Source organism: Micromonospora lupini (assembly GCF_026342015.1).
Taxonomy (GTDB): domain Bacteria; phylum Actinomycetota; class Actinomycetes; order Mycobacteriales; family Micromonosporaceae; genus Micromonospora; species Micromonospora lupini_B.
This window is the reverse complement of record NZ_JAPENL010000003.1, coordinates 906183-962539: the sequence shown is the minus strand read 5'-3', so window position 1 is coordinate 962539 and position 56357 is coordinate 906183. Positions and strand designations below refer to the sequence as shown.

Here is a 56357-nt window from a genome sequence, read left to right as displayed (position 1 = left end):
GGTGGCGGTGACCTCAACGACCGCCTGCTGAACGGCAACGCGGGGTTGTGGGCGCTGATCGGCGGGTGGAGCGTCTGGGCGCTCGACCGTCGTCGCCCCGGTCGGCTGCCGCGCTGGGTACCGCTGACGCTCGCGTTCGCCGCGTCGGGCTCGCTGTTCGCGTGGGGCGGCTGGAAGCTGCCGATGACCATCATCCGGCCGGCGGGTTACGTGGCCGTCGAGTATCCCGCCGTGGCCATCCTCCAGCACACCCTGAGCATCGTCGTGGGTCTCGCCCTGCTGGCCACCGTCCTGTCCGTTGCCCGGGCCCGGAGTTAGGGAGATGAAGGCCGCCGATGGCACCGGGGCGGGCAGGGAGCCGCGGGGCTGAAAACTCGGCAGAACGTTGCGACGATCGGGGCATGACAACCACTGAGGCGTACGTCGAGTTCGGCACCCGCGAGGCGCGCGGCGTCTCACCGACGTACGAGCGGCTGTCCCACGCCGTCGCCCACGACGGCGACCTGCTCGCCCTGCTCGACACGCTCCCGCCCGGCAAGCGCCAACCCAACCTGCTGTTCGGCGTCGTGCGCTGGCTGGGCGGGCCGGTCGACGACCCGGTCGCCTTCCACGACTACACGGTGGCGCACTGGCCGGTCATCGAGGCGGAGTTGCGAAGAAGGGCAACCCAGACGAACGAGGCCGGCCGGTGCGCGGTCCTGCTGCCCGTGCTCGCCGCGCTGCCGCAGCCCCTCGCCCTGCTGGAGGTCGGCGCGTCGGCAGGGCTCTGCCTCTATCCCGACCGGTACGCCTACCGCTACGGCGAGCACGAGGTCGGCGAAGGCACGCCGGTGCTCGACTGCGTGGCCAGCGGGTTGGTGCCGCCGGCACGCGTACCCCAGGTGGTGTGGCGGGCCGGCCTGGACCTGAACCCGCTCGACGTGACCGACCCCGGCGACGTGTCCTGGTTGGACGCCCTGATCTGGCCCGAGCACGCGCACCGGCGGGCCCGGCTGCACCAGGCGGCGGCGGTCGCCGCGGCCGATCCGCCGCTGCTGGTCCGCGGCGACCTGGTGGACGACCTGCCGGCGCTTGCCGCGCGGGCGCCGGCCGATGCGACGCTTGTCGTCTTCCACACCTCGGTGCTCTACCAGGTGCCCGTCGCGCGTCGGGAGGCGTTCGTCCGGCTGGTGCGTGAGCTGCCGGGGCACTGGATCGCGAACGAGGCCCCGGAGGTGCTGCCCTACGACGGGCTGCCCGACCCGCCGGACGCGGCGCTGCACAACGTCCTCGCGCTCGACGGCAAGCCGCTGGCGTGGACCCGGGGCCATGGTCAGGCGATGAGCTGGTTCGGCTGAGAGCAGGCCCTCGCCGGCAGCCGGGCGCGCAGCGCGCGGCCGAACCAGTCCACCGACGGCGTCACCCCGCCACCCGTCGCCCAACCGTTGAGCACCGACAGCAGGTCGAGGTAACGGTCCCGGCGGCTGTCGTTCGCCAGGGTCAGCCGGTCCAGCAGCCGACGGCGCAGGGCGGCGTCGTCGGGGAGGTGGTGCAGTCGCGCGTACCGGCTGGTGACCGCCGCGACCACCGGCTCGGCCTCGGGGCCGGTCGGATCGAGACCGGCCGCCAGGGCGTCCGCCACCCCGTCCCGGACGATCGCGACGGCGTCCGGGCGGGGCGGCCCGGGCACGTCGTGGTCGGCGGCGTGCTGCCGCGCCAGCCGCCGCATGCTCGCCCGGAAGGTGGCGTCCCGGCACAGCTCGGCCAGCTCCAGCCACGCCTGTACCTGCTCGGTGGTCGGGTCGTCGGGCAGTTCCGGCGTCATCGAGACGATCACACCCGGGTACGTCGGCGGGTCGCCCGTGAAGACGCTGTCCAGGAAGTCATCCACCAGATGCTTCCGTTCCCGGGCGGTGAGCTGGGCCAGCCGGTGCAGGTCGTCCACCTCCGCCGGGCCCGACCCGCGCTGCGCCGCCACGGTCAGCACCGCCCGGCGCAGCCGCAGCACACGGATCTGCACCGCCAGCGCCTCCGCGTGCGCGGCTGCCACCTCGTGCAGAGGCACTTCGCGGTCCACCACCCGCCGGATGGACGCCAGGTCCACGCCCAGGTCGCGCAACGTCCGGACGAGTTCCAGTCGGGCGACGGCGTCCGGGCCGTACCGCCGGTGGCCGGCCGGGCTCCGATCGGTAGGCGGCACGATCCCGCTGTCGGCGTAGTACCTGATGGTCTTGACGCTCAGGCCGCTTTGCCGGGCCAGGTCACCGATCGTGTACCGCGTTTCGCCGTCCATGTCCCCACCCTGCCGTCTCCCCCCGGTGGAGACTCAAGCACCGGCCGGACCCTACGACGAAACCTGCGGCGGCGTGTCCCGCATTCGTCGTAGCGGCGAGCAGACCACGAACAGGCACGCCGCCCAGGTGCCCAGCACGCACACCCAGAGCGCGCCGCGCAGCCCCAGCGCCGTGCCGAGCGCGCCGCCGGTCAGCGCGCCGAGCGGGACCACCCCGAGGCAGATCCAGAGGAACGCGGCGTTGACCCGGCCGAGGATCGCCGGCGGGGTGATCCGCTGCCGGTACGACATCGCGGCCACGTTGAACAGCACCGCGTTGGCCGAGAACGCGGCCAGCCCGAATCCGTAGAGCAGCAGTCCCCAACCGGGTCGGGCCAACGGCATCAGCAGATAGAACGGGCCCGGCACGGTCATCGCCACCCAGATCACCCGGGCCGAGCCGAGCCAGGCCGACAGCCGGGTGGCCAGCACCCCCACCACCAGCCCGCCGACGGCGCTTACCGAGAAGACCAGACCCACCTGCACCGGCGCGGCGTGCAGCTCCCGCACCAGGAACGTCACCTCGATCGAGGCGGACGCTATCACCCAGAAGTTCGACCACGTCGTGCAGGCCAGGATGCTGACCAGGATCGGCTGCCGCCTGATGAAGCCGAGCCCGTCGGTCAGCTCCACCCGCAGGGGTACGCGGGGCGGCGGCTCGCGGCGTACCGGTGGCTGCCGGATCAGGATCAGCGTCAGCGCGCTGACCAGGAAGGCGAACCCGTTGGCCAGGAAGGTGCGGGCGGCGCCGACCAGCCCGATCAGCGCGCCGCTGACAGTCGGGCCGACCAGTTCGGCGGCGTCCTGGCTGATGGTCAGCTTGGCGTTGCCGTCCACCAGCAGGTCCGCAGGCACCAGTCGGGGCAGCAGGGTCTTGTACGCCACGGTGAACAGCACGGTGAGCACGCCGCCCAGCCCGACCACCGCGTACAGGAAGGGCAGGGTGAGGTGGCCGACCAGCGCGGCCACCGGCAGGGACAGCAGGAGCGCGGCCCGACCCAGGTCGCACGCGATCATCAGCCGCCGCTTGTCGAGCCGGTCGGCGACGATGCCCGCCGGCAGCGAGAACAGCAGGTACGGCAGCCAGGCCAGGACGGTGAGCAGGGAGATCTGGAACACGCTGGCGTGCAGGGTGTCGGCGGCGAGCAGCGGCACCGCCACGTTCGTGATCCGGGTGCCCAGCTCGCTTACCGTCTGACCGCCCCAGAGCAGCAGGAAGTTCCGGCTGCGCCAGAGCGACGGGGTCGCCCCAGCGGTGACCGCCGGAGACTGCTCCACCTGCTGACTCACCGTCGTCGCCTGTCCGTGCGGGAAAGCGCCGCCGGCCGGCGGCCCGCGGACTCTATCGGGGGCGTCACCCAGCCGGCACCGCATTTCCGCCGGCCGAGGCCCTCCCTAGACTTCTGCGGGTGAGTGGAGAGCGACGACCCCTGGCGGATCGGCCGCTCACCGAGCCGCACCCGTCCCGGCTGCCGCCCGAGCACCCCGAGCGGGCCCGGATCCTCGCCGCGCACGCCGCCGCGTTGGCGGCCGGGGAAGCCGGCTACCTCGACCCGGCGACGGGGCTGTTCGTGCTCAGCGCCGGTTTCCTGGCCCGCCGCGGCACGTGCTGCGGACGCGGCTGCCGCCACTGCCCGTACGTGGACGATCCACCGACGGAACAGGCGTGAACGAGGACTTCCGCCCGACCCGGACACCCCGTACGGTTTCCGACGGACATCCGGCGGGCCCCTTCCGCCGTCGGTCGGCGAGAGGGTGGAGCGTGCGCGGGCGGATCGTGGTCGCCGGGCTGGCGGGCCTGCTGGTGAGCGGCTGTGCCGCCGAGGCCGAGCCGGTGGCGGTGCCGCCGCCGGCGCCTGTCGCCCTGGACGTGTCGGCGGCCTCCTCGGGGGGCGCCTGCCGACTGCTGGACTTCGTGGTGATCGAGCAGCTCGTCAAGGTGCGCTTCGACGTGGCGGCGGCCAGCGAGCGAGGTGACACGCACACCTGCGTGGTCCGGGACGAGAGCGCGGCGCTCCCGGAGCTGATGCTCAGTGTGTCCGAGACCACAATCGACAAGGCGACCTTCGGCGCGGACGTGGCGCCCGACAAGGCGGCGAAGGTCACCGGCCTGGGTCAGCAGGCGTACCGGCGTACCACAGCCGCGACCGGCGGGCACGGGCCGGTCGCCGAGGTCGGCTGGCTGGCCCCCGACGGACGCCTCGCCACGCTGGCCTGGACGGGTGCCCGTGACGCCGACCGCGCGGCCGCCGAGAAGCTGGCCACGGGCCTGGTCGCGCTGGCCAAGAAGGTGGACACCCGGGCGCTGTGACGCCCGGGTGTGCGGTGCGTCAGTTGGCGGCGACGAAGACCCGGGAGGCGACCTCGCGGGGCAGGCGCACCCGGTCACCGGAGCGGTCGATCGACACCCCGTCGCGCTCCTGGGCCACGGTCACCGTGGCGCCCGGGTCGACACCTGCGGCGTGCAACTGGCGCAGCACGTCGGCGTCCTTCTGCACGCTCTCGCAGATCCGCCGCACCACGACGGGCCCGGAGAGGCCGGGGAAGGCCAGGTTGCGCTCGCCCTCGGCGGCCGCGGTGGTCTCCGCCTCGGCCGAGCCCAGCTCCTGAAGACCCGGGATCGGGTTGCCGTACGGGGAGCGGGTCGGCCGGTTGAGCAGGTCGTACACCCGCTTCTCCACCGCGTCGCTCATCACGTGCTCCCAGCGGCAGGCCTCCTCGTGGGCCTCCTCGTAGGGCATCCCGATGACATTGACGAGCAGCAGCTCGGCGAGGCGGTGCTTGCGCATCACCGAGACGGCGCTGCCCCTGCCGAGCGCGGTGAGCGTCAGGTGCCTGTCGCCCTCGACGGTGAGGAGGCCGTCGCGCTCCATCCGGGCGACGGTCTGGCTCACTGTGGGGCCGCTCTGCTGCAGCCGTTCGGCGATCCGGGCACGCAGCGGCGGCACCCCCTCCTCCTCCAACTCGAGGATGGTGCGCAGATACATCTCGGTCGTGTCGACCAGGTCGTGAGACTTCATAACGTCAGCGGCCCTCCGGTGCACGATGCTACCCCGCGGCGCGGCCGGTGACCGCCGCCGAACCGCGTGCTGCCGACCCGGATGGTGTTGGATGGTCGCCATGTCCGGTACCGAGGAGCTGCTTGTCGAAGTCGATCGGCTCGCCGCCGAACTCGACCACGCCGACCCGCCCACCCTGCTCGACGTCCGCTGGCGGCTCACCGGCCCGCCCGGCCACGACGACTACCTCGCCGGCCACCTGCCCGGCGCGGTCTTCGTCGACCTGGACACCGCGCTGTGCGGGCCGCCCGGCGCCGGCGGCCGGCACCCGCTGCCCGACCCGGGCGCGCTGCGGGCCGCGCTGCGGGCGGCCGGCGTCCGCGCAGGTCACCCAGTTGTGGTGTACGACGGCGGTGACGGCCTGGCCGCCGCGCGCGCCTGGTGGACGTTGCGCTGGGCCGGGCACCGGCCGGTGCGCCTGCTGCACGGCGGCTTCCCGGCCTGGGTCGCCGCCGGACGACAGGTCTCCACCACCGCGCCCGTCCCGGTCGACGGCGACGTCGAGGTGCGCCCCGGTGATCTTCCGGTGCTGGACGCCGGGCAGGCCGCCGTGCTGGCTGCCGCCGACGACGCAGTGCTGCTCGACGTGCGCGCGGCGCCCCGCTACGCAGGCGACGTCGAGCCGATCGACCCGGTCGCCGGTCACGTGCCCGGTGCGGCCAACCTGCCCGCAGGCGAGTACGTGGGCGCCGACGGGCGTTTCCCGGCCGCCGACGTCCTGCGCGAGCGGTTCGCCGCGGTCGGCGCGACCGGGGCGCGGGCGGTCGGGGCTTACTGCGGCTCCGGGGTGACCGCCGCGCAGGCGGTCCTCGCGCTGCACCTGGCCGGTCGCACGGACGCCGCGCTCTACGTGGGTTCGTGGAGCAACTGGGTCGCCGACCCGGCACGGCCGGTCGCCTCGGGGCCGACACCGGGCCGCTGACCAGCGCGTGCGACGGGTTGCCGACGGTCCTCGTGCGACGATGGGCTCATGTCCGACGACACGGTGGTGGTGTGGGACCCCTCGCTGCTCGCCTACAACATGGGTGACCATCCGCTCGACCCGGTCCGGGTGGAGCTGACCGTCGCGCTCGCCCAGGAGCTGGGCATCCTGGACCGTCCCGGGGTACGCGTGGTCACGCCGGAGCCCGCCGACGACGCCCTGCTCACCCGCGTGCACCACCCGGCGTACCTGGCCGCGGTGCGGGCCGCGCCGCGTGACCCGCTGTTCGCCGGGTACGGGCTGGGCACCTCCGACAACCCGGTCTTCGAGGGGATGCACGAGGCCAGCGCCCTGATCACCGGCGCGACAGTTGCCGCCGCGGAGGCAGTGTGGCGTGGTGACGCCCTCCGGGCCGTGAACGTGGCCGGCGGGCTGCACCACGCGATGCCCGCCCGCGCGTCCGGCTTCTGCGTCTACAACGATCCGGCGGTGGCCATCGCCCGCCTGCTCGACCTGGGCGCGGAGCGGATCGCGTACGTCGACGTGGACGTGCACCACGGCGACGGGGTGCAGGAGGTCTTCTGGGACGACCCCCGGGTGCTCACGGTCAGCCTGCACGAGACGCCACTCGCGCTCTTTCCCGGCACCGGCTTCCCGGACGAGACGGGTGGGCCGGGCGCGCAGGGCAGCGCGGTGAACATGCCCCTGCCGCCCGGCGTCGACGACACCGGTTGGCAGCGGGCGTTCCACGCGATCGTGCCGTCGGTGCTGCGCGCGTTCCGACCGCAGGTGCTGGTGAGCCAGTGCGGCGCGGACGGACACCGGCTGGATCCCCTCGCCGACCTGAACCTGACTGTGGACGGGCAGCGCGCCACCTACCTGGCGATGCGGGCGCTCGCCGACGAGTTGTGCGAGGGCCGCTGGGTGGCCACCGGCGGCGGTGGGTACGCGCTCGTCGAGGTGGTGCCCCGAGCCTGGAGCCACCTGCTGGCCGTGGCGACCGGCGACCCGATCGCCCCGGCGACGCTCACCCCGCCGGCCTGGCGGGAGCTGGCCGCGGCCCGTCGACCGGGCCGGGAGATTCCGCTGCGGATGACCGACGACGCGGACCCGTCGTACGAGCCGTGGCAGCCGACGGGCGAGCCGAACGCGGTGGACCGGGCGATCGCGGCGACCCGCAAGGCCGTCTTCCCGCTGCTCGGGCTCGACCCGTACGACCCCCGGGACTAGGGCCGGGCCGGGGGAGGACCACGCCGGTGACGACAGTGGACCAGCCGGTGGACGTGCTGCTCAGCGACGGCAGCACCGTCCAGCTGCGAGCGATCAGCCCGGACGACGCGCCGGCGGTCGTGGCGATGCACAGCCGGTTCTCCGAGCGCACCCGCTACCTGCGTTACTTCTCGCCGTACCCGCGCATCCCGCAGCGGGATCTGGTCCGGTTCGTCACTGTCGACCACCACGACCGGGAGGCGTTCGTGGTGCTGGCCGGGGACCTGCTCGTCGCGGTCGGCCGGTACGAACGGCTCGGGCCGCAGGCGCCGGAGGCGGAGGTCGCCTTCGTGGTCGAGGACGCCTTCCAGGGTCGGGGCATCGGCTCGGTGCTGATGGAACACCTGGCCGACGCCGCGCGGCGCAACGGCATCATGAGTTTCGTCGCCGAGGTGCTGCCGGCCAACGGGACGATGCTGCGGGTCTTCTCCGACTTCGGCTACCAGGTGCAGCGCGCGTACGCCGACGGTGTGGTGCACCTGAGCTTCCCGATCGCCCCGACGGAGACGACCCTGGAGGTGCAGCGCGGCCGGGAGCACCGCACCGAGGCCCGCTCGATCGCCCGGCTGCTCGCCCCGCGCGGCATCGCCGTCTACGGGGCGAGCGGCACCGGCCAGGGCGTCGGCGCGGCGGTCCTCGGGCACCTGCGCGACGGCGGGTTCACGGGAGCCGTGGTGCCCGTGCATCCGAGCGCGTCGACGGTGGCGGGGCTGCCCGCGTACCCCCGCGCCGTCGACGCCGGGGTCGCTGTGGACCTGGCGGTGGTGGCGGTCCCGCCGGAGGCGGCGACCGCGGTGGTCGCCGACGCGGCCGCCGCCGGGGTGCACGGCCTGGTCGTGATCTCGGCCGGCTTCGCCGAGGCCGGCCCGGAGGGCGCGGCCACGCAGCGTGCGCTGGTCCGCGCGGCGCACGCCGCCGGGATGCGCGTGATCGGCCCGAACTGCCTGGGCGTGGCGAACACCGACCCGGCGGTACGCCTCAACGCCACCCTCGCCCCGGCGCTGCCGCCGGCCGGGCGGGTCGGCATCTTCAGCCAGTCCGGCGCGTTCGGGGTGGCGCTGCTCGCCGAGGCGGACCGGCGTGGCCTCGGGCTGTCCAGCTTCGTGTCGGCGGGCAACCGGGCCGACGTCTCCGGCAACGACCTCCTGCAGTACTGGCAGGACGACCCCGGCACCGACGTGATCATGTTGTACCTGGAGACGTTCGGCAATCCGCGCAAGTTCGCCCGCCTGGCCCGGCGGATCGGCCGCGCGAAACCGGTCGTCGCGCTCGCCTCACCGGCCCGCCCGTCCGGTGTGGGCGACACCGCAGGCCCGGACGAGGTGGCGGTGGCAGCGCTCTTCGCCCAGTCCGGGGTGATCCGGGTCGACACCGTGCCGGAGCTGCTCGACGTGGGGGTGTTGCTGGCCAACCAGCCGCTGCCCACCGGCGGCCGGATCGGCGTGGTCGGCAACTCGTCGGCGCTTACCGGCCTGGCCGCCACGGCCTGTGTGGGGCAGGGACTGACCGTCGCCGAGGGCTATCCGCGCGACGTCGCGCCGAGCGCCGGCGCGGGCGAGTTCGCCGCCGCCCTCGCCGAGACGGCCGGCGACGACCGGGTGGACGCCCTCGTCGTGGTCTTCGCCCCGCCGCTGCCCGGCCAACGCACCGAGGTGGACGCCGACGTCACCGCCGCGCTGCCGGCCGCCCTCGCCCTGGGCAAGCCGACCGTGGCGACGTTCCTGGTCGGTCGGTTGCCGGCCGGGGTGCCCGCGTACGGCGGTGTGGAGGAGGCCGTCCGGGCCCTCGCCCGGGCGCACCGGTACGCCGAGTGGCTGCGCCGTCCTCCGGGTGTCGCCCCCGACCTGCCAGGGATCGACCGGGACGCCGCAGCGGCCGCGCTGCGCGCCGACAGCGCCGACGCGGAGGCGCTGCTGGCCGCGTACGGCATCGAGACCGTCGCGTCGGTGCCCGTGGGCTCGATTGACGCGGCGGTCGACGCGGCGGCCCGGGTGGGTTTTCCGGTGGCCCTCAAGGCCGCCGCCGCGGGGCTGCGGCACCGGCTCGACCTGGGCGCGGTCCGCCTCGACCTGCCCGACGAGGCGAGCGTCCGCCGCGCGTACGTCGAGATGGCCGCCGGCTTCGGCGCGGACGTGTTGGTGCAGCCGATGGTCCCACCGGGCGTGGCCTGCGTGGTGGAGGTGGTGGAAGATCCGGCGTTCGGGCCGGTCGTCGGCTTCGGCCTCGGCGGGGTCGCCACCGAGCTGCTTGGCGATCGGGCCTGGCGGGCGGTGCCGCTGACCGACACCGACGCCGCCGAGCTTGTCGACGAGCCCCGGGCGGCACCGCTGTTGCGGGGGCACCGGGGCGCGGCGCCGGTGGACCGGGCGGCCCTGGCCGACCTGCTGCTGCGGGTCGGTCAGCTCGCCGACGACCAGCCCCGGGTGCGCTCGTTGACACTCAACCCGGTCCTCGCCCGCCCGGACGGCATCTCCGTCCTGCACGCCGAGGTGCGGGTCGGCGGCGTGGCCGCCCGCCCGGACACCGGCCCCCGGCGTCTGTGAGCGTGACCGGTCAGGCGCGGCTGGAGATCTGCTGGACGCCCCAGGTGTTGCCGTCCGGGTCGGCGAAGAAGACGAAGCCGACGTTGTCCAGCGGGTCCGGCGTCGGCCGCGGGTTCTGGCCCAGCACCTGGATGTCGCTGACCTCCACGCCACGCTCGACGAGCTCCGCGTGGGCCCGCTTCAGGTCGGGCACCACCAGTTGCAGGCCCCGGAGCGAACCCGGCGGCATCTCCGGGACCACGCCCGTGCCGATCACGATCGAGCAGCCGGAGCCGGGCGGCGTCAGCTGGACGAGGCGCACGTCCTCGCTGATCACCGTGTCATGGTCGACGGCGAAGCCGATCTGGTCGGCGTAGAACGTCTTCGCCCGGTCCACATCGGAGACCGGCACGATCACCACTTCCAACGTCCAGTTCATGGCACTCTCCTCGCGTCGTCACGCAGCCGATCGGTGCCACAGTCAAGCACCTCGACAGCAGTGAAGGCCCCGGCGAACCGCCGGAGCCTTCCCTGCGCGTCCGGTCGCGTCAGCAGGCGTACGCCTCCAGGCGCTGCGCCCGCTCCGGAGCGCGCAGCTTCAGCAACGTCACCTTCTCGATCTGCCGGATGCGCTCACGGGACAGGCCGAACTCCCGGCCGACCTCGTCCAGGGTGCGCTGCCGGCCGTCGTCCAGCCCGAACCGGAGCCGGATGACCGCCTGCTCCCGCTGCGACAGCGTGGACAGCACGATGCTTACCTCGTTGCGCAGTTCGCCCTGCGCGGCGCCCTCGCCCGGGTCGGTGCGCGGGTCCACCGAGGCCACGAAGTCACCGAGCGCGCTCTCGCCGTCGTCGCCGACGGCCTGGTCCAGGCTGACCGGCTCGCGGTCGTACGAGATCAGCTCGATGACCTGGAACTCGGAGATGTCCAGGGCGCGGGCGACCTCGGCGACAGTGGGCTCGCGGCCCAGCGTCACCGCCAGTTCGCGGCGGGACCGGACCATCCGGTTGACCTGCTCGACCATGTGCACGGGAATGCGGATGGTGCGGGCCTGGTCGGCCATGGCGCGGGTGATCGCCTGCCGGATCCACCAGGTCGCGTACGTGGAGAACTTGTAACCCTTGGCGTAGTCGAACTTCTCCACAGCCCGGATGAGGCCCAGGTTGCCCTCCTGGATCAGGTCGAGGAAGGCCATCCCACGTCCCGTGTAGCGCTTGGCGATGCTGACCACCAGCCGCAGGTTCGCCTCCAGCAGGTGGTCCTTGGCGGCGCGGCCCTCGGCGACGATCAGCTCGAGGTCGGCCCGCAGCTCCTCGGAGACGGGGGTGCAGGTGGCGAGCTTCTCGTCGGCGAACAGGCCGGCCTCGATCCGGCGGGCCAGGTCGACCTCCTGCGCCGCGCTGAGCAGCTTCGTCCGGCCGATCCCGTTCAGGTACGCCCGGACCAGGTCGGTGGAGATACCGCGCTCGTCGGTGGCGTCAAGGTCGGTGAGGGCCTCGGCGGGCTTGTTGGTCTCGGTGCTGGTGCCCGGGCGCGTCCGGTGTTCCGTCATCTGCAGGACCATCTCTGTCTCTCCCCGTGTCCACGTCTGTGCCGCGTCTCCGGCTCAGTGGTGCCGGTGTGACACACAGCTTGGCGGGCGGGGCGTGAAACGGGAGTGAGGCGATCGGGCACCCGACAGGAATCCGGCCGGATCGTTGCCGCGGTGTGTCGTCCCGGCGGTTGCGTGCGCCGCCCGGCTACGTTGCGGGCAGGTCGGCCGACCCGGGTCGGCGTGGTCCGACGATGGAGGACTGTGTGGTCTTCAAGCGGCTCATGAAGGCGATGGGGGTCGGCGGCCCGTCGGTCGAGACGGTGCTCGCCAACCCGAACTGCCGGCCCGGCGGGCAGTTGGAGGGCCGCATCCAGGTGCTCGGCGGGGACCATCAGGTAGACATCGAGCACGTCACGCTCGGCCTGGTCACCCGGGTCGAGGTGGAGAGCGGCGACAACGACTACGACACCACTCAGGAGTTCCACCGCCAGCGGATCACCGGCGCGTTCCGGTTGGAGCCGGGGCAGCGCCACGATCTTCCGTTCCGCTTCGACGTGCCCTGGGAGACACCCGTCACCGAGCTGTACGGGCAGCACCTGCACGGCATGACGATGGGCCTGCGGACCGAGCTGGAGGTCGCGCGCGCCGTCGACACGAGCGACCTGGACGCCGTGGTGGTGCACCCGTTGCCCACGCAGGAGCGGCTGCTTGAGGCGTTGCTGCGGCTGGGCTTCCGCTTCGCGCGCGCCGACGTGGAGCGTGGGCACCTCTACGGCGTACGGCAGACGTTGCCGTTCTACCAGGAGATCGAGTTCAGCCCGGCGCCGCAGTACGCCGGGTCGATCAACCAGTTGGAGATCACCTTCATCGCCGACGCGCGACAGATGCAGGTGGTGCTGGAGGTCGACAAGCGCGGCGGCGTCTTCACCGAGGGCCGGGACGCCTTCGGCCGGTTCACCGTCGAGCACGCCACCGCAGACACCACCGACTGGACCGCCGAACTGGACACCTGGCTCCGCGGATCCCTATCCCGCCGAGACCCCTTCCCCTAACCGGCCCCCCCACCCCACCCCACCCCACCCCCGCCCCCGCCCTGTCCCGCCCTGTCCTGTCCCGGTGATCAAGAAGTTTGCGTCAGGATTCGGGCTCGATATGACGCAAACCTCTTGATCACCAAGAGAGGGGGGTGGGGTGGGGGTTAGAGGTCTAGGAGGATTGTTTGGGGGCCTATGTTGGTGCTTTCGACGAGCATGTGGGCTCGGAAGCGGCCTGTTTCGACCTTGGCGCCTCGTTCACGGAGCGCGTCGACCACCGCTGTCACCAGTGGCTCGGCCACGTCGGCGGGGGCGGCTGCCGTCCAGCTTGGACGGCGACCCTTGCGGGCGTCGCCGTAGAGGGTGAACTGGCTGACCACCAGGATCGGCGCACCGGCGTCGGCGGCGGAGCGCTCGTCGTCCAGGATGCGCAGCTCGTGCACCTTTCGGGCCATCGTCCGAGCGGTCTCCGCCGTGTCGGTGTGGGTCACTCCGAGCAGCACCAGCAGGCCGTCGGAGATGGCGCCGACCACCTCACCGTCCACTGTCACGCTGGCCCGTCCGACGGTCTGCACCACGGCCCGCATCAGCAGCCCGCCGCGAGGCCGCTTGTCGCGAGGCCGCTTGTCGCGAGGCCGCTTGTCGCGAGGCCGCTTGTCGCGAGGCCGCCAGGCGCGGGGCTGCCAGGCGCGGGGCTGCCAGGCGCGGGGCTGCTTGTCGCGGGGCCGTCCGGGACGCGGCCGTCCGGGACGCGGCCGTCCGGGACGCGGCCGTCCGCGAGACCGCCGGCCGCCGTCCCGCCTCGCACGTCTGCCCGCATCACTCGGTCACCGGCTCGATGAAGCCGCGCTCCACCAGGTGCGCGACGATCGGGCCGGCGGCCTCGGCCATCTCCGCGGGTTCGACGTCGTGGGCCGCGGCGAGCAGGGCGAGCTGGTCGCGCAGCGGCAGCCGGCCGTCGGCCCCACCGACAAGCGCCAGCACCAGCGGGTCGATCTCCTCGGTCCAGCGCAGGCCGTGCGGCATCGCGAGCACCTGCCGATCCACAGCCCAGCCCTCGTCGCCCATGGTGGCCTCCTGGCGCAGCTGGAGGCCGTCGGCCGCCCGGTAGCGCTCGGCGAGCAGCGCGTCGGTGTCGCGTACCCGCAGGAAGTCCTGGCGGTCGAACCAGGCGCCGATCTGGTCACCCAGCGGCGGCTGTACCCGCTGACGCAGGTCCTCCACGCGGACCACCGGATCTGCGTGCCCGCCTCGACGCAGCGACACGATGCCGAAGCCGATCCCCTCGATCTTGTGCGCATCGAACCAGTCCAGCCAGACGGCCGCCCGCTGCGGGTCGGCGCCCTCGCCGACGTCGGTGAGCCACAGGTCGACGTACGCCATCGGGTCGGCCACCTCGCGCTGGATCACCCAGGCGTCCAGGCCGGTGCCGGCGAACCAGCCGGCCACCCGCTCGTCCCACTCCTCGCCGGCGACGTGCACCCAGTTCGCCAGGTACTGCATGGTGCCGCCCTCGGTGAGCAGACCGGGGGCGGCGGCGGCCAGTTCGGCGGCGATCGCGTCACCCACCCGCCCCGAGTCGCGGTAGACGTGCGTGGTCGTACCCGGGCCGACCACGAACGGCGGATTGCTCACCACCAGGTCGAAGCGACGGCCGGCCACCGGGGCGACCAGGTCGCCGCGCAGCAGCTCCCAGTCCTGGCCGTTGAGGGCGGCGGTGGTCGCGGCGAAGCGCAGGGCCCGCTCGGAGAGGTCCGTGGCGGTCACCGTGTCGGCGTGGGTGGCCAGGTGCAGGGCCTGGACGCCGGAGCCGGTGCCCAGGTCCAGCGCGCTGCCCACCCGCCGGCGCACTGTCGCGCCGATCAGGGTCTGGGTGGCGCCGCCGATCCCCAGCACGTGCTCGGCGTGCAGCGGGCGACCCGGCCGGGCGCTGGCCGGCACGTCGGCGAGCACCCACCAGTCGTCCCCGTACGGCTCCAGGTCGACGCCGGCGCGCAGACCGTCGCCGTACCTCTCGACAAGCCCGCCGGCCAGCGCCTCCTCCACCGTGAGCGGCGCCAGCGCGGCGGCCACCGCGGCCTCCGGCTCGGTCTGGTCGCAGATGAACACCCGGATCAGGGTGCCGAGCGGGTCGCCGTCCTCGGTGGCGCGCAGCGCCGCCCGGTAGTCGTTGCGGGCGACCGCGCCGGTGGCCTGCGCGCCCAGCCGCTCGGCGATGCCGTGGCTGGTGAACCCGGTCCGGGTCAGCGCGGTGCGCAGCGCGTCGACGCCGGCGGGGGAGAGCAGCATGTCGTGTTCGTCCACGCCCTCATCCTGCCTTTCGTGCCGTTCCGCGTCGGCAGCACCCGCCGGAGCGTCGGTGCCGGCCCGGATCCGCGCGCCAGGCAAGATGGCAGGCATGACGCTCGTCCTGCCCATCGACCCGGAGGCCAACCGGCTGCTGGAGCGCAGCCCACTGGCCCTGCTTGTCGGCATGACCCTTGATCAGCAGGTGCCGATGGAGAAGGCGTTCTCCTCGCCGTACGTCCTCACACAGCGGCTCGGTCGCGACCTGGACGCGGCGGAGCTGGCCGGCTACGACCCGGAGGCCCTGGTCGCGCTCTTCGCCACCCCGCCCGCGCTGCACCGGTTCCCGAAGGCGATGGCGGCCCGGGTGCAGGAGGTCTGTCAGGTGCTCGTGGAGCGCTACGACGGCGACGCCGCGCTGCTTTGGGCAGACGTCACCGACGGGCCGGAGTTGCTGCGGCGGGTCGCCGGGCTGCCCGGCTTCGGCAAGCAGAAGGCGCAGATCTTCGTGGCGCTGCTCGGCAAGCGGTTCGGGGTGACCCCGCAGGACTGGCGGACGGCGGCCGGCGGGTACGGCGATCCCGGCGCGTACCGGTCGGTGGCGGACGTCACCGACGCCGACTCGCTGCGGCGGGTGCGGGAGCACAAGCAGCAGGTGAAGGCGGCGGCGAAGGCCGCGGAGGGCTGACGCTCAGGCGGCGGTCGGGTGGGCCAGCGACGCCAGCGCCCGCCGGACGTCGGCGAGGGAGACGGTGGCGGAGTCGTCCAGGTCGGCGAGGCCGGCCTCGATCCACTGCCGCATCAGCGTGGTGACCCCGATGCCCCGGGCGTCGGCGGCGGCGCGGACCCGCTCGTAGGTCTCCAGCGGCAGTCGCACCGATCGGCTCACCATCGGCACGTCCGTGTCGGGGGTCGGCAGGTCCACCCCCGGGCTGTCGTCGATCAGGTCGGCGAGCCGGTCGTCGCCGCTGTGGAACTGCTTGGTCGCGTCGTTACGGTGCATCGTCACGGCCTCCTCATCGGCGATCTCTCCGCACGGCCTCGTCGTAGCGCTTCGACTCGACGTCGCTCAGCTCGCGGGCGGAGAGGATGTCCCAGTCGTTGTCGGTGCCGTCGGCCTCGGCGAGCAGCACCGCCAGGCGGCGGCCCCGCCGGGCGGCGGCGTAGACCACCATCACGTCGTCACCCAGGTGACGGATGACCCGTCGCGCGCTGTGCAGCGCCTCCCAGACTTCCCCGGGTGTGACGTCGTAGACCCTCAGGTTGGCCAACGCCTCGTCGGTGAAGCTGAACCTGCTGCCCACGTCCGGCAGCGTACCACGCGCGTAACACGCGCCGGGCTGGTCAATTTTCGCTGATCACGCCTCCGTGGTGACAGGATGGGGCGTAATCCCCTCGAGGAGGTCCATGGTGAAACGTCAGGCGTACCAGCCGATTCTGATCACCGATGCCTCGCGCAGCCAGAATGATCAGCTCACCAGCCGTCAGCGTCGCTATGTCCTCATGATGGGCATCCGGGTGGCCTGCATCATCGTCGGCGCGATCCTGGTCGGCGCGAACGCCCCACTGCTCTGGGTCTGGCTGCCGCTGTGCGCCCTCGGCATGGTGCTCATTCCGTGGCTGGCCGTGCTGCTGGCCAACGACCGGCCGCCCAAGGAGGAGCACCGGCTGGCCAATCGGTTCCATCCCCGGCGGCAGGACGAGACCCCACCGATGAGTCTCACCGCCGAGGAACGCCCACACAAGGTCATCGACGTCGAGCCCTGACCCGCGAGCGGGCCAGGGCTCGACAGTCACTGCCGCACGTGGCAGTGGGCGTTATGGCTGTGGCCGCGCGCCGGCTGTGGAGACGGCCAACGCGCCCAGGTCGGTGGCGCGGCCCAGTGCCGCGGTCGGGCTGGCGCCCGCGAGCCACGCGGTGAGCAGACCCGCCGCGAAGGCGTCGCCCGCGCCCGTGACGTCCACCACCGCCACCCGGCGGGCCACGGCCGCGCAGACAGGTGTGGTGCGGTCCACCCAGACGGCTCCCGCCGCGCCACGTTTGACCACCACCCGCCGGGCCGTCGCCGACAGCGCCCGCCCCTGCGCCGCCGGGTCCAACCCGCCGGCCAGCACCGTGGCCTCGTCCGCGTTGACCAGCAGCAGGTCGACATCGCGTACCCAACCCAGGAAGGTCCGCGCGCCGACCCGCCGCAGCGGCGCCGCGGACGCCGCGTCGACGCTTGTGGTGAGCCCGCGCTCGCGGGCGGCGGCCAGCGCCCGCAACCCCGCGCCGCGCGACCCGGCGTCCAACAGGGTGTACGCGGACAGGTGCAGATGCCCCGCGTCGGGCACCGCCGTGAGGGCCTTCTCCACGTGCTCGGCGCTCAACGCGAGGTTCGCGCCCCGCGACGTGACCATGGTCCGCTCCCCGTCGGAGGCCAGCACGATCACCGTGCCGGTCGGGGCGTCCACCACCCGCTCGACGGCGCAGTCCACGCCCGCGCGGTCCAGCTCGGCCACCCGGTCGCGCCCGGCGTCGTCGTCGCCGACCGCGCCCACGAGCGTGACGGCGACCCCCTGGGCGGCGATCCAGGCGGCGGTGTTGGCCGCCTGGCCGCCGCCGCCGAGACTGATCTCGGCCCCGGTGTCCGAACCGGTGGCGAGCGGCCCGGACAGCACCGCGACCACGTCGGTGATCACGTCCCCGACGACGACCACGCGGGCCGGAGGGGTCATGCCGGGACGGCGGAGGTACGGGCGACCGCGGCGACCGCGATGCGCGCGGCCAGGTCGGCGTTGCGCAGGATGATCCGGACGTTCACCGCCAGGCTCGCGCCCTCGGTGGCCGAGTGGAAGTGCGCCAGCAGGTACGGCGTGACCGCCTTGCCTGTCACCCCGTCCCGCTCCAACCGCGCCAGGCCCTCGGCGAGGGTCCGGTCGTGCAGCTCCGGGTCGAGCTGCTCGTCGACAGGCAGCGGGTTGGCGACGAGCAGGCCGCCGGTGTGCACGGCGTGCTCGTCCCGGGCGGCCAGCACGGCGGCGACCTGCTCCGGGGAGTCCACCGACCAGTCCAGGTCGAAGCCCGCATCGGTGAGGTAGAAGCCGGGGAACCGCCGGGTGCGGTAGCCGATGACGGCGACCCCGAGGGTCTCCAGGCGCTCCAGCGTCGCGCCCACGTCGAGGATCGACTTGACCCCCGCGCAGACCACGGTGATCGGGGTCTGGGCCAGGGTGACCAGATCCGCCGACTCGTCGAAGGTGTGCGCCGCCTCCCGGTGCACCCCGCCCAGTCCGCCTGTCGCGAACACCCCGATGCCGGCGGCGGCAGCCACCGCGCTGGTAGCCGCCACGGTGGTGGCGCCGTCCGCGCCGGTCGCCGCCGCCACGGCCAGGTCGCGGACCGAGAGCTTCGTCACGCCATCGACGGTGGCCAGTCGGGTCAGCTGGGCGTCGTCCAGGCCGACCACCAGCTCCCCGCCGATCATGCCGATCGTCGCCGGCACCGCCCCGGCGTCCCGGACCGCCTGCTCGATCTCCCGGGCCACCCGCAGGTTCTGCGGACGGGGCAGGCCGTGCGAGACGATGGTGCTCTCCAGGGCGACGACCGGCCGGCCGTCGCGCAGGGCTTCGGCCACCTCGGTGCCGTAGCTGATGCGAAAGTCAGTCACACCGGCACGGTACGGGGTCGTACCCGGACCGGGCTCAAGTGGACCCGGCCGTGATGACCTGCCAAACTTGACGGTTGGAGGTGCAGACGTGAGCACAGAGGTTCTCGAGCGTCCGGAACTGAAGGACGCCGACACCGGTCCCGAGATGTTCCACTACGTCCGCAAGGAGAAGATCGCCGAGAGTGCCGTCATGGGCACCTTCGTCGTCGCGCTCTGCGGGGAGACCTTCCCGGTCACCAAGGCTGCCAAGCCGGGCTCGCCGGTCTGCCCCAAGTGCAAGGAGATCTACGACTCGTACCGCGAGTGAACCCCGGCCGGCGCTCCGGCCGGCGACGTAGCCTGCGGCGGTGACCACCTCCACCGCCCTGCTCCTCGCCGACCTGACCGGGGTGGCGGTCTTCGCCGCCTCCGGCGCCTCGGCGGCGGTGGCCAAACGGCTCGACCTGTTCGGCGTCGCCTTCGTCGGTTTCGTGGCCGCGCTCGGCGGCGGGATCCTCCGCGACCTGGTCATCGACGAGGTGCCGCCGCTCGCCTTCGCCGACTGGCGGTACGCCGCCACCGCGGCGATCACCGCGCTCGCCGTCTTCTGGCTGCACCCGCAGCTCGCCCGACTACGCACCACGGTGCTGGTGCTCGACGCGGCGGGCCTTGGTCTGTTCACCGTCACCGGCACGCTCAAGGCCCTCGACGCCCGGGTGCCGGCGGTCGGCGCCTGCCTGATCGGCATGCTCACGGCGATCGGCGGCGGGCTCGGCCGGGACCTGCTGACCGCCGAGATCCCGGTGGTGCTGCGCCGGGAGATCTACGCGGTGGCCGCCCTGGCCGGATCGATCGTGGTGGCGTTGCTGTACGTCACCGGCCAGACCGGGCCGGCACCGCTCACCGCCGCCGCCGTCGGGGTGGTCGGGCTGCGCCTCGTCGCGTTGCGCCGCCGCTGGTCAGCGCCGGTGGCGACGCTGCGGCCACCGCGGGCGAGCGGAGCCGATCCGCGTACCGACCGGGAGTGGTGAGGCTGCCCGTGCCGGCGTGGTGAGAGTGGCCGTGTCGACGCGTTGCGGCCCGTTCTGCTCGGGTGACGGATGCGACAGGCGTGGTGTCGCCTGGGCCGAGGGGCCCGCGCTGGTTATGCTGAGTCGGCCTTCGCGGCAGCTTCTGCGCGGAGGCGTTTTCATGGGCGGCGGTACTCGTGGCCCTCGCCCGGTGTCCGCCCTCGTGCGGTCGGAGAGGAGCTTTCGCGTGGCAGCCCGGACGCCGGTGCTCGAGACGTTCCCGGCACTACGTGCCTGGCAGCGCAAGGCCCTGGTGGAGTACCTGCGCCGGCGTACCGAGGACTTCACCGCGGTCGCCACGCCGGGCGCCGGCAAGACCACCTTCGCCCTGCGGATCGCCGCCGAACTGCTCGGCGACGGCACCGTCGAGGCGGTCACCGTTGTCGCGCCCACCGAGCACCTGAAGAACCAGTGGGCCGAAGCCGCGGCCCGGGTGGGCATCCAGCTCGACGCCGCGTTCCGCAACGCCGACGTGCACTCGGCGGCCGACTTCCACGGCGCGGTGGTCACCTACGCCCAGGTGGGAATGGCCCCGCAGGTGCACCGGCGGCGCACCATGACCCGTCGCACCCTGGTCATCCTCGACGAGATCCACCACGCCGGCGACTCCCGCTCCTGGGGCGACGGCGTCAAGAACGCCTTCGAGCCGGCCGTACGCCGGCTGATGCTCACCGGTACGCCGTTCCGCTCCGACGACAACCCGATCCCGTTCGTCACCTACGAGCGGGGCGGTGACGGGCTGCTGCGCTCCCACGCCGACTCGGTGTACGGCTACGCCGACGCCCTACGCGACGGCGTGGTCCGGCCGGTGCTCTTCCTGGCCTACTCCGGGGAGACCCGCTGGCGCACCAACGCGGGGGACGAGTTGGCGGCCCGACTCGGCGAGCCGATGACCCAGGACCTGGTGGCGCAGGCGTGGCGTACCGCCCTGGACCCGGCCGGGGACTGGATGCCGCAGGTGCTGCGGGCCGCCGACGCCCGCCTCACCGTGCTGCGCAACGCGGGCATGCCCGACGCGGGTGGTCTGATCATCGCCACCGATCAGCAGACCGCCCGCTCGTACGCCAAGCTCATCGAACAGGTGACCGGCGAGAAGGCCGCCGTGGTGCTCTCCGACGACCAGGGCGCGTCCGCGCGGATCGCGACGTTCGCGGCGTCCGACCAGCGTTGGCTGGTCGCGGTGCGGATGGTGTCCGAGGGGGTCGACATCCCCCGGCTCGCCGTCGGCGTCTACGCCACAAGCGCCAGCACCCCGCTCTACTTCGCCCAGGCGATCGGTCGGTTCGTGCGGGCCCGCCGCCCCGGCGAGACCGCTTCGGTCTTCCTGCCCAGCGTGCCGCACCTGCTCGGGCTGGCCAGCGAGATGGAGAACGAGCGGGACCACGTCCTCGGCAAGCCCAAGGACTCCGACGGCCTCGACGACGACCTGCTGGAACGGGCGCAGCGCGACGACCAGGCCAGCGGGGAGTTGGAGAAGCGGTTCGCGGCGCTCTCGGCGACAGCCGAACTGGACCAGGTGATCTTCGACGGCGCGTCGTTCGGGACCGCCGCCCAGGCCGGCACCCCCGAGGAGGAGGAGTACCTCGGCCTGCCCGGTCTGCTCACCGCCGACCAGGTCTCGCTGCTGCTGACCAAGCGCCAGGCGGCGCAGCTCGCCGCCCAACGCCGCCGTACGGCCGACGGGGCCGCTCAGCCGGCCGCTGCGGCCACGGCGGCGCCTCCGGCACCCATTAGCGCCGCTCAGCGTCGTGTGGCGCTCCGGCGGCAACTGAACGCTCTGGTGGCCGCCCGGCACCATCGCACCGGCCAACCCCACGGCAAGATCCACGCCGAGCTGCGCCGGCTCTGCGGCGGCCCGCCGAGCGCCCAGGCCACCATCGAGCAGCTCGAGGAACGCATCGCGACGGTGCAGACCCTCTAGCCCCGTTGGTCCACCCCAGCTACCTGGCTCCGGTCTCCAGGAACCCGAGTGGACCAACCGGGTGCGGAGAGACAGGAAAAAGCCCGCCGGAGGCCCCCATGGGGGCCTCCGGCGGGCTATGTCGGTCTACGGACTCAGTTCGCCATCAGATCGGCGCCACGCCAGCTGAAATCGGGCTCCGTCGCGAACCGCTCGGTGATCTTCACGAGATCCTCCGCGTACTTGTTCGCGTGGTGCCCGCAGAACACCAGCTCGCTCCCACCCACCAGAGTGATCCGGAGCTTACCGGCAGCATTGCAGCGGTCGCACCGTTCATCGGCGGCTGGGGGTGCCACCGTTTCGGGCGGCGGCGTGAGGGTCGAGTTCATCGCCTTCCTCCTCTGGTCGTCACCGATGAACAATCTCTTCGGTCGTTGCTCACCTATCGTGCAACACCCTTGCTAGGCGCTGCCTTCCCTGTGTGCCCGCGGGGGACCGAGGTCACACCTGGCAGGGACAGTGTGCCGTGCACCCAGGGTGCCACGTCAACGATCACATTCGTGCATCCGGACGATCTCCATCTGGTGTTGCACACCAGGTGGCCAAAACGACACGTTCGGTTGACGAAACCGGCTCAGTCCAGGTAATCCCGGAGGACCTGCGAGCGGGACGGGTGACGCAGCTTGGACATCGTCTTGGACTCGATCTGCCGGATCCGCTCCCGGGTCACCCCGTAGACCTGACCGATCTCGTCGAGCGTCCGCGGCTGACCGTCGGTCAGGCCGAAACGCAGACGTACCACACCCGCCTCACGCTCGGAGAGCGTCTGCAGCACCTGCTGGAGCTGGTCCTGCAGGAGCGAGAACGAGACCGCGTCGACCGCGACCACAGCCTCGGAATCCTCGATGAAGTCACCGAGCTGGCTGTCGCCCTCGTCGCCGATGGTCTGGTCCAACGAGATGGGCTCCCGGGCGTACTGCTGGATCTCCAGCACCTTCTCCGGTGTGATGTCCATCTCCTTGGCCAGCTCCTCCGGCGTGGGCTCGCGGCCCAGGTCCTGGAGCAGCTCGCGCTGTATGCGGCCGAGCTTGTTGATGACCTCGACCATGTGCACCGGGATGCGGATCGTGCGGGCCTGGTCGGCCATGGCGCGGGTGATCGCCTGCCGGATCCACCAGGTGGCGTACGTGGAGAACTTGTAGCCCTTGGTGTAGTCGAACTTCTCCACCGCGCGGATGAGGCCGAGGTTGCCCTCCTGGATCAGGTCCAGGAAGGCCATGCCACGCCCCGTGTACCGCTTGGCCAGGGAGACGACCAGACGGAGGTTCGCCTCGAGGAGGTGGTTCTTGGCGCGCTCGCCGTCGCGGGAGATCCAGCCCAGGTCGCGGACCATCTCCCGGACGAGCTTCTCGTCGCCCTCGTCGGCCGCGCGCAGCTGCTCGGCGGCGTAGAGCCCGGCCTCGATCCGCTTGGCCAGCTCCACCTCCTGCTCGGCGTTGAGCAGCGGGACCTTGCCGATCTGCTTCAGGTACGCGCGGACGGAGTCGGCGGAGGCGGTCAGCTCGGCGTCGCGCCGGGCCTGCTTGAGGGCCTCGGACTCCTCGTCGTCCCACTCGAAGTCGTTGTCGGTGGCCGACGCGGCGGCGTCGGTCTCGGCGGCCTGGGCCAGCTCGGCCGGCTCCTCCACCACCACGTCCTCGATGGCGGCGGCGAGCTCCTCGGGGTCGATCTCACCCTCGGCGCCCTCGCCCTTGGCCTTGCCGCCGGCCTTGACCGGCTTGGCGCCGGCAGCCGCGGCCACCGTCGCCTTGGTGGCGCGGGTGGACTTGGTCGCCTTGACCGGGGTGGCCCCGGCGGCGGCGACCTCGGCGGTGCCGCCGGCGGCCTTGCGAGCGGCCACCTTGCGCGGAGCCGGGGTCGACGGCGCCTCGTCGGAGGCGGGCGCCTGCTTCGGGGCGGGCGCGGCCGCCTTCTTGGTGGTCTTGGCGGTGGTGGCCCGGGACGCGGGGGTCGTCGAGCGGGCCGCGGCGACCCGGCGGCGGGTGCTCGCCGAGCCGTCCACCACTACGGTCACTCCCGCCTCGGAGAGCGCCCGCAGGATCTTCTTGGCCTGGGCCGGAGTCACCTCGGCGGTCTCGACGGTGCGCGCGAGCTGGGCCGACGTGAGCTGACCACCGGCGCTCTGCGCGTGGGCGATCAGGGTGTCGGTGAGCGAGCGAACGTCGGCGCCGGGCTGGCGGGGTTCTGTCACGAATGACCTTCCGGAGGCGAAGAGCGGGCACGGCCGGGTCGTCCGGCACAGCGTGGGGCAACCGGGCCGGGCGATGTGGTTGAGGGACCCTCGTGTCCCGGGCCGGCCGGTGGTCGGCGGTCCGTGGCGCGTGGGCAGGGGTGAATTGTAACGCCGTCTGCGGCGATCATCCTGCGCCGCACGGCGTAACGGCGGCGGGACCGCCGATTCGGCGCAGATGTGGACTTTGTAAGGATGATACTCGCGCACGGCCCGGAACGCCCCGGTCGTACGGGAAGGGGACCCTGGAATGGACCGTTCGGCGCCGCCACCGCGGGAACTGTTGGCAATCGCGCTCGACGTGGCTCGGGACGCGGCGGCCACCGCGTACCGGATGCGGGTCGAGGGCGTCTCCGTGGCGGCGACCAAGAGCACGGTAACCGACGTGGTCACGGCGGCGGACCGGGCGGTGGAGCGGCAGGTCCTCGACGCGCTGCGCGCGCTGCGGCCGGGGGACGCGGTCCTGGGCGAGGAGTACGGCACCCAGGACACCGGCCCCGCAGAGCCGGGCGGCGTGCGCTGGATCGTCGACCCGATCGACGGCACCGTGAACTACCTCTACGGGTTGCCGTACAGCGCGGTGTCGCTGGCCGCCGAGGTGGACGGGGTGGTGGTCGCCGGCGTGGTGCGCAACGTGAACACCGGCGAGGAGTGGACCGCCACCGCGGGCGGCGGCGCCTGGCGCGACGGTGTGCGGCTGCGCTGTTCCGGCGAGACGGACCTGGGACAGGCGCTCGTCGGCACCGGCTTCGGCTACGACGCCGGCCGGCGGGCGCACCAGGCGTCGGTGGTCGCCGGGCTGATCGCGTCGGTGCGGGACATCCGCCGCCTCGGCGCCGCCGCCCTGGATCTCTGCCTGGTGGCGGAGGGGCGGCTGGACGCGTACTTCGAGAAGGGCCTGGGCGCCTGGGACCTGGCCGCCGGCGGGCTGGTGGCCGCCGAGGCGGGCGCGCGGGTCTCCGGCCTGGCCGGTCGCCCGCCCGGGCCGGACCTGGTGATCGCGGCCCCGCCCGCCCTCTTCGCCGACCTGCACGACCGGCTGGCCGCCCTGGACGCCTCCGGCGGCCCCTGACGACGCCCCTGAGCGCCCCGGGGCGTGTCGGGGCGCCGGGGGGCGGACCGCCCCCCGGGGTTACGCAGTCACTTCTTGGGGGCGGGGGACGGGCAGGAGCCGGCGGGCGCGACAGGTGGGCCCAGGTCGCCGAGGGACTGGTTGACCTCGGTGGTGGTGGCGAGCTGCTGGAAGCCGTTGCCCAGCACCACGTCGACGACGTCGTCAGTGCGCTTCTCGTCGTAGACCGGCTCGGCGTTGTTGAGGAAGTACGCCTTGAGCAGGTGGGCGGAGCTGACACCCTTGGGACCGAACTTCAGGACGGCGACGTCGTCGATGCCCTTCGGCGCGTTGCCGACCTTCTTGACCTGGAACTTGCGGTTGCGGAAGTCGTCGGCGACGGCGCCGGCGCGGCCCGGCTCGTCGGTCGCGTTCAGGACGTTGATCTTGACGTCCTTGGTCTCGTGCAGGGTGACGTCCGCCAGCGGCCAGCCGTCCGGGCAGCCGCCCGCCGCGCCGGCGTCGCCCTGGCTGTCCCGCACGATCGCGGTGATCACGAACGCCAGGGCCAGGACCCCCAGCAGGCCGACGACGACGAGTGCTCGCACTCGCGCAAAACTCATCTGGGCGCTCCCGGGACCTCAGGTGGGTGGCGGCGGCCGCCAACGATCGCACTGACCGCCGGCCGTCGAATACGCCGCTGAGGTTAACGGTTGTCCGGCCGTCGCGTGGAAACAGTCCGACATGCCGGCGCGCCGACCGTGAACCGGGTACTACTACCCCTATCTTCGTGTCGCCTGAATCACATTGGGAACAACTTCGCGTGCGGGGGCGTACATCTCAGCCGCAAGGGCGGTATACATGCCTCGCCCAAGGGGGGGTAAGGTTCCGCGCTCGCAGGGGAGTGGCCCCAGCGGTCCCGACCCGTACGGTCCCCGGGTCGGGTGCCCGACACAAGTGGTGGTCGGCCAGCGGAACCGAAACAGCGTCGTCCGGCGTTACAACCGGAAGCGACAACATCGATATGGGAGAGTGACAACCGATGGCCACCGACTACGACGCCCCGCGTCGCGACGAGGTCGACCTCGGCGAGGACAGCCTGGAAGAGCTCAAGGCACGGCGCGTCGACTCACAGTCGGGCGCGGTGGACGTCGACGAGGCCGAGGTCGCCGAGAGCTTCGAGCTGCCCGGTGCCGACCTGGCCGACGAGGAGCTCACTGTCAAGGTGCTACCGATGCAGCAGGACGAGTTCCGGTGCGCCCGCTGCTTCCTGGTCCACCATCGCAGCCAGCTGGCGGTCGAGCGCAACGGCGAGCTGATCTGCCGAGAGTGCGTCTGACACTCACGACACCGGCGGCGGCCTCCTGATCGGGGCCGCCGCTACCGGTGTAGGCATGCGACGCCGGTGGGTACCTGCTTGACTCGTAGCGGGTAGCCACAGCACCGGGAGGTCCGACCCATGAGCGATCGAGGCGACACCACCGACGGCGGCGCGGACGACCTCGGCGCCACCGTCGCGGCGTTGACCGCGGACGACATCGCGCCGGCCCGGCGGCGCCAACTGCTCACCCGGATGGTGAGCCAGGCCCGTAGCCGGGGCATTTCCGACCTGTTCAAGCCACGCGCCGCCGTGCGCTGGATGACCGACACGGTGGCCGAGATCGCCCCGCACGTACCGGTGCGGGACCTGGCCACCCTGCGTCGACACTTTCCCGGCCTGGACGACGCAGCCCTGGCCGAGCGACTGATCCGCAACGCCTCCCGCGCCACTGCCGGGATCGGCGCGGCCGGCGGGGGAGTCGCCGCAGTCGAGTGGACAGTCGCGCCCACGCTGCTCTCCGCGCCCGTGCTGCTCGCCGCGGAGACCGTCGCCGTCGTGGCGGTGGAGCTGAAACTGATCGGTGAGCTGCACGAGATCCACGGCGTGGCGCTGCCCGGCGCCGGCGGTCAACGGGCGGTGGCCCTGGTGCACTCCTGGGCCACCCAGCGCGGGGTCAACCCGATGGTGCCCGGCGTGGGCGTGGGCGCGGTGCTCGGCACCGCCGCCCGCAAGGAGATGCGGGACATGCTGCTGCGCCGCTTCGGGCGCAACCTCACCACGCTCGGGCCGTTCCTGACCGGCGCGGCGGTGGCCAGCTACCTCAACCGCCGGGCCACTCGCCAGATGGCCGACCAGCTCCAGGTGGACCTGCGCCGGCAGGGCATCGCCCGGCCAGCGCCACCGCCGGCCCTGCCCGGCCCACCGACGGGCACCTGAGCGGAGCCGTCGGCACCGGTCAGCCCGGCTCGCCTGCCGTACGGTCGGCGGGCCGGCGGGCGTCCCGCGCGGCAAGCACCGCCTCGGCCAGCTCCACAGGCCGCCTGGTGCTCACCACCCAGAACGGGGTCGGGTCGGCCGGGTCGTCGAGGACCACCTGCACGGCGCCGCCGATCCACGGTCGCTGCACCACGAAGGCGAGCGGGTCCGCGCCCACGCCGAGGACCTCACGGCGGCCGGCCACGTCCAACGGGACCACGTCGGCCACGAAGCGCACCGGCAGCCGGGCGTCGTCCACCCGCAGCTCCGAGTCGACGACCGCGACGCGGATCCGGCCCAGCCACCACATCCCGGCGGCGGTGACCGGCAGCAGCACCGCGAAGGGCACCCAGGCGCGGGGGCCGGAGCCGCCCATCCAGATCTCGACGGCCAGCAGCGCGGCGGCCACCAGCCCGGTCAGCCACAGCCACCAGGGCAGGTCCAGCCGTTCGGCGTACGCCGGACGGGCCGGGACCGACGGCCGATCAGCGGACGGGGAGGGCGACATGCTCACTCCTGCGAGGGTACGGCGCACGGCGGGCCGGCCAACCGGCAGGATGGCAGGGTCACCGGAGACAACCGGACGAAGAGGGGACCCGTGACCGACGTCGTACCCGTGCCCGTACGGCTGCTCGATGCCGAGCTGCCGCTGCCCACGTACGCCCATCCCGGCGATGCCGGGGCCGACCTGGTGGCCGCCGCGGACGTGGAGCTGCCGCCCGGTGGTCGGGCCCTGGTGCCCACCGGCGTGGCCGTCGCCCTGCCGGAGGGGTACGTGGGCCTGGTCCATCCGCGCTCCGGCCTGGCGGCCAGGCTCGGCGTGACGGTGCTCAACGCGCCCGGTACGGTCGACGCCGGCTACCGGGGTGAGATCATGGTCAACCTGATCAACCATGATCGGGACACACCCGCGAAGATCTCCCGCGGCGACCGGATCGCCCAGCTCGTGGTCCAACGGGTCGCGCGGGCGCGGTTCGCGCCGGTGGCCGAGCTGCCCGGATCCTCGCGTGGTACCGGCGGGCACGGCTCGACCGGCGGGCACGCCGGGCTGGTGCCGTCACCGGCCGGCCAGGAGTGGGCCGACCAGCGGCGGGCCGAGCCGGGCCACGGGCAGACGGAAGAGGTGGCAGGGTGATCGTGAACAGCGGAGGGTGGGCGCAGTGATCTTCTCCCGAAAGCGGGCCGATGCCGGGCGGCACACCCGCGACGAGCGGACCACCGAGGTCCTCGACGAGGGCGCCGGAGCGTCGGGGCCGGCGCTCGTGCGCGGGCCGTACGACATCTCCGAGGTCGACGACGAGGTGCAGCGGCTCGACCTCGGCAGCCTGCACATCCCGGCGGTGGCCGAGGTGGAGGTGCGGGTGCAGGCCGACCCGCAGGGCGTGGTCCAGCAGGTGGTGCTGGTGCACGGGGACAACGCGTTGCAGCTCGGCGTCTTCGCCGCCCCCCGGTCCGAGGGGATCTGGGACGAGGTGCGCGAGGAGATCCGGCAGTCGTTGCTGCAGGACGGCGCCTCCGCCCAGGAGGTCGAGGGCGAGTACGGCCCGGAGCTGCACGCCCAGGTGCGCACCCCGGACGGCCCGACGAACCTGCGGTTCGTCGGCGTCGACGGGCCGCGCTGGATGGTCCGCGGTGTCTTCCAGGGCCCGGTGGCCACCGACCCGGCCAGCGCCGGGCCGCTCGCCGAGTGCCTGGACGGCCTGGTGGTCGACCGTGGCCAGGAGGCGAAGCCGGTCCGTGAGCCGCTGCCGCTGCGACTGCCCCGCGAGATCGCCGACCAGGCCGGCGCCGAGGGCGGGGACGAGTCCGCCGCCTCCGAGCCCCGCCAGGTCTGACCGACCGAACACCGGCCCGCCGGAACCGGGCCCGTCGGCGTACGCTGGCGGGACGGTTCCGGCGTCGCCGGAGTCGGGCCGGAGCCGGCCGGAGCCGGCGAGCGTGGAGAGGGTGACACGGAGGTCATGACGACCGACGAGAGCCGGGTGTCGCTGCGGCGCATCCTGCAACGGTTCACCGCCAGCGAGGCCGAGATCGACGCGCAGGAGCTGCGTCAGGAGAGCGCCGAGTGCGGTGGCGTCCTGGCCCAGCAGTGCTCCCGGGGCCAGGTGGTCTCGGTCGCCGGTCGGCTGCGCACGGTGGTCTACACGCCGCGCACCAACCTGCCCACCCTCGAAGCCGACCTGTACGACGGCAGCGACGTCGTCACCCTGGTCTGGCTGGGCCGGCGGCACATCTCCGGGATCGAGCCGGGGCGGCACCTGACCGCGCGCGGTCGGGTGGCCATGCGCGACGAACGCAAGGTCATCTACAACCCGTACTACGAGCTGGACTCGCCGAAGTGACGGCACCGCGGACGGAAGGCCGGGCATGACGACGGGACAGCACCGGGCAGCACAGCCGGAGACCGATCCTCCGCAGGAGGACGAGACACTGCCCACGATCGCCGAGCAGATGGCCGACCAGCTCGGCGGCTGGCGGGGGCTTGTCGAGTCGAGCATCCCCGTGGTCGTCTTCGTGCTCGCCAACATCATCGGCGACCTCCGGCCCGCCGTGATCGCCTCGGTGGCCGTCGCGCTGCTGATCGCCGGGTTGCGGCTGGCCCAGCGCCGGCCGATCCGGCACGCGGTGAACGGTCTGTTCGGTGTGGGCATCGGCGCCGCCATCGCCTGGCGCACAGGTGACGAGCGGGATTTCTACCTTCCCGGCATCCTCTACGGCATCGGCTACGGCATCGCCCTGCTGATCTCGGCGGCCGTCCGGCAGCCCCTCGTCGGGTGGATCTGGTCGGTGCTCGTCGCCAAGGGCCGCGCGGAGTGGCGGGCCGACCCGAAGCTGGTGCGCACCTTCACCCGGCTGACCGTGCTCTGGGGCGTGGTGTGGCTCGCCAAGGTGGGCGTCCAGGCCGGGCTCTACCTCGCCCACCAGGACACCGCGCTGGGCGTGGCCCGGCTGGCGCTTGGCTACCCGCCGTACGCGCTGCTGCTGCTCATCACCGTCTGGACGGTGCGCCGGGTCACCCGGGAGCCGCAACCCACCCCACTGCCCGGCGCCTGAGCGACCGCGCCACCCACGCCCGGCGGCTGCTCAGCGTGAGCCGCGGGTCCGCTCGACGCTGTCCGGGCCGAGGATGACCGCGCGGACCTCGTCCTCCACCTCGGCGGTGCAGACGAAGATCAGCTCGTCACCGGCCTCGATGGGGTCGTCCGGGCTGGGCACCAGGACGCGCTTGCCGCGCAGGATCGCCACCAGGGCGGAGTCGCGGGGCAGTGGCACCGCGTGGATGGGCTGACCGACGTAGGGCGCGGTCGGCGGCAGGGTGATCTCGACGAGGTTCGCCTCGCCCTGCCGGAAGGTCATCAGGCGGACCAGGTCGCCGACGGTGACCGCCTCCTCGACAAGCGCGGCCATGACCCGCGGCTTGCTCACCGCGACGTCGACGCCCCACTGCTCGGTGAAGAGCCACTCGTTCTCGGCACGGTTGACGCGGGCCACCACCCGGGGCACCGCGAACTCGGTCTTGGCAAGCAGCGACAGCACCAGGTTGGTCTTGTCGTCACCGGTGGCCGCGACGACCACGTCGCAGCCGGCGACGTTGGCCTCCTCCAGGCTGGCCACCTCACACGCGTCGGCGAGCACCCACTCGGCGGCCGGCACCCGGTCCGGCCGGAGCATCTTCGGCTGCCGCTCGATGAGCATCACCTGGTGGCCGTTCTCGATCAGCTCCTGGGCGATCGAGCGGCCCACGTTGCCGGCGCCCGCGATGGCGATCCGCATGGCTCAGTGCCCCCCTTCCGGCGGCGTCGCCGCCACCGACGTGACGGTCGCCACGATGTCGTCGCTGACCAGCATGAACACCTGGTCGCCCTCCTGCACGACTGTGGACGCGGTGGGCAGCGTGCCGATGCCGAAACGGATCAGGTAGGCCACCCGCGCGCCGGACGCCTCCTCCAGGACGCGCACCGGCCGGCCGATCCACTCCTTGTGCACCGGGACCTCGACGATCGACACGGTGCTCGTGGGGTCGCGGAAGATCTCCACGTTGCCCTCCGGCACGAGGTGCCGCAGCATCCGGTCGGCGGTCCAGCGCACCGTCGCCACCGTGGGGATGCCCAGCCGCTCGTAGACCTGGGCGCGGCGCTGGTCGTAGATGCGGGCCGCGACGCGGGACACGCCGAACGTCTCGCGGGCCAACCGCGCCGAGATGATGTTGGAGTTGTCGCCGCTGGAGACGGCCGCGAAGGCGTCCGCGCGCTCGATGCCCGCCTGGCGCAGCACCTCGCCGTCGAAGCCCGCCCCGGTCACCGTGATGCCGGCGAAGTCGGGGCCGAGCCGCCGGAAGGCGTCAGCGTCCTGGTCGATCACCGCCACCGAGTGCCCCCGGGACTCCAGGCTGTGGGCGAGGGTCGACCCGACCCGGCCACATCCCATGATCACGACGTGCACGCTGTCCCTCCCAAGGTGCGTACCGCTCCCGCTGCCGGGTCTGACAGGTGCGAGCCTGCCACGTCCCGGCGGCCAGCGGGGATCGACCGTACCCCGTCGTGGTGAGCAGCGACGATCGCCCACCCCCGTGCTTCCGCGATGATGGTCGTACCCTTGGCGTTCGTGGCCAGTCCCACCTCGCTGCTGAAGCGGCTGCTCCTCGGTCGACCGTTCCGGTCCGACCGCCTGCAGCACACCCTCCTGCCGAAGCGCATCGCGCTGCCCGTGTTCGCCTCCGACGCGCTGTCCAGCGTCGCGTACGCGCCCGACGAGATCCTGCTGACCCTGTCCATCGCCGGTGCCTCGGCGCTCCTGTTCTCCCCGTGGATCGCCCTCGCGGTGGTCGTCGTGATGCTCACGGTGGTGGCCAGCTACCGGCAGAACGTGCACGCCTACCCCTCCGGCGGCGGCGACTACGAGGTGGCAACCGTCAACCTCGGCCCGAAGTTCGGGGTCGGGGTGGCCAGCGCCCTGCTTGTCGACTATGTGCTCACGGTGGCCGTGTCGGTCTCCTCCGGCGTGGCCAACCTCGGCTCGGTGGTGCCGTTCGTGGCCACGCACAAGGTCATGATCGCGGTGATCGCGGTGGTGCTGCTCACGGCGGTCAACCTGCGCGGCCTGCGCGAGTCGGGCACCGCCTTCGCCATCCCCACCTACGGTTTCGTCATCGTGATGGGCGGGATGCTGCTGACCGGGCTGTTCCGCGTCTTCGTGCTTGGCGACGACCTCCGTGCGCCAAGTGCCGACCTGGTCATCCAGGCCGAGCACAGCGTGACCGGTTTCGCACTCGTCTTCCTGCTGCTGCGGACGTTCAGCTCGGGGGCCGCCGCGCTCACCGGTGTGGAGGCGATCTCCAACGGCGTGCCGGCGTTCAAGGCGCCGAAGAGCCGCAACGCCGCCACGACGCTGCTGCTGCTGGGCGCGATCGCGGTGAGCCTGCTCGTCGGGATCATCTGGTTGGCCCGGCTGACCCACCTGCAGTTCGTCGAGGACCCGGCCCTGCAGATCGTCTCGGGCCCCGACGGGTACGTGCAGAAGACGGTGACCACCCAGCTCGGCGAGACGGTCTTCGGCTCCGGGTCGTTCCTGCTCTACGTGGTGGCCGGGATGACCGCGCTCATCCTCTTCCTGGCCGCGAACACCGCGTTCAACGGCTTCCCGGTGCTCGGCTCGATCCTCGCCCAGGACCGCTACCTGCCCCGCCAGTTCCACACCCGGGGCGACCGGCTGGCCTTCTCCAACGGCATCACCTTCCTGGCGCTCTTCGCGATCGTGCTGATCGTCGGGTTCCAGGCCGAGGTGACACGCCTCATCCAGCTCTACATCGTCGGCGTCTTCGTCTCGTTCACCGTGTCCCAGGCCGGCATGATCCGACACTGGAACCGACGCCTGCGCACCGAGCGGGACCCGGAGGCGCGTCGCCGGATGCTGCGGTCCCGGGCCATCAACACCTTCGGCATGGGTCTGACCGGCACGGTGCTGGTGATCGTCCTGATCACCAAGTTCCTGCTCGGCGCCTGGATCGCGATCGCCGCGATGGCGGTGATCTACGTGCTGATGCTGGCCATCCGCAGGCACTACGACCGGGTCGCCACCGAGCTGACCCCGCCGGACGAGGGCCGGGCCGTGCTGCCCGCCCGCAACCACGCGATCGTGCTTGTCAGCAAGCTGCACCAGCCGACGCTGCGGGCCATCGCGTACGCCCGGGCGACCCGGCCGGACACGCTGACAGCGGTGACCGTGAACGTGGACGAGAAGGACACCCGCGACCTGCAGGCCGACTGGGAGCGGCGGGAGATGGCGATCCCGCTCACAGTCGTCGACTCGCCGTACCGGGAGATCACCCGCCCGATCCTGGACTTCGTCGCCTCCACCCGCCGCACGTCACCCCGCGACGTGGTCACCGTCTTCATCCCGGAGTACGTGGTGGGGCGCTGGTGGGAGAACCTGTTGCACAACCAGAGCGCGCTGCGCCTCAAGGGCCGGCTGCTCTTCGAACCGGGGGTGATGGTGGTGAGCGTTCCCTGGCAGCTCGCCTCGACGGCGAGCAAGAACCTGGACCGGCTGGACGCCACGCTCTCCAACACGCCGGCACGCGGGCCCCGGGGCACCGTGCCGCCGCCGGTCGCCGTACCGCCGCCGGACGAGCCCGGCCCGGTGGGCAGCGAGACCGTCGGGAACGGCCGTGACTGAGCGGACCGCGCCACCAGTGGCGGCCGAGCGTGGCCCGGCCGAGGAGCAACGTGGCCTCGCGGAGGCGGAGCGGGTGGAGCTGACCGTCGACGCGGTGGCCCCCGGCGGGCACTGCGTGGCCCGGGTGGACGGGCAGGTGGTGTTCGTCCGGCACGCCCTGCCCGGCGAGCGGGTGATCGCCGAGGTCACCGAGGTGCACAAGGGGTTCGTCCGAGCCGACGCCGTGACCGTGCTGGACCCCTCGCCGGACCGGGTGGAGCCGCCGTGCCCGTACGCGAGGCCGGGCGCCTGCGGCGGCTGCGACCTGCAACACGTCGCCCCGGACGCGCAGCTGGCCTGGAAGACCGCTGTGGTGCGCGAGCAGCTGGTGCGCCTCGGTGGGCTCACCGACGCCGAGCTGGACCGGCTCGGCATCCGGGTCGAGGCGCTGCCGGGCGGGCTGCTGGGGTGGCGCTCCCGGGTCCGCTACGCGGTCGACGCCGCGGACCGCGCCGGTCTGCTCAAGCACCGCTCGCACGAGGTCGTGCCGATCGACAAGTGCCGGATCGCCCACCCCGCCATCCAGCAACTGCCGGTGCTCAGCCCGACCGGCACGCGCTGGCCGGCGGCCGAGGCGGTGGAGACCGTCGCCAGCACCGGCGGGGACGTGAGCGTCGCGGAGGTCCGCGACGGGGTGGCCACGCCGGTGAGCGGGCCCACCGAGGTCCGCGAGGTGGCCGCAGGGCGGGACTGGGCGCTACCCGCGTCCGCCTTCTGGCAGGTGCACCCGGCGGCGGCGGACACCCTGTCCACGGCCGTGCTGGAGCTGCTCGACCCGCGCCCGGGGGAGGTGGCCTGGGACCTCTACGGCGGCGCCGGACTGTTCGCCGCCGGGCTGGCCACCCGCGTCGGCGCGTCCGGCCGGGTGACAGTGGTGGAGGCCGCCGCGCACAGCGTCGCCGCCGCCCGGGAGAACCTGGCCGACCTGCCCCGCGTGGAGGTGGTGGCGGCCCGGGTGGAGACCGCGCTGGCCCGCCGACGGATCACCGGCCCGGTCGACGTGGTGGTGCTCGACCCGCCGCGCTCGGGCGCCGGCGCCCCTGTGGTGCGCGCGCTCACCGCCGCCGGCCCGCGAGCTGTCGCGTACGTGGCCTGCGACCCGGCGGCCTTCGCCCGGGACGTCCGCACGTTCGCCGAGCGCGGCTGGCGGCTGGCGGCGCTGCGCGGCTTCGACCTGTTCCCGATGACCCAGCACGTCGAGCTGCTGGGGCTCCTGCTCCCGGTCGACGCTCCCGATGTGGATCGGCCCTGACCAGGCGCTCAGCCGCCCACTGGGGTGCGCGCGGCTCGGGCCAGGCTGCGGAGTGTCGGACGGCCGATAGACTCTCCGGTCATGAGTGTTGAAGAGGACACGGCCAACCACGGCCGGCTGCTGGGGACGGTTCGCGGTCCGCAGGACGTCAAGCGGATGTCGGGCGAGGAGCTGGAAGTGCTCGCCGCCGAGATTCGGGACTTCCTGATCGCCAAGGTCTCCCGCACCGGCGGGCATGTCGGGCCCAACCTCGGTGTGGTCGAGCTGACACTTGCCATGCACCGCGTCTTCGACTCCCCCCGGGACCGGCTCCTGTTCGACACCGGCCACCAGGCGTACGTGCACAAGATCCTCACCGGGCGCCAGGCCGGCTTCGACAAGCTCCGCCAGCGCGGTGGCCTCTCCGGCTACCCCAGCCAGGCGGAGAGCGAGCACGACCTCATCGAGAACTCGCACGCCTCCACAGCGCTCTCCTACGCCGACGGCCTGGCCAAGGCGTACGCCCTGCGGGGTGAGGCGCGCAGCGTCGTGGCCGTGGTCGGCGACGGCGCGCTGACCGGCGGCATGTGCTGGGAGGCGCTGAACAACATCGCCACCGCCGGCAACTCCCTCGTCATCGTGGTCAACGACAACGGCCGGTCCTACTCGCCGACCATCGGCGGCCTCGCCGACCACCTCTCCTCGCTGCGGCTCAACCCCGGCTACGAGAAGGTCCTCGACACGGTCAAGGACGCTCTCGGCTCCACGCCGCTGGTCGGCAAGCCGATGTACGAGGTGCTGCACGCCGTCAAGAAGGGCATCAAGGACGCCGTCGCGCCGCAGGCCATGTTCGAGGACCTCGGCATCAAGTACGTCGGCCCGGTGGACGGGCACGACGTGGCGGCCGTCGAGTCGGCGCTGCGCGCGGCGAAGAACTTCGGCGGCCCGGTGATCGTGCACGCCGTCACCCGCAAGGGGTACGGCTACCGCCCGGCCGAGGAGGACGAGGCGGACTGCCTGCACGGCCCCGGCAGCGCCTTCGACGTGGAGACCGGCGCGCTGCTGGCCGCCCCCTCGGTGAAGTGGACGCACGTCTTCGCCGACGAGCTGCTGGCCATCGCCGACGAGCGGCCGGACGTGGTGGGCATCACCGCCGCCATGGCCGAGCCGACAGGCATCGCCAAGCTGGCCCGCAAGTACCCCGAGCGGGTGTACGACGTGGGCATCGCCGAGCAGCACGCCGCCACCTCGGCGGCCGGCCTGGCGCTCGGCGGCCTGCACCCGGTGGTCGCGGTCTACGCCACCTTCCTCAACCGCGCCTTCGACCAGGTCCTGCTGGACGTGGCGATGCACAAGCTGCCGGTGACGTTCGTGCTGGACCGGGCGGGCATCACCGGCCCGGACGGCCCCAGCCACTACGGCATCTGGGACATGTCCGTCTTCGGGGTGGTTCCCGGCCTGCGGATCGCCGCTCCCCGGGACGCCGCCACGCTGCGCGAGGAGCTGCGGGAGGCGTTGGCCACCGACGACGGCCCGACAGTCGTGCGGTTCCCGACCGGCGCGGTCGCCGCGGACCTGCCGGCGCTGCGCCGGGTCGGCCCGGTCGACGTGCTGGCCGAGTCGGCGCGTACCGACGTGCTGCTGGTCGCCGTCGGCTCCTTCGGCCAGCTGGGCATGGAGGTGGCCGCCCGGGTCGCCGAGCAGGGCTACGGCGTCACGGTCGTCGACCCCCGCTGGGTCCGTCCGGTCCCGGCCGAGCTGGTCGAGCTGGCCGCCCGCCACCGGCTCGTGGTCAGCGTCGAGGACGGCGTCCGCGTCGGCGGCGTCGGCGACGCTCTCGGCCAGGCCCTGCGCGACGCCGACGTCCGGGTGCCGCTCAAGGACCTGGGCGTACCTGCCGACTGGCACCCGCACGGCACCCGCGCGCAGATCCTCGCCGACCTCGGCCTGACCGCCCAGGACGTGGCGCGCGACGTCACCGGCTGGATCTCCCGCCTGGACGCCACCCCGGACCGGCTGACCCCCACGAAGACTCCGGCCCAGAACTGATCCGGCGCGACCCGACGGCGGGTGCCCCGCGGGGCGCCCGCCGTCGGGCCTTCGGTTGCCGTGCTGCGGCTCTCGCCCCCGTCTGTCGGGGCGGAAAGCGCACGATCGCGGGGGCGGGGGCGGGGGCTCAGCGGGAGCGGGGGCGGGGCTCAGCGGGAGCGGGGTGTCACCGAGCGGTAGTGGGTCTTGTCGGTGTTGGCCAGGCTGTAGGTCTGGGTGCGGGCCGGCTCGGGGACGACCACCAGGCCGGGGCGCTCCACCAGCAGCGGGGTACCGGGCGGCACCGACAGGGAGCTGTCCCTGGTGGCCCGCCAGCTGAGCACCACAAGCGGCTGGCCGGGCACCGGAAGCTGGTAGGTCTGCAACGGCGTGGCCCGGTCGGCAGGTGAGACCACCGGCGCGCTCCCGTCCGCCGGCCGGTAGACGACAGCTGTCATCGTGCCGGCGTCGGTGTCCCAGCTGAGCTGCTGCAACTCGGCCGGCTCGCCGCCGCCGAGGGCCACCTCGCCGAGCGAACGGACCGAGAGCTTCGCCATCGGCCAGGAGGTGGGCACCGACTTCGGCGCGTCCCGGTCGCCGATCCGGCGCGGGATGCTGCCGAACGGACCCCGCTCGCCGGCCAGCACACAGGTGTCCAGCCCGGTGAGCGCCCGCCGGCCCGCCCCGGACTCGTCACGGACCAGCGGATAGCGCGGGTCGGTCGTGCCGGTGCCCAGGTCGAGCAGCCGGTCGGCGGCCCGCCCGCGGGGCAGCGACTCGGTGGCCCGCAGGGTCGCCGTCACGGCGACCGCCGTGCAGGCCGGCACGTCGACAGGGGCGCTGAGGCCGTCGGCGACGGTAAGCGCCCGGCCCTGCGGCCCGAGCAACTGCTGCACCCGGGCGGAGACCAGGTAGCGCCGACCGCCGGCCGTCTGCACCGGCAGCACGTCGGAGTAGACCAGGTAGCCGGGGTCGGTGTACTCGGTGGCGCGGGCGATCGCGTACCGGCCGCCGTCGCCGGTGAGTTGCAGCAGCCAGGACGCGCTCTCGCCGGGCACGTCGGCCGCGACCAGGGCCACCGGCGCCCCGTCGACCCGGCCGGAGAAGAGGATGCCGGACGAGGGCAGGTGCGCCCGGTCGTCGGCCGGTGAGCGCCAGTCGCGCACGGCCCTGGTGACGGCCGCCGTCGCCGCCGCGTCACCGGCCAGGTCACCCCGGGGCGGCCACACCGCAAGCGTGCCGTCGAGGCTGTCGTACCCCACCCGCAGGTCGCGGGGTGTGCGCTCGGCGACGGGACCACACGCGGTGGTGGCCAACAGGGCGCTCAGCAGGACGGTGAGCGCCCTGCCGTGCCGGCGGCCCGGAGTCACCTGATCCGCCCCCGATCGCCTCGCCGTCGTTGTGGGAAAGCGCCATAGTACGAGATGTCCGACGCCAAGCCGTCGTTGGCCGCCCCCAGACCCACCACAATGGACGTCACCGGGGCTTTAGTGCCTTTTCGCCGCTCGGGTAGACTCCGCCGACTGTGACGCCTGCCGAGTCCCGCGCCCTGTCCGCGCCGCACCCGGAGGCGGCCGGCCCCGACGAGACAGTGAGCCACCACACTCGCCGCTCTTCCCGGACCAGGGCCGTCGGCGCTCCCGGCGGTGCCGCTGCCTCGGCCGCCCGTGCCGGAGCGGCAGTGCAGACCGTAGAGCCCGAGACCGAGCGCGAAACCGAGCGCGACCCCGAGTCCAAGCCCGAGCGCGAGCCCGAGCCCACGGCGGAGGCCGAGCGCGAGCCCGGGACCGAGCGCGAGCGCGTGAGCGCGCCGACGGCGGCCGCCGCCGCGCCGGCCGAAGCCCCGCCGGCAGGGCCGATCGAGTCCCCGCCGGCTGCGCCGGCCGAAGCCGTGCCGGCCGAAGCCGCGCCGGCCGAAGCCGCGCCGGCGGGCGTGCCCGTCGAAGCCGTGCCGGCGGGCGTGCCCGTCGAAGCCGCGCCGGCGGGCGTGCCCGTCGAAGCCGTGCCGGCCGGCGTAGCGACGGAAGATGACGGCGACGACGCCGAGGGGGATGGCGAGCCGCGCCCACGTCGGTGGGCCCGCTGGACCCGGTGGCGGCAGCACCTGGCGGTCGGCGCGCTGTTCCTGCTCGCCGCGGTCTGGGTGACCAGCCGGATCTGGCTGGACCCGGCCGGCCGGGTGGCGTCGCTCTACACCGGAGATCCGGCCCAGGTGCAGTTCTTCCTCGCCCACTCGGTGCGCGTGGTGCTGCACGGCGAGTACCCGTTCTACACCGAGCAGTTCAACTACCCCGACGGCGTCAACCTGATGGCCAACACGGCCGTGCTGGCGCTGGGCATCCCGATGGTGCCGGTGACCCTGCTGTTCGGGCCGGCGGTGTCCTTCGTGGTGCTCGTGACGCTCGGTCTCGCCGGCACCGCCATGGCCTGGTACCTCGTGCTGCGCCGCCACGTCGTGCGTACGCCGCTCGCGGCCGCGGCCGGCGGCTGGTTCTGCGGGTTCTCCCCGGCGATGCTCTCGCACGCCAGTTGGCACCCGAACATCATCAGCCAGTTCCTGCTGCCGTTCATCGTCTGGCGGGTGCTGGTGCTCACCCGCTCGCGCCGGCCGGTCCGCGACGGCGCCCTGCTCGCCCTGCTGGTCAGCGCGCAGGCGTTCATCAACGAGGAGATCCTGCTCTTCACGGCGCTGGCCTGCGGAATCTTCCTGCTCGCGGTGGTGGCCCAGGAGCCGGCCCGCTGGCGGGCGGCGTGGCGACCGCTGGCGGTCGGCGTCGCCGCCTGCGCGTTGCTGGCCGGGGCGCTGCTGGCGTACCCGCTGTGGGTGCAGTTCGCCGGGCCGATGGCGTACCACGGGCTCAGTGACGCCGTGCAGGACTACGGCAACGACATCGCCGCCTTCTTCGCCCCCGGCTCGGCCACCCTCGGCGGCAACCAGCGGGCCAACGTCAACCTGGCCCCGAACTACTCCGAGGAGAACGCCTTCTTCGGCTGGAGCCTCTCACTGCTCGCCGTCGGCGTCGTGGTGTGGCTGCGGCGGGAGATGGTCGTGCGGGCTCTCGCCGCGACCGGTGGCTTCTTCGCCCTGCTCTCCCTCGGCGAGCGGATCTCCTGGTGGGACCGGGAGCTGATCACCGGGCCGTGGGAGCTGCTGGTGCACCTGCCCCTGCTGGACGCGGTGGTGCCGACCCGGTTCGGCCTGATCACCACGGTGATCATCGGTCTCCTGCTCGCGCTCGCCGTCGAGCGGGCCTGGGCGCTGCGCCCCGCCGAGCGGCGTACCGTCCGGACGCTCACCGCCGCCGGCCTGGCGTTCGCGCTGCTACCGATCGCCCCGATGCCGCTGCGGATGGTCTCCCGGCCGCCGGTGCCGGAGTTCATCACCGCCGACCGCTGGCGGGCGTACGTCGGCCCGGACCAGACGCTCGTGCCGATCCCGGTGCCCAGCATGGGCAACACGCACGGCATGCGCTGGGCGGCGGCCACAAACCTCGACTTCAAGATCCCGGGTGGCTACTTCCTCGCCCCCCGCAACGGCAACACCGGCGACCCCGGTCGTTTCGGCGGCCGGCCGAGCGGGGTGGGCCAACTGCTGGAGGAGGTGGCGACCACCGGCCGGACCCCCAAGTTGGACGACCGGCAGCGTCGGCGCTTCACCGACGAGCTGCGGCACTGGCACGCGGCGATCCTGGTGCTGCCGATGCGTCAGCAGCACGTCGAACCCCTGCGGCGTACCGTCGAGGAGCTGGTCGGCCCCGGTCGGCAGGAACTGGACGTCTGGGTGTGGGACGTTCGGACGCTCACCGACCGCTCGGTCTGATGACGAGAGCGACGTCGTCGGCGGCGGAGACGACGCAGACGGCGAAGGCGGTGGCCGCGGCGGTCGGTCCGTCGACCGCGCGTCCACCCCGGCCGGCGTGGCTGCCGGACGCGCTCGTCATCGCCGGCTACCTGGGGTTGGCGGTGCTGCTGACGAGCGCCCAGTGGGGCCACCCCGGGCGGCTGTTCCACCAGGCCGGCGACCAGGTGCTCTTCGAGTGGATGCTCGCGCACGCGGCACACGCCGTCGTCGCGGGGGAGAACCCGCTGTTCAGCACCGCCCTGAACGCCCCGGACGGGGTCAACCTGATGGCGAACACCTCGGTGCTCGGCCTCGGCGTCCCACTGGCCCCTGTCACGCTGCTGTTCGGCTCGCAGGTGGCGTTCTGCGTGGCGGTGGTCTGCTGCCTCGCCGGCACCGCGGCGGCCTGGTACGCGCTGCTGCGCCGTCGACTGGTCACCGCCCGCTGCGCCGCGGCGCTCGGCGGGCTGGTCTGTGGCTTCGCCCCCGGCATGATCGCCCAGGCCGGGGCGCACCTGCACGTGGCCGCCCAGTTCCTGCTGCCGGCGATCCTCGCCCTGGCGTTCCGTCCCGAGTCGAGACCGCGCCCGGTGTGGCGACCCGGTGTGGGCCTCGGGCTGCTGCTCGTCTGGCAGGTGTTCATCGGCGAGGAGGTGCTCGTCTTCCTGGCGCTCGCCGCGGGGGTGTTCGCGCTGGGCTACGCCCTCGCCGACCGGGCCGCCGCCCGCCGCCTCGCGCCGTCCCTGCTCGGCCGGATCGCGGTGGCGGCCGTGGTGGCGGGCACGCTGCTGGCGTACCCGCTGTGGTTCCAGTTCCACGGGCCGCAGCACTACACGGGGATGGCCTTCGCCGCGCACGGCTTCCAGCTCGACGCCGCCTCGTTCACCGCGTCGGCCCGGCAGACAGTGCTCGGTGACGACTGGCTGCCGGGGCTGCTCGCGCCGAACCCGACCGAGGAGAACTCGTTCTTCGGGCCCGGGCTGCTGGTGCTCGCCGTGGTCACCGTGAGCTGGCTGTGGCGACGGCCGCTGGTCCGCGCGCTGGCCTGCTGCGGTGTCGTCTTCGCCCTGCTGTCGCTCGGCACCGACCTGCGGGTCGACGGCGCCGCCATCGGCATTCCGGGTCCGTACCGGCTGGTGGCCGGGCTGCCGCTGCTCGACCTCGCGGTGCCGGCCCGGTTCGCGCTTGTCTGCGTGCCGGTGCTGGGCGTCCTGGTGGCGCTCCTCGTCGACCGGGTCCGGGCGGCTCGCCGGTCACCTGCAGTGCCGGGACTGCCGGTACGGCTGCTGGGGGCCGGCGCGGTGGCCGCCGCGCTGCTGCCCCTGACGCCGACGCCGATCCGGGCGGTGCCGACAGCGCCGGTGCCAGGATTCGTCGCCGACGGCGGGTGGCGACCTCTGGTGCCCGCGGGTCGGACCGTGGTGGCGGTGCCCCCGGTGACCGGCGCCGCGCTGAGCCCGGTGATGCTCTGGTCCGCCCGCACCGGGCTGGCGTTCCGCGCCCCGGGCGGGTACTTCATCGGACCGAGCGGCCCGCACGACCCGGCGGCCCGCTGGGCGCCCCGGACCGGCCCACCGCCGTGCTGCTGCGCCGGGTCGCCGAGACCGGCGCGGTGCCGGTGCTCACCGAGGCCGACCGCCGCCAGGCCGCCGAGGATCTGCGGCACTGGCGGGCCGCAGTGGTGGTGCTCGGCCGGCTGACGCACGACGAGCCGGTCCGCCGGACCGTCGAGGAGCTGCTCGGCCCCGGCCGCCCGGTCGACGGCGGCTGGATGTGGGACGTGCGCGCCCTGGTCGGCTAGCGCTGATCCACGAGCGCGCGGACGTCCCAGACCCAGACGTCGTCTACCCGCTGCGGCGGCCCGATCAGTGCGGTGACCAGCTCGCGCAGTACCGCCTCGCGCGGGTGTGCGCCGAGCACCACCACCGACGCCCGCCAGAACCGCAGATCCTCGACGGCCTGGCGGCGGTTCTCGTCGGTGAGGACGGGTACCACTCCCGCGTCCATCGTGGAGTAGACGAGGCTGCTGGTGGGCCGGTTCGGCGCCCCGAAGACGCCCTCGCCCAGCTCGTTCGGCCCGATGAAGTAACCGCCGGGTACGGGGAACTCCTGCCCGGTCAGGGCGCTCCAGCGCAGCGTGGGCAGACCGTGCACGTTGCTCGGGATCGGCACCGGCACGAGGGTCCGGCCCTCCGGCACGTAGGGCCGCCAACCGCCGGCGGTGATGAAGTGCGGCGGCGGGTCGATCTGCTGGGCGGGCAGCGGCCGGGGGAACAGCGGCAGCAGGGCGAGTGTGACAGCCGCGTACCCCAGCGGGCGCAGCCACCGGCGGCGCGGCGCGACAGGCGCGGTGGCGGCCTGGTCGTCGGACGTCGCCGGCTCCCCGGCGGTCGCCGGCTCGCCGGAACGCGGGGCCGGCACGCGGGTCGGCGCGGCCACCGGACGGCCCTGCCGGGCCGCCGCGTCCCAGGTCAGCGCCAGGAGTACGCCCACCGCGGCGGCGACCACCAGGGTCAACCGGGTCGGCATCATCATCTCGACGAGCGGCAGGTCGTCCGACACGTACGACCAGGGGCCGCGCACCCCGGTCTCCACACCGTCGAAGCGCACCCGTGGCCCGATCGCGGCCACCGTGAAGACCACGATCAGCACCGCGACGATCCGAGCGGGCAGCGACCGGCGCACCAGCAGCACGAGGGCCACCACCGACAGCAGCACAAGCGGCCAGCCGAACCAGGTGTTCTGCTCGGTCATCCCGATCGTCTGCTCGACAGCCGGGTCGCCCGCCCAGGTGTCCCGGGCGAAGGTCACGAAGGCGACCAGGTCCTCGCCCCAGTTGTGGAACACGCCACCCTGCAGGCCACGGTAGGACTGCGGGCCGTTGAACTGGAACCAGATCGGGTACGCCGCCAGCAGCAGGGCCAGCCCGCCGGCGACGCCCAGCCCGGCCAGGAACGGCCCGGCCGCGGCGCGCGTCGCCCGTGGCCGCTGCACCGCGTACGCCAGCACGACGACCAGGCAGGCCAGCGCCGTGAGCAGCAGCATCTCCTCGTTGATGAAGATCTGGTACGCCACCAGCACCCCGAGCGCCAGCCCGTTGCGCCGCCACCGGCCCGGCTCGCCCATCCGCAGCACCCGCACCACGATCAACGGCAGCAGGTAGTTGGACACGAAGTTGGGCTGGCCGTTGGCGTGGTGGATGATGCCCGGCGCGAAGCCGAGGAACGCCCCGCCGACGAACGCCGCCGCCCGGGAGCGCACCAGGTGCCGCGAGAGCATCCAGTAGGAGGTGCCAGCGGTGGCCGCCAGCGCCCCACCCAGGTAGAGCGCGTACGTGACCTGCGGGCCGAACAGCATCGTCAGTGGCGACAGCGGCAGAGTCACCCCGAGCAACGAGGTGTTTGCCATCATGTTCACCCCGTCCGGGGCGTTCTGTCGGGCCGTGAACAGGGGGTTCTCCAGGTGCTGCACCGAGTACGCCCCGTGCGCGAACAGCCACTCGAACCAGCTGTGGTCGGTGGGCAGGTGCGACGAGACCCGACCGGTCACGTCCCCCCAGTAGTGCAGGCAGACGAAGACGCCCAGCACCACATAGGCTCCGAGGGCCAACAGGTCGGCTCGGGCCGGGCGGCGTCGAGGCCGCCGTGTCGGCTCGACCTCGGCCGGCTCGGCGTCGGTCACGGGATTCAACGAGGGGTCTACCACCGGCACAGCCACGACGCGCCATCGTACAGGCGAGGATGCGTCGCTTTTGCCGGCCCGGTACGTTCACGGCCGGTTTGCCGGGGCGGCCTCCGGCCGGCCGCACCGGCGATGGAGGGACGGCCGTTGTCGATCATCGAGCTGGGCGAGGTCCGGGACGAGCCCGAGTCGCTGCCACCGGTCCGCCGCCCGCGCGCCGCCGACCGGCGGCTGCGGGCGGTGGCGGTGCTGCTGCTGGCCCTCGTCGTGCTGGCCGCGGCGGCTCCGGCGCCTCGGCGGTCGGCGGCATCGGTGCCCGCCGCGCCGGGCGCCTCCGCGTACCTCACCGAGGCCGGTGTCGTCGTGGTCGACGCCACGACGCCCACCGGGGACCGCTACCTGACCGCCTACGCCCTACCCACGGCGAACGACGAGAGCGTCGTGCGGCGTCGGTGGCGGACGGCGCTGGCGCGCACCGGTGACTACCTCGCCGTGTGGGCCCGCCGCGGGTTGCTGCTTGCCGTGGGTGTGAGCAGCGCGAACAGCACGCTCGAGACGACCGCCTACGACGCCGGGACGGGTCGGCAGCTCTGGCGTCACCCCGGGGTGGCCCGGTGGACGGCCGACGGGGGCCTGCTCCTCCTGGACGAGACGATCGAGGGGTCGGGCGCGGTGCGCAAGGTGACGCCCGACACCGGCGTCGTCCAGTGGACGGTCTCGGTGCCGGTCTCGGGCAGCCCCGAGCTCCACGGTCCACCCGATCGGGTCGACCAGCTCGTGCTCGTTCAGCCGGCCGGAGAGGTCCAGGTGTACGACGCCGGTTCCGGTCGCCTGCTGAGCGGCGTCGACACGCTCGTCGGTGCCCGGTCGGCGTTCCAGCGGGTGCAGGTCGTGGGCGACCTGGTGCTGCTCGTCCCACCCGGCAGCACCGGGCTGGTCGCGTACGGCCTGCCCGGGCTCGATCCGGTGTGGACGTCCCCGGTGCCGCTGGTGTCCTGGGCGACCACCTGCGGAGAGCTGCTGTGTGCGGTCCAGCAGACCGGCGGCATCCAGGCCGTCGACCCGGCCACCGGCACCGTCCGCTGGGCCGACCCCGGCCCGGACATGCTCGTCGACGTCCGGGGGGACCGGCTGCTGGTGACCGGGCCCGACCAGCGGTACGCGGTCCGCGACGCGGCGACCGGACAGGAGCGCACCGAGCTGGGGGAGTGGCAGATGGTGAGTCAGGTGCGGCCCGGCGACGAGCTGCTCGGCGTGCGGACGGCCGGCAGCGACCTCGTGGTCGCCGCGTTGGACCTGCGCACCGGAGAGGCGTCCATCCTGGATGTGCTGCCGGATGTCGCGGGTGGGTGCCAGGCGGCGCTGCCCGTCCTGCTCTGCCGCCGCGTCGACGGCTCGACCGGCCTGTGGCGGCTGTCCCGGTGACCGGTCCGGTGATCGACCTCGGGGAGCTGCGGCACGGGCCGGACCTCGACCCGCCGCCCCGCCCGTCGGCGGCCCGCGGGCGGCCCCTGCGGTGCGCGCTCGTCCTCGTGCTGCTGCTGGCCGGCCTCGCCGCCTCGGGGCCGTTCCACAGGCGCGAGGTGGTGACGCTGCCGGCCGATCCCGGCGCCGACGCGCTGGTCTCCGGCGACCTCTTCGTCCTCGTCGAGCCGCTCGGCCGGACGGGGCAGCGGCGGATCACCGCCACCCGGCTGCCCGGCGGCGAGCCGGCCTGGCAGGTGCCGTTGCCGGCCGAGGGCCGGTACTGGGGAGTCGCGCAGCAGGGCGAGACGCTGCTGGTCACCGGTCACGAGGTCGGCTCGGACGGTCAGGGGACGCTCACGATGGCGCTGGACCGCCGGACCGGGGCGTACCGCTGGCAGCAGCCCGGCAACCCCGCCGCGCTTCCCGACGGCAACATCCTCATGTGGTCCGCCCTCAGCGACGACCAGCCCGGCGCCCTGCGCGGGGTCGACCCGTGCTGCGGCACGGTGCGCTGGCAGGTGCCGATCAACCCCGGCGGTGAGTTCGTCTTCCGCGACGGCGAGCACGGGGTGGATCGCCTGGTGGTCGCCCGCCCGAGTGGCCCGACCGAGGTCCGCGACGCGACCACAGGCGTGGTGCTGGCCCGCGCCGACCTGGGCGCCTCCTCAGGTGGGTCCGGCCGATCGGTGCAACTGGTGGACGACCTGCTGCTCACCATCGGTGGCCCGTCGCCCACGACCACCGCGTACGGGCTCGACGATCTGCGCCAGCGGTGGCGCGTGCCCGTCGACGGTGCGATGTACGCGTCGGACTGCGGCGTCGTCATCTGCGTGCAGACCCGCTCCGGCGGGATGCGGGCGCTCGACGCCGCGACCGGTCGGGAGCTGTGGGGGAGCGACCGCTGGGGGTGGGTCTGGCCGTACGCCGGTCGGCTCGTGGCCACCACTGTGAGCAGCGCCGGTCCCGGCGCGGAGGACCTGGTCGTGCTCGACCCACCGACTGGCCGGGTGCTGGCCGAGCTGGGTCGGTGGGAGCTGGCCCGGTTCGCCCCCGGCGACCCGCTGATAGGCGTACGCCGCCTTTCCAGCGGGGGCCTGCTCGTCGCCGAGCTGGACGTCAGCGCTGGCCGGGCACGGTCGCTCGACGTGCTGAGGGACGCGTCCGGCGACTGTCAGGCCCTCCCCGCGCGACTGCTCTGCCGGCGCCGCGACAGCGCGTACGGGCTGTGGTCGTTGCCCCGCTGACCTCCGGTGGGTCGGTGCGGGCGGCGAGGGAGGATTGTTGCCCGCCGGCACTAGGTTGTCGGTGGTCAGCAGCGAGGAGGCCGGGATGCGGGTACTGGTGGTGGAGGACGAACGCAACCTCGCCGATGCGATCGCGCGCGGGTTGCGCAAACGGGGCATGGCGGTGGACGTGGCGTACGACGGCGACGCCGGCCACGAGGCGGCGTTCGTCACCCGGTACGACGTGGTGGTGCTCGACCGCGACCTGCCCGGCGTGCACGGCGACCAGATCTGCGCCGACCTCGCCGCCTCCGGGGCGTTGACCCGGGTGCTGATGCTCACCGCGAGCGGCACCGTGGCCGACCGGGTGGAGGGTTTGCAGCTCGGGGCGGACGACTACCTGCCCAAGCCGTTCGCGTTCGACGAGTTGGTCGCCCGGGTGCAGGCGTTGGGCCGGCGGGCCACCCCGGCCGCGCCGCCGGTTCTCGAACTGGCGGACCTGGTGCTCGACCCGGCCCGCCGGGTCGCCACCCGCGCCGGTGTGCCCATGGACCTGACGAACAAGGAGTTCGGCGTGCTCAGCGAGCTGCTCAAGGCGCGTGGCGCGGTCGTGTCAAGCGAGGAGCTGCTGGAGCGGGTGTGGGACGCCAACACCGACCCCTTCACCACAATCGTCCGGGTGACGGTCATGACGCTGCGCCGGAAGCTCGGCGATCCGCCGTTGATCGAGACGGTGGTGGGGGCGGGTTACCGCACGGCCGAGGTCCTGCCGTGAGCCGGCCGGCCCGGCTGCGACCCACCCTGCGGTTGCGGTTGACGCTGCTCAACGGGGTGCTGCTGGTAGGCGCGGGCGCGATCCTGGTGCTGCTGGCCTGGCTGCTGGTCCGCGACGCGCTGCGGCCCACCGACGAGCTGCTGCCCGGCACGGTGGTGGTGCTCTCCGACAACCGGACGATGGACGCCGCGCAGTGGCAGCGGCAGCTTGTCGACGCCGCCTCCGGGGAGCTGCTGGCCAAGGGCCTGGTGGCGCTGTTGGCGATAAGCGTGGTCGGGGTGGCCGGCGCGTACGCCGTTGCCGGCCGCGCGCTGCGCCCCCTGCACCAGGTCACCGCGACCGCCCAGCGGCTCGGCGAGGCGACGCTGGACCAGCGGATCGGCTACTCCGGTGCGGACGACGAGGTGGCCGAGCTGGCCAAGACGTTCGACGCGATGCTGGACCGGATCGCGTCCGCGTTCGAGGCGCAGAAGCGCTTCGTGGCCAACGCCTCACACGAGCTGCGGACCCCGCTCGCCGTGATGCGGACCGAGATCGACGTGACGCTCAGCGACGGTGACGCGGACGCCGCCGAGTACCGCCGGATGGCGACAGTCGTCCGGGACGCCTCGGAGCGGGCGAACAGCCTTGTGGACGCGTTGCTGGTGCTGGCCCGCAGCGAGGCCCAGACCGGCCGGCGACTGGGCCGGCGTACCGAGTGTGACCTCGCGACGGGCACCGCGAACGCGCTGTCGGCGATGCGCCGCGAGGTGGAGCGGATCGGCCTGCGCGTGCAGACGTCGCTGGAATCCGCGCCCGTGGTCGGCGATCCGGGGTTGCTCGACCGGCTGGCCGGCAACCTGATCGAGAACGCCGTCCGCTACAACCACCTGCACGGTCGGCTCTGGGTGCGTACCGGCACCGACGGCGAGCGCTCGTGGCTGGTGGTGGGCAACACCGGTTTCGAGGTGGACCAGGCCGACGTGCCGGGGCTGTTCGAGCCGTTCCGGCGCGGTGGCCGGGAGCGCACCGGGGCGCGCGGCTCGGGGCTGGGCCTGTCCATCGTCCGGGCGGTCTGCCAGGCGCACGGCGGCACCGTACGGGTGGTCGCCCAGCCCGGCGGCGGCCTGGAGGTGACTGTCACCCTGCCGACTGCGGACGCCCCGGCGGTGACCGGCCCGGTGCCCGCCGGCGGCTGAAACGGGGTTGCGCGCGGGGATCGGCCGCTGGCAAGATCGCCCACGTCAGCCCGAGAGTGAGAGGGGGTGCGTCGATGTCCACCAGTCACGGCTCCGCGCCCCGGGTCGTCGCCGGCTGACCCCGAGCAGCGGAGCGTCCTCATCCGACCACGGAGGGACCACCCGTGTATCCACGGATCCGCAACATCAGTTTCGACTGCCACGACACGTACTCCCTGGCCGGCTTCTGGTCGGCGGTGCTCGGCTACGCCCGGCACAGCGAGGACGTCCCCGGTGATCCGGAGGCGGTCCTGCTGCCGCCGGACGACGCCACTCCGAACCTGTTCTTCCAGACGGTGCCCGAGGACAAGGTGACCAAGAACCGGCAGCACATCTGCCTGGAACCTGTCGACCGGACCCGGGACGAGGAGGTCGAGCGGGTGCTCGGCCTCGGTGCCACGATTGTCGCCGACCGGCGGCACGCCGACGGGACAGGTTGGGCGGTGCTTGCCGACCCGGAGGGCAACGAGTTCTGCGTGCTGCGCAGCGCCGGGGAACGTGTCACCACGACCACCGTGGAGGACCAACAGTGAGTTCGACGATCCACAACATCAGTTTCGACTGCCGCGACACGTACGCCCTGGCCGGTTTCTGGTCGCAGGTCTTCGACTGCCCCCGGCAGCCCGACGACTTCCCTGGTGACCCGGAGGCGATGCTCCTGCCGCCGGGTGGGCCGGAGGTGCTGTTCATCGCCGTGCCCGAGGGCAAGGCCGTGAAGAACCGACTGCACCTGGACCTGGAGCCGGCCGACCGGTCCCGGGCCGACGAGGTCGAGCGGCTGCTCGGCATCGGCGCGGTGCACGTCGCCGACCAGATCCGGCCGGACGGCTCCGGCTGGGTGGTGCTTGCCGACCCGGAGGGCAACGAGTTCTGCGTGCTGCGCAGCGCGGCCGAGCGAGCCGCGGCACCGGCCGGCGGCGCGGCGGCCGGTGCGGCCGAGCCGGTCTAGGCACTGCCGCCTCGGAGCCCGTCACGCCGTCCCCACGGCGGGGCCCCGGTCACCCTGAGAGGTGGCCGGGGCCCCGGTCGTGCACGGGTCAGGAACGCTGCTCGATCTGGCCCCGGATGGTGACGAACTCGGCCTTCGTCTCCTCGGCCGACTTGAAGTACATGACGACCAGGCCCACGCTGCCCCGGTCGGCCCAGACGCAGACGCCGAGCGGCACGCCCTCGGCCTTGCCGTCGCCGCAGCGCGCGTCACCGCCCAGCGGGCCGGCCTCGACCACGGCCATGTTCGTCACCCTCAGCTCGCTGGAGAGCCCGGTCACGGCCTCGTCCAGTTCCTTCTTCGGGTCGGCCATCACGCCGGACACCGCCGTGATCATGAGGAGGTCCTGCTTGGTCGGGTCGCCGTAGAACGCGCCGACCGTGCTGGTCTCGTTCTGCACCTCGGCCTTCATCTCGGTGACCATCTGGTCGGCGACCGTCTGCAACTGCGGGTCGGTGTTCTTGGCCCGGCCGGCGAGGGTGGCCGGCGCGACCACCCGGGTCTTGGTGGCGTCGACGACGTCGCCCACCTCGTCCTTCACCGCGAACCAGGTGATCGCCGCGCCGCCGAGGCAGAGCACGAGCACCACTGCAAGCACGATCAGGATGATCTTGCCGACGTTCGACTTCTTCGCCGGTGGCGGGCCGCCGAACTGGTTCGGGGCGCCGTACGGCTGGCCCGGCTGTGCCGGCGGGAAGCCCTGCTGCTGCGGCGGCGGCCAGCCACCCTGCGGCTGGCCCTGCTGCGGCGGCGACCAGCCGCCGGGCTGCTGCGGCGCTGGCGGCTGGCCGGGCTGCTGCGGGGGAGGGGAATCGTGCGGCGGGCCGAAGGGGTTGGCCGGCGGCTGAGACATCAGTCAGCTCCAGGATCGGGGTGTGAAGCGCGTGATCCTAACCCGGTGCCGACGGCGGTGTCGCCCGCGCGGGTCCCTCCGACCCGCCGGCCGACCCCCGAACGGGCGCGGTGGCCGGCCCCGTCCACGAGGGACGGTCCGGCCACCGCGACTGTGGTGCTGCGACCTTTCTCAGGCGGGCAGGCTCGCCGCCCCGCGCGGCAGGAACCGCTTGCCGGTGACCCGCTCGCTGGTGCCGGTCCGATCCAGGTACGGCGTGACGCCGCCCAGGTGGAACGGCCAACCGGCACCCAGGATCATGCACAGGTCGATGTCCTGCGCCTCGGCGACCACACCCTCGTCCAGCATCAGCCGGATCTCCTGGGCGAGCGCGTCGAGCGCGTTCTGGCGTACCTGCTCGGCGGTCAACGGCTGGTCACCGACGACGAGCAGCGCGGCCACCTCCTCGTTGACCTGGTCGTCGACCACGATCGGCTGACCCGAGTCGGCGATCCGCCTGAGGTTCTCGCTGACGGAGAACCGGTCCGGGTACGCGCCGTGCAGGGTGCCGCCCACGTGGTACGCCACCGCCGGCCCGACGAGCTGGAGCAGCGCGAGCGGGCGCATCGGCAGGCCCAGCGGATCCAGCGCGCTGTTCGCCACGTCCAGCGGCGTCCCGGCGTCGACGGCGGCGAAGACGGTGCCCAGGAAACGGGTGAGCAGCCGGTTCACCACGAACGCCGGGGCGTCGGAGACCAATACGCTCGACTTCTTGAGCTGCTTGCCGACCGCGAACGCGGTGGCGAGGGTGGCGTCGTCGGTGCGCTCGCCCCGGACGATCTCCAGCAGCGGCAGCACCGCCACCGGATTGAAGAAGTGGAAGCCGACCACCCGCTCCGGGTGCTCCAGCTCGGCGGCCATCTCGGTGATGGACAGCGAGCTGGTGTTTGTGGCGAGCACCGCCTCCGGGGAGACGATCTTCTCCAACTCGGCCCAGACCTGCTTCTTGACGCCCAGGTCCTCGAAGACCGCCTCGATGACGAAGTCGGCGTCCGCGAAGGCGCTCTTGTCGACAGTGCCGCTGACCAGGCCGTACAGCTTGGCGGCCGTGCCCTTGTCCATCCGGCCCTTGGTGACGGCCTTCTCGATCTGGGTGTGCACGTAGCCGACGCCCTTGTCCACCCGGGACTGGTCCAGGTCGCTCATGACGACAGGAACCTGGAGGCGGCGGGCGAACAGCAGCGCCAACTGGCTGGCCATCAGGCCGGCGCCGACGATGCCGACCTTGGTGACCGGGCGGGCCAGACCCTTGTCCGGTGCGCCGGCCGGGCGCTTGGCCCGCCGCTGCACGAGGTCGAAGGCGTACAGGCCGCTGCGCAGCTCCTCGGAGAAGACCAGGTCCGCGAGCGCCTCGTCCTCGGCGGCGGTGCCGGCGGCGAAGTCGCCGTCCTTCGCCGTCTCCAGCAGGTCGAGTGCCTTGTACGCGGCCGGAACCGCGCCGTGCAGCCGCTGGTTCAGCGTCTCGCGGGCGAAGTAGAGCACGCCCGCCCACATGTCCTTGTCGACCTCGGGCCGGGTCACGGTGACCTGACCGCGCACCACACCGGCGGCCCACTCCAGGGACCGCTCCAGGAAGTCGGCCGGCTCCAGCAGCACGTCCGCGATGCCCATCTCGGCGGCCTGCTTCGGCTTGAGCATCCTGTTCTGCATCAGCGGGTTCTGGATGATCACCTGCGTGGCGGCGGGGATGCCGATCAGGTTCGGCAGCAACTGCGTGCCGCCCCAGCCGGGCACCAGACCGAGGGAAACCTCGGGCAGGGCGAGCGCCGCCGCGCCACCGGAGAGCGTCCGGTAGTGGCAGTGCAGCGCCAGCTCCAGGCCGCCGCCCATGGCCGCGCCGTTGACGAACGCGAACGTGGGCACGGCGCTGTCCCTGAGCCGGGCGAAGACCCGGTGGCCGAGCCGGCCGATCTCCAGCGCCTGCGCGCGGTCGGCGAGCTGCGGCAGCCCGACGATGTCCGCGCCCACGCAGAAGATGTACGGCTTGCCGGTGACCGCGATGAACGCCGGGTCGGCGGCGAGCGCGGCCGTGATGGCCTCGTCCAGGCTGGTCAGCCCGGCCGGGCCGAAGGTGTTCGGCTTGGTGTGGTCGAAGCCGTTGTCCAGGGTGATCAGGGCGGCGGGCCGGTCCAGCCCCGGCACGGTCACCTGCCGCAGCAGCGCGCGGGTGACGACCTCGTTCGGTGCGGCCAGTGCGCTCACTTGTCGCCCTCCGTCCGCTCAGCAGGCTTGCTGGACTCCGTCCAGTGCGGGTTCTCCCAGATCACCGTGCCGCCCATGCCGATGCCGATGCACATCGCGGTCACGCCGTAGCGGACCTCGGGGTGCTCGGCGAACTGGCGGGCCAGCTGGGTCATCAGCCGTACGCCTGACGACGCGAGCGGGTGGCCGATGGCGATCGCGCCACCCCACGGGTTGACCCGCGGGTCGTCGTCGGCGATGCCGAAGTGGTCGAGGAAGGCGAGCACCTGCACGGCGAACGCCTCGTTCAGCTCGAACAGGCCGATGTCGTCGATGCTGAGCCCGGCCAGGCGCAGGGCCTTCTCCGTCGACGGGATCGGGCCGACGCCCATCACCTCCGGCTCCACCCCGACGAAACCGAACGACACCAACCGCATGGCGATCGGCAGGCCCAGCTCGCGGGCGGTGGCCTCGTCGGCGAGCAGGCTCGCGGTGGCGCCGTCGTTCAGGCCCGCGGCGTTGCCAGCGGTGACCTTGCCGTGCGGGCGGAACGGGGTCTTCAGGGTGGCCAGCTTCTCCAGCGACGTGTCGCGGGGGGCCTCGTCCACTCCGGCCAGACCCCAGCCGCCCTCGGCGTCGCGGATCGCCACGGGCACCAGGTCGTCCTGGAGCTTGCCGTTGGCGTACGCCTTCGCCGTCTTCTGCTGCGAGGCGAGTGCGAACGCGTCGGTGCGCGCCTTGGTGATGTGCGGGACCAGGTCGTGCAGGTTCTCCGCGGTGGCGCCCATGACCAGCGCCGACGGGTCCACCAGCTTCTCCGCGATGATGCGCGGGTTGGGGTCGACGCCTTCGCCCATCGGGTGGCGGCCCATGTGCTCGACGCCGCCGGCGATGGCGACGTCGTACGCGCCCATGGCGATGCCGCTGGCCACCGTGGTCACGGCGGTCATCGCGCCGGCGCACATCCGGTCGATGGCGAAGCCGGGAACGGTCTTGGGTAGACCTGCCAGCAGCGCGGCGGTACGGCCGATGGTGAGGCCCTGGTCACCGATCTGGGTGGTGGCCGCGATGGCGACCTCCTCGACCCGCTCCGGCGGCAGTTGCGGGTTGCGGCGCAGCAGCTCACGGATGCAGCGGATCACCAGGTCGTCGGCGCGGGTGTTGGCGTACATGCCACCCGCCTTGCCGAACGGGGTACGGACGCCGTCGACGAAGACGACATCCCGAACTTCACGGGGCACTTGAGCCTCCTAGCCGGACGGGCACGTTACCCCGGATGCTACTCGCCAGTAACCAACCTGCCGCCCGCCCCCCGTTGTGGCACACCCCACACCCCCGCCCCCGTCGATCATGAAGTCATCGTCCCGACACGCCGACGCGGAGGGCAATAACTTCATGATCAACGCGGCCATGGCCGGGGTGGGGCGGGGTGGGTTAGGGGATGGGGTTGGGGGACAGGGCCTGGGTCAGGTGGGGAGTCAGCAGGGCGATCTGCCATTCGCGGGCGTTGAAGCCGCGCAGGGTCTCCGCCACCGCGTCCTCGGTGACCTCCTCCGGCGGGCTCCACGCCAGACGGCGTACCGAATCCGGGGTGATCAGATTTTCCGGAGGCAGGTTGTGCTCGCCCGCGATGCGGACCACCACCTCCCGGCAGCGGGCCAGGCGACCTGCCGCCACCGGGTCCCGCTCCGCCCACCGGTGCGGTGGTGGTGGACCCTCCACCGCAGGGGTGGCCGGAAGCGCGTCGTCCGACAGCTCCCGGGCGTCGTCGAGCGCGGCCAGCCAGGTGCGAGCCAGCCGACGGACCGACCGCCCCCCGAAGCCGGGCAACGTCAGCAGCGTCTTCTCGTCCTTCGGGTCCAGCTCGGCCGCGGCGACGATCGCCGAGTCGGGCAGCACCCGTCCAGGCGCGGCGTCCCGCCGGGCCGCGATCTGGTCCCGGGCGTACCACAACGAGCGGACCCGGGCCTGGGCCCGCGCCCCGCGCACGCGGTGGATGCCCGACGTGCGCCGCCAGGGCTCCGCGCGGACCCGGGGCGGCCGGGCCCCGGTCCGGACCAGGGCGGCGAACTCCTCCGCGGCCCAGGCCGACTTGCCCTGCCGGGCCAGCTCGGCGTCGAGCGCGTCGCGGAGGTCGGTGAGCATCTCCACGTCGAGCGCGGCGTAGGTCAGCCACGACTCGGGCAGCGGCCGACTCGACCAGTCGGCCGCCGAGTGGTGCTTCTCCAGGGTGAATCCGAGTAGCTGCTCGGTCAGCGCGGCCAGGCCGACCCGCTCGAACCCGGCCAGCCGAGCGGCCAGTTCCGTGTCGAACAGCCGGCGCGGGTACAACCCCACCTCGGCGAGGCAGGCCAGATCCTGACTGGCCGCGTGGAGCACCCACTCGGCCTCGCCGATCACCGCGTCCAGCGTGCTGAGGTCGGGCAGCGGCAGCGGGTCGATAAGCGCTGTGCCGGCGCCCGCGCGGCGCAGCTGCACCAGATACGCGCGCTGGCTGTAGCGGTACCCCGAAGCGCGTTCGGCATCCAGGGCGACCGGGCCGGTGCCCGCCGCGAACCGGGCCACGACCTCGGCAAGTTCGGCCGGGGTGGTCACCGGATCAGGGGTGCCGTCGCGGGGGGCGGTCAGCGGAACGGGCCCACCGTCGGTCGGGTCGGGCCCCTCGCCCGCCGGCTGCGGCTGGGCCGACGGCGGCTGCTGGGGTGCGTGTCCCGGGAGTTCTTCGGTGGGCCGACGGCGCAGGGGTGGTTCGTCGGTCACCTGCCAACCCTAGTGCGCCCCAGGATCCGGCGTGTGCAGCCGGTCCGGCGTGTGTCGGTCAGGTGTCCACAAGGTGTCCTTTCGGATGCCGGACATCGGGGGAGACAAAGCCCGTTCGCGCAGGTACGGTCCATCGAGCCGCCGACCCCGCTCGGGTGATCCTGGGTCGTGGCCGAAAGCGAAAG

54 protein-coding genes (1 of these 54 only partly in view) are annotated in these 56357 nt (G+C 73.2%); 31 read left to right on the top strand and 23 right to left on the bottom strand.

The genetic code is table 11. The annotated features are described in order from the left end of the window. Positions 1 to 318 carry the 3' portion of a hypothetical protein gene (locus OOJ91_RS32445; protein ID WP_266251096.1) on the top strand. Its footprint begins 651 nt before the window's first position, so the window shows 318 of its 969 coding nt (coding positions 652-969); its start codon lies off the left edge, out of view; the stop codon is at positions 316 to 318. Between the two features lie 83 nt (positions 319 to 401). Then, complete coding sequence (locus OOJ91_RS32440) at positions 402 to 1337, top strand: DUF2332 domain-containing protein (RefSeq protein ID WP_266251094.1); 936 nt, start codon at positions 402 to 404, stop codon at positions 1335 to 1337. Here the strand turns inward: OOJ91_RS32440 and OOJ91_RS32435 are convergent. Both OOJ91_RS32435 and OOJ91_RS32430 read right to left on the bottom strand, forming a co-directional pair. Next, positions 1313 to 2272: a MerR family transcriptional regulator gene (locus tag OOJ91_RS32435; protein WP_266251092.1), complete on the bottom strand. Its 960-nt coding sequence runs from the start codon at positions 2270 to 2272 to the stop codon at positions 1313 to 1315. The genes OOJ91_RS32440 and OOJ91_RS32435 overlap by 25 nt on opposite strands. Before the next feature lie 51 nt (positions 2273 to 2323). Then, entirely contained in the window at positions 2324 to 3601 is a 1278-nt protein-coding gene (locus OOJ91_RS32430) for an MFS transporter (protein ID WP_266251090.1), read from the bottom strand. A gap of 119 nt (positions 3602 to 3720) precedes the next feature. Here OOJ91_RS32430 and OOJ91_RS32425 point away from each other — a divergent pair, with 119 nt between their 5' ends. Next, positions 3721 to 3981 carry a DUF5522 domain-containing protein gene (locus OOJ91_RS32425; protein ID WP_266251088.1) on the top strand — a complete coding sequence of 87 codons (261 nt, stop codon included), beginning with the start codon at positions 3721 to 3723 and terminating at the stop codon, positions 3979 to 3981. A gap of 92 nt (positions 3982 to 4073) precedes the next feature. Then, complete coding sequence (locus OOJ91_RS32420; RefSeq protein ID WP_266251087.1) at positions 4074 to 4622, top strand: hypothetical protein; 549 nt, start codon at positions 4074 to 4076, stop codon at positions 4620 to 4622. A gap of 19 nt (positions 4623 to 4641) precedes the next feature. Here the strand turns inward: OOJ91_RS32420 and OOJ91_RS32415 are convergent, their stop codons facing one another. Continuing rightward, complete coding sequence (locus OOJ91_RS32415; protein ID WP_266251085.1) at positions 4642 to 5331, bottom strand: metal-dependent transcriptional regulator; 690 nt, start codon at positions 5329 to 5331, stop codon at positions 4642 to 4644. A gap of 100 nt (positions 5332 to 5431) precedes the next feature. Between OOJ91_RS32415 and OOJ91_RS32410 the strand changes: the two genes are divergently transcribed. From OOJ91_RS32410 to OOJ91_RS32400, 3 genes are read left to right on the top strand one after another with little or no spacing between them, the layout of a single operon-like run. Next, positions 5432 to 6292, top strand: a complete 861-nt coding sequence (locus OOJ91_RS32410; protein ID WP_266251083.1) for a sulfurtransferase — start codon at positions 5432 to 5434, stop codon at positions 6290 to 6292. A 48-nt stretch (positions 6293 to 6340) separates the two neighbouring features. Beyond that, the gene (locus OOJ91_RS32405; RefSeq protein ID WP_266251081.1) at positions 6341 to 7522 is read left to right on the top strand and encodes an acetoin utilization protein AcuC; all 1182 of its coding nucleotides are present in this window, start codon (positions 6341 to 6343) and stop codon (positions 7520 to 7522) included. A 26-nt stretch (positions 7523 to 7548) separates the two neighbouring features. Continuing rightward, positions 7549 to 10104, top strand: a complete 2556-nt coding sequence (locus OOJ91_RS32400; RefSeq protein WP_266251079.1) for a bifunctional acetate--CoA ligase family protein/GNAT family N-acetyltransferase — start codon at positions 7549 to 7551, stop codon at positions 10102 to 10104. A gap of 10 nt (positions 10105 to 10114) precedes the next feature. Here OOJ91_RS32400 and OOJ91_RS32395 read toward each other — a convergent pair whose 3' ends face one another. Then, positions 10115 to 10522, bottom strand: coding sequence for a VOC family protein (locus OOJ91_RS32395; protein WP_266251076.1), 408 nt, complete (start codon positions 10520 to 10522; stop codon positions 10115 to 10117). Positions 10523 to 10631: 109 nt separating this feature from the next. Next, on the bottom strand, positions 10632 to 11648 hold the full coding sequence (sigB, locus tag OOJ91_RS32390) for an RNA polymerase sigma factor SigB (protein ID WP_439117150.1): 1017 nt from the start codon (positions 11646 to 11648) through the stop codon (positions 10632 to 10634). 233 nt (positions 11649 to 11881) lie between these two features. On the opposite strand from sigB, the gene OOJ91_RS32385 reads away from it, so the two are divergent. Next, entirely contained in the window at positions 11882 to 12670 is a 789-nt protein-coding gene (locus tag OOJ91_RS32385) for a sporulation protein (RefSeq protein ID WP_266251552.1), read from the top strand. A 146-nt stretch (positions 12671 to 12816) separates the two neighbouring features. Here the strand turns inward: OOJ91_RS32385 and dtd are convergent, their stop codons facing one another. Together dtd and OOJ91_RS32375 are read right to left on the bottom strand one after the other, a co-directional pair. Next, positions 12817 to 13239, bottom strand: a complete 423-nt coding sequence (gene dtd, locus OOJ91_RS32380; protein ID WP_266251075.1) for a D-aminoacyl-tRNA deacylase — start codon at positions 13237 to 13239, stop codon at positions 12817 to 12819. 232 nt (positions 13240 to 13471) lie between these two features. After that, positions 13472 to 14956: a DUF7782 domain-containing protein gene (locus OOJ91_RS32375; RefSeq protein WP_266251074.1), complete on the bottom strand. Its 1485-nt coding sequence runs from the start codon at positions 14954 to 14956 to the stop codon at positions 13472 to 13474. Positions 14957 to 15041: 85 nt separating this feature from the next. Between OOJ91_RS32375 and OOJ91_RS32370 the strand changes: the two genes are divergently transcribed. Further along, complete coding sequence (locus OOJ91_RS32370; protein ID WP_266251551.1) at positions 15042 to 15626, top strand: HhH-GPD-type base excision DNA repair protein; 585 nt, start codon at positions 15042 to 15044, stop codon at positions 15624 to 15626. A gap of 3 nt (positions 15627 to 15629) precedes the next feature. Here the strand turns inward: OOJ91_RS32370 and OOJ91_RS32365 are convergent, their stop codons facing one another. Both OOJ91_RS32365 and OOJ91_RS32360 read right to left on the bottom strand, forming a co-directional pair. Next, positions 15630 to 15941 carry a hypothetical protein gene (locus tag OOJ91_RS32365; RefSeq protein WP_007456902.1) on the bottom strand — a complete coding sequence of 104 codons (312 nt, stop codon included), beginning with the start codon at positions 15939 to 15941 and terminating at the stop codon, positions 15630 to 15632. 13 nt (positions 15942 to 15954) lie between these two features. Beyond that, the gene (locus tag OOJ91_RS32360; RefSeq protein WP_124771959.1) at positions 15955 to 16242 is read right to left on the bottom strand and encodes a hypothetical protein; all 288 of its coding nucleotides are present in this window, start codon (positions 16240 to 16242) and stop codon (positions 15955 to 15957) included. Positions 16243 to 16345: 103 nt separating this feature from the next. Between OOJ91_RS32360 and OOJ91_RS32355 the strand changes: the two genes are divergently transcribed. After that, positions 16346 to 16705 carry a DUF3099 domain-containing protein gene (locus tag OOJ91_RS32355; protein WP_266251071.1) on the top strand — a complete coding sequence of 120 codons (360 nt, stop codon included), beginning with the start codon at positions 16346 to 16348 and terminating at the stop codon, positions 16703 to 16705. Between the two features lie 51 nt (positions 16706 to 16756). Here OOJ91_RS32355 and OOJ91_RS32350 read toward each other — a convergent pair whose 3' ends face one another. Beyond that, positions 16757 to 17656, bottom strand: a complete 900-nt coding sequence (locus OOJ91_RS32350; protein ID WP_266251069.1) for a carbohydrate kinase family protein — start codon at positions 17654 to 17656, stop codon at positions 16757 to 16759. After that, positions 17653 to 18588: a pseudouridine-5'-phosphate glycosidase gene (locus tag OOJ91_RS32345; RefSeq protein ID WP_266251068.1), complete on the bottom strand. Its 936-nt coding sequence runs from the start codon at positions 18586 to 18588 to the stop codon at positions 17653 to 17655. The genes OOJ91_RS32350 and OOJ91_RS32345 overlap by 4 nt, the downstream gene beginning before the upstream one ends. Before the next feature lie 88 nt (positions 18589 to 18676). On the opposite strand from OOJ91_RS32345, the gene OOJ91_RS32340 reads away from it, so the two are divergent. From OOJ91_RS32340 to OOJ91_RS32330, 3 genes are all read left to right on the top strand, one after another. Continuing rightward, on the top strand, positions 18677 to 18895 hold the full coding sequence (locus tag OOJ91_RS32340) for a DUF3039 domain-containing protein (RefSeq protein ID WP_007456912.1): 219 nt from the start codon (positions 18677 to 18679) through the stop codon (positions 18893 to 18895). Between the two features lie 40 nt (positions 18896 to 18935). Beyond that, a complete protein-coding gene (locus OOJ91_RS32335) occupies positions 18936 to 19598 on the top strand; it encodes a trimeric intracellular cation channel family protein (protein ID WP_266251060.1) in 663 nt (220 codons plus the stop codon). Positions 19599 to 19824: 226 nt separating this feature from the next. Further along, on the top strand, positions 19825 to 21558 hold the full coding sequence (locus tag OOJ91_RS32330; protein ID WP_266251058.1) for a DEAD/DEAH box helicase: 1734 nt from the start codon (positions 19825 to 19827) through the stop codon (positions 21556 to 21558). A 134-nt stretch (positions 21559 to 21692) separates the two neighbouring features. On the opposite strand, the gene OOJ91_RS32325 is transcribed toward OOJ91_RS32330, so the two are convergent. Together OOJ91_RS32325 and OOJ91_RS32320 are read right to left on the bottom strand one after the other, a co-directional pair. Further along, complete coding sequence (locus tag OOJ91_RS32325) at positions 21693 to 21926, bottom strand: DUF7455 domain-containing protein (RefSeq protein ID WP_007456919.1); 234 nt, start codon at positions 21924 to 21926, stop codon at positions 21693 to 21695. A gap of 245 nt (positions 21927 to 22171) precedes the next feature. Continuing rightward, complete coding sequence (locus tag OOJ91_RS32320; RefSeq protein WP_266251054.1) at positions 22172 to 23788, bottom strand: RNA polymerase sigma factor; 1617 nt, start codon at positions 23786 to 23788, stop codon at positions 22172 to 22174. 289 nt (positions 23789 to 24077) lie between these two features. Here OOJ91_RS32320 and OOJ91_RS32315 point away from each other — a divergent pair, with 289 nt between their 5' ends. Then, positions 24078 to 24899: an inositol monophosphatase family protein gene (locus tag OOJ91_RS32315; RefSeq protein WP_266251052.1), complete on the top strand. Its 822-nt coding sequence runs from the start codon at positions 24078 to 24080 to the stop codon at positions 24897 to 24899. 68 nt (positions 24900 to 24967) lie between these two features. On the opposite strand, the gene OOJ91_RS32310 is transcribed toward OOJ91_RS32315, so the two are convergent. Then, a complete protein-coding gene (locus tag OOJ91_RS32310) occupies positions 24968 to 25486 on the bottom strand; it encodes a LytR C-terminal domain-containing protein (RefSeq protein WP_266251549.1) in 519 nt (172 codons plus the stop codon). A 434-nt stretch (positions 25487 to 25920) separates the two neighbouring features. Between OOJ91_RS32310 and OOJ91_RS32305 the strand changes: the two genes are divergently transcribed. Together OOJ91_RS32305 and OOJ91_RS32300 are read left to right on the top strand one after the other, a co-directional pair. Then, the gene (locus OOJ91_RS32305) at positions 25921 to 26217 is read left to right on the top strand and encodes a DUF4193 domain-containing protein (RefSeq protein WP_007075406.1); all 297 of its coding nucleotides are present in this window, start codon (positions 25921 to 25923) and stop codon (positions 26215 to 26217) included. 120 nt (positions 26218 to 26337) lie between these two features. Beyond that, complete coding sequence (locus OOJ91_RS32300; RefSeq protein WP_266251028.1) at positions 26338 to 27135, top strand: hypothetical protein; 798 nt, start codon at positions 26338 to 26340, stop codon at positions 27133 to 27135. A gap of 19 nt (positions 27136 to 27154) precedes the next feature. Here OOJ91_RS32300 and OOJ91_RS32295 read toward each other — a convergent pair whose 3' ends face one another. After that, positions 27155 to 27682 (bottom strand): DUF3093 domain-containing protein, encoded by a 528-nt coding sequence (locus tag OOJ91_RS32295; RefSeq protein ID WP_266251547.1) that lies wholly within the window; start codon positions 27680 to 27682, stop codon positions 27155 to 27157. Positions 27683 to 27772: 90 nt separating this feature from the next. Here OOJ91_RS32295 and dut point away from each other — a divergent pair, with 90 nt between their 5' ends. From dut to OOJ91_RS32275, 4 genes are all read left to right on the top strand, one after another. Continuing rightward, positions 27773 to 28309, top strand: a complete 537-nt coding sequence (dut, locus tag OOJ91_RS32290; RefSeq protein ID WP_266251027.1) for a dUTP diphosphatase — start codon at positions 27773 to 27775, stop codon at positions 28307 to 28309. Positions 28310 to 28334: 25 nt separating this feature from the next. Further along, the gene (locus tag OOJ91_RS32285; protein ID WP_266251025.1) at positions 28335 to 29009 is read left to right on the top strand and encodes a DUF3710 domain-containing protein; all 675 of its coding nucleotides are present in this window, start codon (positions 28335 to 28337) and stop codon (positions 29007 to 29009) included. Between the two features lie 126 nt (positions 29010 to 29135). Continuing rightward, on the top strand, positions 29136 to 29516 hold the full coding sequence (locus tag OOJ91_RS32280) for an OB-fold nucleic acid binding domain-containing protein (protein WP_007456937.1): 381 nt from the start codon (positions 29136 to 29138) through the stop codon (positions 29514 to 29516). Between the two features lie 25 nt (positions 29517 to 29541). Next, positions 29542 to 30228, top strand: coding sequence for a DUF3159 domain-containing protein (locus OOJ91_RS32275; protein WP_266251022.1), 687 nt, complete (start codon positions 29542 to 29544; stop codon positions 30226 to 30228). A gap of 30 nt (positions 30229 to 30258) precedes the next feature. Here OOJ91_RS32275 and OOJ91_RS32270 read toward each other — a convergent pair whose 3' ends face one another. Together OOJ91_RS32270 and OOJ91_RS32265 are read right to left on the bottom strand one after the other, a co-directional pair. Continuing rightward, on the bottom strand, positions 30259 to 30948 hold the full coding sequence (locus OOJ91_RS32270) for a potassium channel family protein (protein WP_007456939.1): 690 nt from the start codon (positions 30946 to 30948) through the stop codon (positions 30259 to 30261). A 3-nt stretch (positions 30949 to 30951) separates the two neighbouring features. Further along, a complete protein-coding gene (locus OOJ91_RS32265) occupies positions 30952 to 31617 on the bottom strand; it encodes a potassium channel family protein (RefSeq protein ID WP_266251020.1) in 666 nt (221 codons plus the stop codon). Between the two features lie 162 nt (positions 31618 to 31779). On the opposite strand from OOJ91_RS32265, the gene OOJ91_RS32260 reads away from it, so the two are divergent. The 3 genes from OOJ91_RS32260 to dxs all read left to right on the top strand — a co-directional run bounded on the left by OOJ91_RS32260 (position 31780) and on the right by dxs (position 37168). Further along, on the top strand, positions 31780 to 33849 hold the full coding sequence (locus OOJ91_RS32260; protein ID WP_266251019.1) for an APC family permease: 2070 nt from the start codon (positions 31780 to 31782) through the stop codon (positions 33847 to 33849). Then, positions 33842 to 35140 carry a class I SAM-dependent RNA methyltransferase gene (locus OOJ91_RS32255; protein ID WP_266251017.1) on the top strand — a complete coding sequence of 433 codons (1299 nt, stop codon included), beginning with the start codon at positions 33842 to 33844 and terminating at the stop codon, positions 35138 to 35140. Before OOJ91_RS32260 ends, OOJ91_RS32255 begins: the two co-directional genes overlap by 8 nt. An 81-nt stretch (positions 35141 to 35221) precedes the next feature. Further along, complete coding sequence (dxs, locus tag OOJ91_RS32250) at positions 35222 to 37168, top strand: 1-deoxy-D-xylulose-5-phosphate synthase (protein WP_266251015.1); 1947 nt, start codon at positions 35222 to 35224, stop codon at positions 37166 to 37168. A gap of 149 nt (positions 37169 to 37317) precedes the next feature. On the opposite strand, the gene OOJ91_RS32245 is transcribed toward dxs, so the two are convergent. Continuing rightward, positions 37318 to 38517 carry a hypothetical protein gene (locus OOJ91_RS32245; protein ID WP_439117149.1) on the bottom strand — a complete coding sequence of 400 codons (1200 nt, stop codon included), beginning with the start codon at positions 38515 to 38517 and terminating at the stop codon, positions 37318 to 37320. A 632-nt stretch (positions 38518 to 39149) separates the two neighbouring features. On the opposite strand from OOJ91_RS32245, the gene OOJ91_RS32240 reads away from it, so the two are divergent. Both OOJ91_RS32240 and OOJ91_RS32235 read left to right on the top strand, forming a co-directional pair. After that, a complete protein-coding gene (locus OOJ91_RS32240) occupies positions 39150 to 40967 on the top strand; it encodes a hypothetical protein (protein ID WP_439117161.1) in 1818 nt (605 codons plus the stop codon). Continuing rightward, positions 40967 to 42688, top strand: a complete 1722-nt coding sequence (locus OOJ91_RS32235) for a hypothetical protein (protein WP_266251013.1) — start codon at positions 40967 to 40969, stop codon at positions 42686 to 42688. Before OOJ91_RS32240 ends, OOJ91_RS32235 begins: the two co-directional genes overlap by 1 nt. A 97-nt stretch (positions 42689 to 42785) precedes the next feature. Here the strand turns inward: OOJ91_RS32235 and OOJ91_RS32230 are convergent, their stop codons facing one another. Beyond that, positions 42786 to 44699 carry a hypothetical protein gene (locus OOJ91_RS32230; RefSeq protein WP_266251541.1) on the bottom strand — a complete coding sequence of 638 codons (1914 nt, stop codon included), beginning with the start codon at positions 44697 to 44699 and terminating at the stop codon, positions 42786 to 42788. Positions 44700 to 44816: 117 nt separating this feature from the next. Between OOJ91_RS32230 and OOJ91_RS32225 the strand changes: the two genes are divergently transcribed. The 6 genes from OOJ91_RS32225 to OOJ91_RS32200 all read left to right on the top strand — a co-directional run bounded on the left by OOJ91_RS32225 (position 44817) and on the right by OOJ91_RS32200 (position 50300). Then, positions 44817 to 46094, top strand: coding sequence for an outer membrane protein assembly factor BamB family protein (locus OOJ91_RS32225; RefSeq protein WP_266251011.1), 1278 nt, complete (start codon positions 44817 to 44819; stop codon positions 46092 to 46094). Beyond that, positions 46091 to 47380: an outer membrane protein assembly factor BamB family protein gene (locus OOJ91_RS32220; RefSeq protein WP_266251009.1), complete on the top strand. Its 1290-nt coding sequence runs from the start codon at positions 46091 to 46093 to the stop codon at positions 47378 to 47380. Before OOJ91_RS32225 ends, OOJ91_RS32220 begins: the two co-directional genes overlap by 4 nt. A gap of 85 nt (positions 47381 to 47465) precedes the next feature. Then, on the top strand, positions 47466 to 48134 hold the full coding sequence (locus OOJ91_RS32215; RefSeq protein ID WP_039907546.1) for a response regulator transcription factor: 669 nt from the start codon (positions 47466 to 47468) through the stop codon (positions 48132 to 48134). After that, positions 48131 to 49312, top strand: a complete 1182-nt coding sequence (locus OOJ91_RS32210; protein ID WP_266251006.1) for a sensor histidine kinase — start codon at positions 48131 to 48133, stop codon at positions 49310 to 49312. Before OOJ91_RS32215 ends, OOJ91_RS32210 begins: the two co-directional genes overlap by 4 nt. A 164-nt stretch (positions 49313 to 49476) precedes the next feature. Continuing rightward, a complete protein-coding gene (locus OOJ91_RS32205) occupies positions 49477 to 49884 on the top strand; it encodes a VOC family protein (RefSeq protein ID WP_266251003.1) in 408 nt (135 codons plus the stop codon). Continuing rightward, complete coding sequence (locus tag OOJ91_RS32200; protein ID WP_266251001.1) at positions 49881 to 50300, top strand: VOC family protein; 420 nt, start codon at positions 49881 to 49883, stop codon at positions 50298 to 50300. The genes OOJ91_RS32205 and OOJ91_RS32200 overlap by 4 nt, the downstream gene beginning before the upstream one ends. An 88-nt stretch (positions 50301 to 50388) precedes the next feature. On the opposite strand, the gene OOJ91_RS32195 is transcribed toward OOJ91_RS32200, so the two are convergent. The 4 genes from OOJ91_RS32195 to OOJ91_RS32180 all read right to left on the bottom strand — a co-directional run bounded on the left by OOJ91_RS32195 (position 50389) and on the right by OOJ91_RS32180 (position 56172). After that, positions 50389 to 51192 carry a hypothetical protein gene (locus tag OOJ91_RS32195; protein ID WP_266251000.1) on the bottom strand — a complete coding sequence of 268 codons (804 nt, stop codon included), beginning with the start codon at positions 51190 to 51192 and terminating at the stop codon, positions 50389 to 50391. Between the two features lie 171 nt (positions 51193 to 51363). Then, complete coding sequence (locus OOJ91_RS32190; RefSeq protein WP_266250998.1) at positions 51364 to 53433, bottom strand: 3-hydroxyacyl-CoA dehydrogenase NAD-binding domain-containing protein; 2070 nt, start codon at positions 53431 to 53433, stop codon at positions 51364 to 51366. Next, entirely contained in the window at positions 53430 to 54653 is a 1224-nt protein-coding gene (locus tag OOJ91_RS32185; RefSeq protein WP_266250996.1) for a thiolase family protein, read from the bottom strand. The genes OOJ91_RS32190 and OOJ91_RS32185 overlap by 4 nt, the downstream gene beginning before the upstream one ends. Before the next feature lie 193 nt (positions 54654 to 54846). Next, entirely contained in the window at positions 54847 to 56172 is a 1326-nt protein-coding gene (locus tag OOJ91_RS32180) for a ribonuclease D (protein WP_266250993.1), read from the bottom strand. Positions 56173 to 56357 lie beyond the last annotated feature (185 nt).

Bases quoted from the DNA above. Each gene is read 5' to 3' on its own strand.
- OOJ91_RS32295 (WP_266251547.1), bottom strand. From the start codon at position 27,682: ATGTCGCCCTCCCCGTCCGCTGATCGGCCGTCGGTCCCGGCCCGTCCG.
- OOJ91_RS32410 (WP_266251083.1), top strand. From the start codon at position 5,432: ATGTCCGGTACCGAGGAGCTGCTTGTCGAAGTCGATCGGCTCGCCGCC.
- OOJ91_RS32435 (WP_266251092.1), bottom strand. From the start codon at position 2,272: ATGGACGGCGAAACGCGGTACACGATCGGTGACCTGGCCCGGCAAAGC.
- dtd (WP_266251075.1), bottom strand. From the start codon at position 13,239: ATGCGGGCCGTGGTGCAGACCGTCGGACGGGCCAGCGTGACAGTGGAC.
- dxs (WP_266251015.1), top strand. From the start codon at position 35,222: ATGAGTGTTGAAGAGGACACGGCCAACCACGGCCGGCTGCTGGGGACG.
- OOJ91_RS32315 (WP_266251052.1), top strand. From the start codon at position 24,078: ATGGACCGTTCGGCGCCGCCACCGCGGGAACTGTTGGCAATCGCGCTC.
- OOJ91_RS32370 (WP_266251551.1), top strand. From the start codon at position 15,042: ATGGCAGGCATGACGCTCGTCCTGCCCATCGACCCGGAGGCCAACCGG.
- OOJ91_RS32355 (WP_266251071.1), top strand. From the start codon at position 16,346: ATGGTGAAACGTCAGGCGTACCAGCCGATTCTGATCACCGATGCCTCG.
- OOJ91_RS32365 (WP_007456902.1), bottom strand. From the start codon at position 15,941: ATGCACCGTAACGACGCGACCAAGCAGTTCCACAGCGGCGACGACCGG.
- OOJ91_RS32270 (WP_007456939.1), bottom strand. From the start codon at position 30,948: ATGCGGATCGCCATCGCGGGCGCCGGCAACGTGGGCCGCTCGATCGCC.
- sigB (WP_439117150.1), bottom strand. From the start codon at position 11,648: ATGGTCCTGCAGATGACGGAACACCGGACGCGCCCGGGCACCAGCACC.
- OOJ91_RS32235 (WP_266251013.1), top strand. From the start codon at position 40,967: ATGACGAGAGCGACGTCGTCGGCGGCGGAGACGACGCAGACGGCGAAG.
- OOJ91_RS32280 (WP_007456937.1), top strand. From the start codon at position 29,136: ATGACGACCGACGAGAGCCGGGTGTCGCTGCGGCGCATCCTGCAACGG.
- OOJ91_RS32215 (WP_039907546.1), top strand. From the start codon at position 47,466: ATGCGGGTACTGGTGGTGGAGGACGAACGCAACCTCGCCGATGCGATC.
- OOJ91_RS32395 (WP_266251076.1), bottom strand. From the start codon at position 10,522: ATGAACTGGACGTTGGAAGTGGTGATCGTGCCGGTCTCCGATGTGGAC.
- OOJ91_RS32325 (WP_007456919.1), bottom strand. From the start codon at position 21,926: ATGAACTCGACCCTCACGCCGCCGCCCGAAACGGTGGCACCCCCAGCC.
- OOJ91_RS32405 (WP_266251081.1), top strand. From the start codon at position 6,341: ATGTCCGACGACACGGTGGTGGTGTGGGACCCCTCGCTGCTCGCCTAC.
- OOJ91_RS32275 (WP_266251022.1), top strand. From the start codon at position 29,542: ATGACGACGGGACAGCACCGGGCAGCACAGCCGGAGACCGATCCTCCG.
- OOJ91_RS32300 (WP_266251028.1), top strand. From the start codon at position 26,338: ATGAGCGATCGAGGCGACACCACCGACGGCGGCGCGGACGACCTCGGC.
- OOJ91_RS32440 (WP_266251094.1), top strand. From the start codon at position 402: ATGACAACCACTGAGGCGTACGTCGAGTTCGGCACCCGCGAGGCGCGC.
- OOJ91_RS32415 (WP_266251085.1), bottom strand. From the start codon at position 5,331: ATGAAGTCTCACGACCTGGTCGACACGACCGAGATGTATCTGCGCACC.
- OOJ91_RS32195 (WP_266251000.1), bottom strand. From the start codon at position 51,192: ATGTCTCAGCCGCCGGCCAACCCCTTCGGCCCGCCGCACGATTCCCCT.
- OOJ91_RS32305 (WP_007075406.1), top strand. From the start codon at position 25,921: ATGGCCACCGACTACGACGCCCCGCGTCGCGACGAGGTCGACCTCGGC.
- OOJ91_RS32350 (WP_266251069.1), bottom strand. From the start codon at position 17,656: ATGACCCCTCCGGCCCGCGTGGTCGTCGTCGGGGACGTGATCACCGAC.